Below are 57671 nucleotides of genomic sequence, written 5' to 3' on the forward strand. Positions count from 1 at the left end.
CCTAAAAGTGTTTGGCTTCCAAGTTTTCACAACTGATAAAGAAATCCGACCCACATCTGCGGAATGTGGGATTTAATTGACGATCCTAACTATTCTTCGTGAGTGGGGGCTGGTTTTTGAGATGATTGTTTTTAGACGGAACTTCCCCCGCACGCGGGGGAAGTTCCGCTTAAATATTCAGTCCTGGACGCATCAAAATCAAAGAAATCGGTTTTTTTGGGGTGTTTGGGTCGGTAATGAGGATGGTCGGAAAAACCCCGGTTTCTGGCTCGCAGAAAATCTAATAAACCGGGTTTTTTTTGGTATTTGGGTCGGTAATGAGTATGGTCGGAAAAACCAGGTTTCTGGCTCGCCAAATTACTTTTTAGTTACCAAAACCCAATCGTCTGCTGTTTTCACAATCTCAGCATTCTGCAAACCTAAATGTTTGAGAACTGGTTTTTCTAACAGAAAATAAGGTTGAGGAAGAGTTTGCCATTTCTGTTTGAGTGTCGGCGCGTCGGCGACAATAACTTGGCGGTTGCTGTAGAAATTCAGCGAGGGGCGCGGTAAACGGTGAGAGGTAAAAACCTCTTGACCGACCGGAGTTCCTGTGCGGACAATTTCGGCGATCGGCTTAACTGGATAATCCTCTGCCAGTTCCCAAACCCAGTTATCCGAAGCGACCAATACCAACAGCGTCAGGTAAGTTCCCCAAATTAAAACTAATATAAACTGCCGGTCTTTGCGGTGCAGCAAGACGGCAGCCATTGTCATTGTCAAAGCTACAAACATCAGCATTAACTGCAAATCTCGCTCGGGGGACCAATTGCGCCCCCCCAGTGGAAATCCTGACCCGAAATACAGGAAACCGGCGACAGCAACTACAGCCAGTATTGCCAAAATCGCGGGATGAGGCAAAAAAGAAATAGCATCAAAATGTTCTTCGACTTCATCTTTGACCGGCTCAGGTGGCACCGACAGTTGCTCCCAAACTTCAGCGAGATAACTGCCAACGGCTAGAGCAAAAGCTGGATAAACTGGCAAAACATACCAAGGCAATTTAGTATTCATCACAGAAATAGCCAGCAGATATACTCCAGTCCAAACCAACACTAATTTTGGCCCGGGAAAATTGCGATTTTCCCAACTAAAATACAGCCCTTGCAGATAAAATAACTGCCACGGCCAAGCTGATTCTAAAATTTCTAAAAGATAATACCAGGGCGGGCCTTTGTGATTGCCCACAGGTTCCCAAATGCGACGGAAAGATTGGCTAACTAAATTAGCGTTGATAAAATCTTGGCCGTAATGCAGCCACTGGGCAAAATACCAAGCAGCTACGGGGAAAGTTCCGATCGCCAATCCGCCCCAAAGATACCCAGAAGTGAGGAGTCGCGGTGTATCCCAAACCAGGAACAAAAAGCCGATCGCCCCCAGCAGCAGCCCCAACATGACGCCTTTCGTCAGGCAAATGAGTCCGAACCCAATCCCCGCCCCCAAAGCGTAGCGCAAGTCGCGGCGCGATCGTAGCAAACACCACACTGCTGCGAGCAAAAAAAACAAAACTACCCCGTCCAACATCGCCAAACGTCCGTGTCGCACTATCGGTAGCAGCGTCAGATAGACCAGGGCCGAAAAAATGGAGCTCGAACGCTGCGGAAACAACTCCCTCCCAATCGCGTAAAGCAGGGGCACTGAAGCGGCTGTCAGCATCGCCGGTACCAACCTCGCGGTCAATTCGCTGACACCACCGGCGGCAAAACACAGCCCCATCAGCCAGTGTACCAGCGGTGGCTTGTTCAAATAAGGCATTGAGCCGATCGTCGGATACAGCCAATTTAAGTTGCCGCGCCAAATTTCGCGGCTGACCTGCGCTGCAATGCCTTCATCCCAATCCCGCAAAGCCACGCCACCCAGATTCAGCCCGAAAATCAGCACTGCAGCCAACAAAAAAGCCAGCATCCACAGTCTGTCTGTAAAGCTGTCATTCCAGCGATTTTTCGGTTTGCTGCCCAGGGATGGAAAGATTTCTGACATAAGTTAAGAGAGTTTTGAGCGTCCCAAACTGAAGGTAAACTTAGATAGCAGTTATTTGCGACTAGGAAAATACCATGAACTTGCCTGTAATTATAGATATTATCATTGGTTTAGTATTTATCTACCTGACTTTAAGCTTGCTAGCTTCGGAAATTCAGGAACTGATTGCTACTGTTTTGCAGTGGCGGGCGGAACATTTAAAGAAGTCGATCGAAGTCCTGATTTCTGGCGGCAGCGAAGGCGTGAAAGATCCGGTACAATTTCAGCGAGTCGGACAGTTGGCTAATTCGATTTACATCAATCCGATTATCAAGGATTTAAATCAGGGAGCCAAAGGGATTCTAGCAGAGGGCGTCCGCTCTGTTACGCACCGCATGGGGGATTTTTACCGCCTAGTTACTGGCACTAAAAATGTTTTCGGCAATAAATCAAGTGGGCCTTCGTATATTCCAGCAGAGTGTTTTTCTGCTAGCCTTTTGGATACTTTAAAGATTTATAGTCTGATGGGTTCGATCTCTAAAATCAGATTGGAAAGATTTAAAAACTTACAGTTGGCACAAATTAAAGTGATTGTAGAGGGTCTGAATCTGCCGGAGTCTACTCAACCGATTATCGAGCAAGAATTAGGCTGGCTGACTGCGGAGTTTAATCGAGTGGTTGAAGATTATAAAAACGATGTGGTAAGTTTGAACAACAGCTTGGATCGGATGTCGGAAAAGTTAGGATTTTATATTAAGGATTCTCAGGTTTACCTGCCGGAAACAGAGCTAGGAGGTAGAGAATTTCAGAGGCAGATGGCATTTGTCAAGGCTACTTTTGATAGCAAAGTTGAACGCGAGGCGCTGCGCTCGCAACTGCAACCGAGTTTGAGCAATCTGTTAAATACTGTTAGGAAAGTTAGGACAAGTCAGGATACGAGAGCACAAATTAGGGAGGAGCAAGAGGACAGTCCGATTTACCAACAAATTCAAGAAACCTTAGACAATATGCCAGAATCTTTGAAACGCAGCCTTTATATTTTAGCGCAGCGCGCTGAAAAACGCGGCGGAGATACTCAAGAGCAGTTGCAGCGGTTTCAGCAAGAAATTGAAATTTGGTTTGACCAATCGATGCAGCGTGCTTCTGGCGTTTACAAGCGGAATTCCCGAGGGGTAGCGATTTTGCTCGGAACTGCGATCGCCGTCGCTGCTAATGCTGATAGCATTAATATTATTAATCGGTTGTCTAAGGATTCGATGCTGCGATCGAATGTTAATTTGTACGCTCAGCAGTTGTTGGAAAAAAATGCTAAGGCTAAATTAGATAATTTAACAAGTCTGAGAAAAGTTCAAAATGATGTAGATATAGCTTTGGATAATGTAGCTTTGCCTGTTGGATGGAGCGAACCGAACAGGTTAAAAATAGATGCGCGGGGCAATTTATTGTTGCCGGCTTTGATGGCAAAATTGTTTGGTTGGATATTGAGCGGCGTAGCTATTTCTATGGGGTCTGGTTTTTGGTTCGATGCGCTCAACAAAGTTATTAATATTCGCAATGCAGGGAAGAAACCGCCATCTTCCACAGAATCTTGATCTGTGCTGTTTCCCCGCCAATCAACTAACTGTCATACCATTTTAGATTTTATATTTTAGATTAAAGAATTGGCAGTGACTGATAAATATCTAGGTTTGAAGCACTCGCCTAAAGTTGGATGCTTTTTTTAAAGTGGTGTCACGGATAGGATATAGGATGGCTCGGTAATTGCGGGTGTGTCGGTAGTAGGGGAAAACACGCAGAATATAAATTCCGTGCGATCGCGGATGGCAGTGCAGCCAAAATAGGCCAAACTGATAGGTAGGTTAAATAAGAATTAGCGAAATAAACAAGGTCAACGGCAGTTTCTGAGGATCTGACTCCAGGGGTATATCTACCGCTAAACACCTTTTTGGAGGACAGAATATGTTCACTTCTATGACGCTAACCAATTCCGCCTCGGAATACCGCAATCCCCCATCCAAAAACTTTGTATTCAATGACCAAGAATTTCTTGATGGTACCCGCCACGTGATTTATCCGTGGAATCAATCCAAAATCTCAAATCTAAAATCCTCAAGCCCCCGAATTTGTCTCGCGCAAGTCAATCCAAAATCCAAAATCTCAAATCTAAAATCGAATGACTCCAGTCTCCATGAGAGTGGATATTTTGTCTCGGAGATTTTGGCTGGTGAAGAAGTAATTTTACTCCACTCCAATTCTCAAGGCATCCAGCAAATTACCTCGGCACTTCAAACATATGCCTCTATCCTGAGAGAGATTGACAAAGTTCGCACAATTTCTAACAGTAGCTCGGGCAAACGGCAATTAGGCTCTGTTATCCTCAGTTCAGATTATCTCGAACCATACAAAAGTCAATTGCCACAATGGCACAGTTCCCTAAGTAAAAAAAGCGGACTTGGTTCGTGTTATGCCGATCGAAATAGTGACACACTCGGCCACGGCGGCAGGCGCGATCGACTGTTTGCTAATTAAGGAGACCGATCCAATTGAGAGTGTATAGCGTGCTGAGGGAGACTGGTCTGAATCCAATTGTAATGAGGGGACGCAGGCGCGATCCAAATCAACGATTTGATTTGACTCAATCTGCAATCAGATCGACTACCGCTGAAGAATTCTAATCACGTTTGTAGTGACGGTAGCCGCCCTCAAAGTGCCTGCGCCAGCCCACAAAAAACGCGATCGCCAGCGATTAATCCCCTGTTAATATCAGACAGTTTTGAGTCTTAGTAAATGCAACCAAACCCACTGGGTATCAGTATTTTTGTATGTGAAAAATCTAGGATTTTCCAGCATATATAATTATTCTAAATGTACATAATTCTGTTTTCTATTGGAGGAAAGATAGGTATGGATACCGCAGTAAAGTGTGTATATACGTAAAATATCACATTCAAATGAAAACGACTAAATATAATTTAAAATCGTTACTCATGGGGGGAATTACCTCCTGGATATCCTAATTTAAAATTAGGGCTGCATTTAGCCAAATAAAACTGAAAAACTGCGGACTTTAAAAGCAGGATTTATGAGAATATTTCCGGTAATTTTTGTGCTTTATTCCCCAGCGGTAGCCATCAAAAAAATCCGTATCTACCAGGGACAACAGGTAAATCAGGATAAAAATAACATTAAAAAAATATTTTTTTAATGTTGCAATTTTTGCAAATAGGGTGGTAAGATATAATCAAATAAGCCTGATGAGATTACTCCGGGGTGTATCTACCAATCATGCCCTTAATGGAGTATCCAATATGACTTCTACGTTCGCTCAAGTTAACTCACAATCTTCTTTTGAAAAATTGCCACTGCGCTCCTTAGTCTTCATTGACTCCGGCGTGGAAGATTACGAGTCAATTGCAGCGGGAGTGCTGCCGGGACAGCAGGTAGTAATACTCGATAGCGCCAAAAACGGCATCGAACAAATCACCTCTGAAATTGAAAAATACGCTTCTACTAACGGGGCGATAGACTCGGTTCACATTATTTCTCACGGCAATTCTGGCAGCCTACAACTCGGCAATACTGCTCTGGGTTCAGATAACATAGAGCAATACAAAAGCCAGTTAGAAAAGTGGCAAACTTCACTAGCCCCACAAGCAGATATCATGCTGTACGGCTGCGATGTAGCCTCCGGTACAGGTGTTAATTTCGTCGATCGCTTCAGTCAATTAACCGGGGCTGACGTTGCCGCCTCCACCAACATAACCGGCAGCGACGGCGACTGGAATTTAGAATTTGCCTCTGGCCAAATTGAATCTCCCTTAGCCTTGCAAGCCGAGGCTATGGCAAGTTACCAAGGTAATTTAGCTACTATCGTAGTAGCCAACAATAGCGATAGCGGCCCCGGTTCATTAAGGGCTGCGATCGCCAGCGCTGTTGCCGGCGATACAATTACCTTCGCTCCCGGTTTAGCCAGCCAAACTATTACCCTCACCAGCGGCCAACTCGATATTCCCGCTGGCAAAAATATCACCATTGACGGTGCGGCCGCACCCGGTTTAACCATCAGTGGCAACAACGCATCCCGCGCCTTTTTTGTCAATGCCAACGTTGATATCGCCACCAGCTTTGCCGTCAAAAACCTCATTATTATCAACGGCAAAACGGCTGATAACGGGGGTGCGATCGGTACAACTGACGAAGTAGCGATGACCGTAGAAAACGTTCAGTTTACCAACAACGTTGCTGATAAAGGTGGCGGTGCAATCTTCAGCGGCTGGAACAACACCCTGACCGTTACCAACAGTAAATTCACCGGAAATAAAGCCACCGCAACCAACGATGAACGCGGCGCTGGCGGTATTGCTTTTGCAAGTAATAAAAACCTCACCGTTGTTAACAGCGATTTTACCAACAACTTAGGAATTAACGGCGGCGCCATTAATAGCCTCAACGGCAAGTTAAAAGTTGAAAACTCGCGATTTATCGGCAACGACACCACCGCAGCCGTTTTCGCTCCAGACGATCCCAACGGCAATTCTTTTTTAAGGGGTTTCGGCGGCGCAATTTACACAGACAGAGCTAGTTCTACTGACGAGCCTTCCGGCACAATTAGCATTACCAAAAGCGTATTTCAAGACAACAAAGGCCGGGGCGAAGGCGGAGCAGCTTACCTGTTCACCGGCGCTCAAGACAGCGTAACTATTGCAGATAGCACTTTCCAAAACAACGAAATTCTGGCGCTACCCAACGGTGGAAATGCTGGAAACGGTGGTGGGGTAACGATTTTGAGCGACAGCACCAACCAGGGATTGACCCTTACCAACACCACCTTTGCGGGCAACAAAGCCGGCAATCAAGGTGGCGGCCTGTGGATGCGAAATGCCCCTACTACGATTACTAACAGTACGTTTTCTGGCAACTCAGTTCCTACTACTGTGCCTGATGGCTACGACAAACTCGGCGGTGCAATGACTCTTGGTGCACCCACAACTATTGTTAACACGACGATCGCCGATAATTACGCCGGCTGGGTTGGTGGAGGTATCTTCGCCGATGCCAATAATGTCACCCTCAAAAACACGATTTTTTCCAACAATACAGCGGGCAACGGAGGAAACCCTTGGGGAATTAACCAACACACCACGGACCAATACACCGATCGAGGAGGGAATTTTCAGTGGCCGGTGATTAACACCGATACCAAGGTGACGGCAAGTGTGACGATCGCAGACCCCTTACTCGGCCCTTTGCAAAACATCAACGGCGCTTTAGTCAGGCCCCTGCTGACAGGAAGTCCGGCAATTGATGCAGGGATTGACACCGGTGCACCCGCTACGGATCAGCGCGGCGGGACTCGCCCTCAAGATGGCGACAGCATTCCAGGTGCGATCGCCGACAGCGGATCTTTTGAATTGGGAGGTACTGTCGTCCCGACGCCGACTCCGACGCCCGCGCCGACACCAACTCCGACACCCGCGCCGACACCAACTCCAACTCCGACGGAGACTCCGACTCCGACGCCTGCGCCGACACCAACACCCGCGCCAACTCCGACTGAGACTCCGACTCCGACTCCGGCGCCGACTCCGACTCCGGCGCCGACTCCGACTCCAACGCCCGCGCCGACACCGACTCCAACTCCGGCGCCGACACCGACTCCGACGCCCGCGCCAACTCCGACTCCAACGCCTGCGCCGACACCAACTCCAACACCTGCGCCGACTCCGACTCCAACGCCCGCGCCGACACCAACTCCGACGCCCGCGCCAACTCCGACTCCGACGCCCGCGCCGACACCAACTCCAACGCCTGCGCCGACACCAACTCCAACTCCGGCCTCGGATGCTGGCCTGCTGGATGACATCAACGCCCCGCAACTCGACCCTGCTGCCATCACGCCCAACCCCGTCCAACAAACTCTCAACGGCGGTGAAGGTCCCGATTTCATCATGGGCGGCGGCATCAACGAGTCAATTAACGGACTTGCCGGTAACGACACTCTTTACGGCATGGGCGACAATGACAACATTGACGGCGGTGACGATAACGATTCACTCTTCGGCAATGAAGGCAGCGATTTCATCTCTGGTGGCGCTGGCAACGATACCATCTACGGCGGCAAAGATCATGACACTGTGGTTGGCGCTGATGGCAGCGATTTGGTCAGGGGAGATCTCGGCAATGATACAGTGGCCGGCGGCCTTGGCAGCGACACCATTTTTGGCGGCAAAGATGACGATATCTTGTTGGGCGAAGATGGGGACGACTACATTTTAGGCAACTTAGGAAATGACACAATTAATGCTGGAAATGGCAACGATACAGTGTTTGGCAATGAAGGTGCAGACCTAATTTTCGGCTTATTGGGAAATGACACGCTTTACGGTGGCAAAGAAAACGACAGTCTCGATGGCGGTGAGGGCAACGACTTGCTGTTGGGCGGCAATGAAAACGACGTGCTCTGCGGCGACATCGGCAACGATACCATGTACGGTGGCAAAGGCAACGATATTTTCAGCGGTGGCAGCGGTGCTGATTTCCTCAGTGGCGATGTTGGGGACGATACTTTGACTGGAGGTTCGGGAAATGATGTGTTTTTCCTCAATCAAAGTTTGGGTAGCGACATCATTACTGATTTCCGTAAGGGAGAGGATTTAATTGGGTTGAATCCTGATTTGAGTTTCAATCAACTCAGTATTACTTCCAGCAACAATCAGACTTTGATTAGCGTGACTGGCACCAATCAATTGTTAGCGAAGCTTAACGGTGCGCCCGGTACTCTCACCGCTAGCGATTTCACTCAGGTAACAATTTAATTGCTGTTTGTGCTGCATTTTTAATTGCAATAAGTTGTGCGCGGGCAGGCTTGCATCCTGCCCCGCCCGATCGAAGCAAAGCATGATTGATAGCAATTTTGGTTAATTTTTAGCAGTCAAAAGTGTTTGTAGTAAGAACTAAAATTCTTAGTGAATATCAGCTTAGACCGAGGACGGAAGTTTTTACGACAAACTTAATTAGGGCCCGCTCGATGATTTTATATAAATAGCGATCGCACTTAATTCGATTGCTGCTGAGGTGTATCTGCCACTAAACAGCAAACATTCTCATAGGGTATGCAAAATGAACTCAACTTTTGCCAGTATTGATTCACAATCTGTTCTCCGCAATTCTCGTCCTAAATCTATTGTTTTCATTGATTCTGATTTAGATGACTATCAAACTATTGCTGACGGCGTGCTTCCCGGTACTGAGACGATCGTTTTAGATAAAAATGGCAACGGAGTAGAGCAAATTACTGCCGAACTGCAAAAAATCGCTGCGGCTGGGGAAAGTGTAGATCAAGTTCACATTTTTTCTCACGGCAATTCTGGCAGCTTGCAGCTAGGTTCTGCGACGTTAAATTCGGATAATTTGCCGCAATATGAAAGCCAGTTGCAAGGGTGGCGAAATGCGCTGAGCGACCAAGCTGATATCGTGCTTTACGGCTGCGATGTGGCTGCGGGTTCTGGGAGCGATTTTGTCGATCGCCTGGGCGAGTTAACCGGGGCTGATATTGCGGCATCTAGCGATCGCACTGGTCGCGGCGGTAACTGGAATTTGGAGTTTGCCAAGGGTGATATTGAAGCACCGCTAGCCTTGACTCCAGAGGCAATGGCGGATTACCCAGGGACTTTAGCGACTGTTACCGTTACTAACAATAATGATAGCGGGCCCGGTTCATTGAGAGATGCGATCGCCTCCGCAGCCGCCGGCGATACTATTCAATTTGCCTCCACTCTTGCCAGTCAAACAATTACTCTCACTTCCGGTCAACTGGTCATCAACAAAAACTTGACAATTGATGCAGTTGGTGCAGCCAATTTAACTCTCAGCGGCAACAATGCTTCGCGGGTTATCCTCACCGAAGGTTCAACCAATGTTACTCTAAAAAACCTGATTGTTGCCAACGGCAAAGTTTCTGGAACCGACCCGGATAATGATGAAACTAGCGCCGGTGGTGGCATTCAAACGGGAGGTAACAGCACTTTAACTTTAGAAAATTGCCAAGTCAATAATAATGCTGCAGGTTTTGGTGGCGGCATTTATACAGGTTTCCGCAGCACTACTACTGTAATTAACAGCAAGTTTAGCGGCAATGACGGTTCGCTAGCGGATGATACCGAACGCGGCGGCGGCGCGATCGCTACGAAAAGCGGGGGTTCTCTGACGATCCGAGATAGCGAATTTACCAACAACAAAGGCAGCTACGGCGGAGCTGTTAATAACCTGTTGGGCAGCATGACGATCGAAAACTCTAAATTCACCGGCAACCGCACAGAAAAAGGCGTTGGTGGGGCAGTTTACGTCGATGGAGCGAGCGAATTAACTAACGATGCGATCGGTGGCAACATCATTATTCGCGGGAGCAGTTTTGACGGGAATATTGGTGCTGGAGAAGCAGGGGGAGCATTTCTGTTTGGCTATTCTCAAGACAAAGTGGTTTTGGAAAATAGCACTTTTATTAACAACAAAGCTGTCAAAAATGCCGATGGTTCAGCAGGATCCGGCGGCGGAGTACGTCACGGCAATGCCGATTTGACAATGACAAACTGCACCTTTGCCAACAACACAGCCGATGATAACGGCGGCGGTATGTGGATTGGAGAAAAGAGCAACGTTAGCATTGTTAACAGTACATTTTCCGGCAACACCGCTGCTAAGCAGGGTGGTGCAATACTTGTCGCCAACAGCGATTCTTTTTCAACTAACATCGTCAACTCGACTTTTGCTAAAAATACCGCTGAATATTCGGGAGGTATTGCTACTTTTAACGATCCTGTGGCATCTCCAATTACTGTCAAGAATTCGATTTTTGATAGCAATACGGCAAGTAATCCTTTTAAAACTAGGCAGCACACAGGACGGGAGCTCATCGATGGGGGAAACAATCTTCAATTTCCCGCTAAACTCACGACGGGCGATCCTAATGATAGTAATGTTACGGCAAATGTGACGATCGCAGACCCCTTACTCGGCCCTTTACAAAATATTAACAGCGCTTTCGTGCTGCCGCTGCTAGCAGGAAGTCCTGCCATTGATACCGGTACTGGTGCGGGCGCGCCGGCTGCCGATCAGCGCGGTGTGACTCGCCCTCAAGATGGTGATAGCAACGGAAGTGCGATCGTTGATATCGGCGCTTTTGAATTCACTACAATCACGCCGACTCCGACTCCCACACCGACTCCCACACCGACTCCCACACCGACTCCCACACCGACTCCCACACCGACTCCCACACCGACTCCCACACCGACTCCAACTCCAACGCCTGCGCCGACTCCAACTCCAACTCCAACACCGATTGCAGATGATTGCTTATTCGATGCAGTCAGCGCCCCGGAATTAAACTCTGCCACCATCACCCCCAACCCCGTCCAACAAACCCTCAACGGCGGTGAAGATACCGATTTCATCATGGGCGGCGGCATCAACGAATCGATTAACGGACTTGCCGGTAACGACATTCTTTACGGCATGGGCGGCAATGACAACATTGACGGCGGTGCCGATAACGACTCGCTTTTCGGCAATGAAGGCAGCGATTTCATCTCTGGTGGCGCTGGCAACGATACCATCTACGGCGGCAAAGATAATGACACTGTTGTGGGCGCTGATGGCAGCGATTTTGTCAGGGGAGATCTCGGCAATGATACAGTTGCCGGCGGCCTTGGCAGCGACACGATTTTTGGCGGCAAAGATGACGATATCTTGTTAGGTGAAGATGGCGACGACTACATTTTAGGCAACTTAGGAAATGACACAATTAATGCTGGAAACGGCAACGATACAGTGTTTGGCAATGAAGGTGCAGACCTAATTTTCGGCTTGTTGGGAAATGACACGCTTTACGGGGGCAAAGAAAACGACAGTCTCGATGGCGGTGAGGGCAACGACTTGCTCTTCGGCGGCAATGAAAACGATGTGCTCTGCGGCGACATCGGTAACGATACCATGTACGGCGGAAAAGGCAACGATATTTTCAGCGGCGGTAGCGGTGCTGATTTCCTCAGTGGCGATGTTGGGGACGATACTTTGACAGGCGGTTCAGGAAATGATGTATTTTTCCTAAATCAAAGTTTGGGTAGCGACATCATTACTGATTTCCGTAAGGGAGAGGATTTAATTGGGTTGAATCCTGATTTGAGTTTCAATCAACTCAGTATTACTTCTAGCAACAATCAAACTTTGATTAGCGTGACGGCTAGCAATCAAGTGCTGGCGAAGCTTAACAATATTACACCCGGTATTCTGACTGCTAGCGATTTTATCACTCAGTAGTTATTATACTAAATCCGGTTTGTCTATACCCTCGATCGTTCTGCGTATCATTCGGCGGTTGAAACCACTACTAAACAAACGAATTCCGCCTCCGCAGACTGAGAGATAAAGGAAGTAGTTAAGCCGGATTTAGTATTATAGCATATTTCAACAAAAAGTAGCCAAGTATGATAAATATCATCTAATCTTCTGATGCTCTAGCCACACATATTAATCTATAATTCCTAATAAAGCGGACTTGATATTATTCCATTTTAATACGATCGCACAGATGTCTGTCCTCCTCTTTAACATCGGCATTTGTTTGCAGATAATCCCGGACGCGATCGCAACCATAACCCAACAAATTGAGATTCAACACTCGCTCCACATTCCACAGAATCAGCGTGTTATCCTCACTGACGGAAGCCACAAACTTTCCGTCAGAACTGTAAGCCAATCCCCTAATCGCCGCCGTGTGACCTCTAAGCGTTGTTAGTTGCGTACCGTCCAGTTTCCACAACTTCACCGTGTTGTCTACACTGCCAGAAGCAATAATTTGACCGTCAGGACTAAACGCCACTCCCCACACCGCTGCTGCGTGACCTACAAGCGTTCTCAATAACTTACCGTCAACAGTCCAAAGCTTAACGGTATTGTCTCCACTGCCAGAAGCAATGATATTACCTTGACGGTTAAAACCAACTCTCCAAACTGCCGCAGCGTGACCTCGAAAGGTTCTCACTAACTTACCGTCAAGCTGCCATAACTTCACAGTCCCGTCTCCTGCTGCGGAGGCAACTAACTGCCCGTCTGGGCTAAATGCTAAGTGCCAAACAGGAGTATTATGTCCTGTCAGGGTATGCAGTAACGTTCCATTGCGCCGCCAAAGCTTGACCGTGTTATCTTGACTTGAAGAAGCCAGGATTTGACCGTCAGGACTAAACGCTACTGCAACAACCACAGCTTTATGACCTGTTAAAGTTGCACTCGAATTGCCGTTTCGCTGCCACACATTCACCTTATGGTCGTCTCTGCCAGCAGCAATTAACTGGCGGTCGCGATTTATAGCAACCCCATAAATTGCTGCATTCTCTCCGGTGAAAGTCGCCAGCAATTTGCCTTGGCGACTCCAAAGTTTAGTTGTGCCGTCCTCGCTGCCTGTAGCAATTGTAGAGCTATCAGCACTGAGAGCGATCGCCCAAATTCCGGCTTTATGTGCAGTAATAGTTGTCTGCAATGGATTTTGACTTTCCCACAGTCTGACGGTGTTTTCTCCGCCTGCCGACGCAATAAAGCTGCCGTCAGGACTCCAATTAACCCCCCAAATTGCAGCGCTGTGACCTCTGAAGGTCGTCAATTCTGTTCCGTCAACGTTCCAAAGTTTTACGGTTTTATCCCGACTGGCAGAGGCGATGGTTTGACCGTCCGGGCTGAAAGCAAGGGCCGATACCACAGCCGTATGACCTTCGAGCGTTCTCAGCAAAGTGCCGTCACGCTTCCAAAGTTTTACCGTTTTATCTCCACTTGCCGACGCAATTATCTTACTGTCGGGACTAAACGCCACTGAACACAAGACAGAAATATGACCTTCGAGAGTTCTCAGAAAAGTGCCGTCACGCTTCCAGAGTTTTACCGTTTTGTCTCCACTTGCCGACGCAATTGTTTCACCGTCGGGACTAAAAACTACTGACCCTACCCCAGCAGTATGACCCTGAAGCGTTTTCAACAAAGTGCCGTCTTGGTTCCAGAGTTTTACGGTGTTGTCACCGCTGGCAGAGGCAATTGTTTCACCGTCGGGACTAAAAGCCACTCCCCACACGCTAGCACTGTGACCCTGAAAAGTTTTCAACAAAGTGCCGTCCAACCTCCAAACTTTCACGGTGTTATCGTCACTTCCAGAAGCAATGAGTTGACCGTTCGGGCTAAATTTGACTGTTTTGATGCTCGCCTGATGACCTTTGAGCGTTGCGATTTCCCTTCCGTCCCGCCGCCAAAGTTTAACAGTTTTATCTACACTTGCGGAGGCAATCAGCTTACTGTCAGGACTGATATCGACTGCCATAACAGCCGCTTTATGCCCAGAAAAACGGTTGGATTCATCTGCTTGATAAACGGCTTGTCGCAGTACATTTTCAACTTCGCGATCGATACTGGCATCTGCCGATTTTAATCTTTGTAATTTTCGTTTAGCTTTGATAGCTTCTATCAGTGCGTCTAATCTCCGGTTTGAGGCAAACAATCCCTCAGAAGAAGATGCCAGCGCTCTAATTTCACTAATCCTTGCTTGACGTTCGTTTTCTGCTGCTCGGCGATACTCAAAATAAGTTGTCACTCCTAAAATGCAGGCAAACAGCAATGCACCACTCACAGCAAATAGCAAAATTCGTTGTCGTTTGGCAGCTTTTTTTTCTTGTGCGAGCCGTATTTGTTCTTGTCTAAGTCGCACTTCTACCTCTTTTGTCCGTTCTGCTTCTAAAACGAGTTGGATTTCTTGGCGATCGAGGTCTTGGCTGGCAGCGATAAATTGATAATCCAAGTCGCTCAAACTTTTTCCTTGGGCCCAAAATTGAGCGTCTTTCAGCGCTTGACCGCGCAACAGCCGCGATTCATCCTGTTGTTTAGAAGCAATCCAAGCATCGAAGGCTTGGGAGTAAGGGCGCAGTTTCCCTAATTGTTTCTCTACCCATTCGAGGTTAAATACTTCTCGATAAATTCGGTTTTTTACCTGCAAATAACCCGGCTGTTTGACGACTAATCCCGATAGCAAGAGCTCGATTTGTTCTCGGCTGTCATCTGTTGCCACTTTTACGCCTTGTAAGATTTGCTGATAAATGCCTAGCAATCTAGCTGCGCGTTGTTCGTTGCGAAGAAGGCGATCGCGTATCGTTTTCAAATGCTCTGGTTCGTCTTGCGATTCCCAGTTCTCGATAAGTTGCGCTCTGACCACATATTCGACAAAAAATCCTTCAGTTATCGGTGGTATTGTTAAATCAACGCCGTGGGATTCTTTAGCAGTTCTTACCACCAATTCACATATTTTTTGGATCATAAATGGCTGTCCTCCAGTCCAAGCTAATATTTCTTTTATAACTGCTGGTGGATGGGGTATTATATTTTCTAATCCTAAAGCTAATGGTTGTGCTTCCTCAAAAGAAAAACCCTGCAAATCGATTGCTCGTCCGATATTAAAAGGAGTCCGATTTTTATCTACTATTAAATCGCTGGGCGTCGCTACTCCGAAAATGGCGAAGGTAATTCGATTGTATTCTGGATTGATGGCTCTTTGGTTGTAACAATACCGAATCAAGGCAAAAAAATCATCTACTGGAAAATCTAAACTTAAAATGCTATCAATTTCATCAACAAATATAATAATTCTGTATTCTGGAAATTGGGCTAACAAGATGTCTTCGATGAAATGGCTCAATCTTTGGAGGAGAGAAACTTCTTCTTCTTCTTTCCACCAACTTTTAAAATTAACTTGTCCTAAAAGATTGAAGCCGCGCCACAGTTCCCCAATCATGCCTTTATACCATTGTAGGGGAGTGATATTTTCGCTGCCGATGCGGGTCATGTCGATCGTACTGCATTGAAATCCTTCAGCTTGCAATTGGTGCAAGGTGCGGACTAATAGAGAAGATTTGCCCATTTGCCGCGAGTTGAGGACGTAACAAAATTCGCCTGCTTTTAAGGATTTATAGAGTTCGGAATCGGCTTCTCTTACTAAATAGGTAGGCGCATTATTGGCGAGACTGCCGCCGATTTGATATTGGTAATTGTTCATGGTTTTGAGTTCATGGTTTTTGAGACTTTAACGATCGCCCACTCGATCGCACAAATGTCTATCCTCCTCCTTCACATCGGCATTAGTTCGCAAATAATCCCGCACGCGATCGCAAGCATAAGCGAGTTCATCTAGTTTGAGAAGGCGCTCCAAATCCCATAAAATCACAGTACGATCGTCCCCAACAGAAGCAATTTGTTTGCCATCGGGGCTAAACGCCACCGCCCAAACATTTCCCTCATGTCCGGTGAGCGTCGTTATTTCTGTCCCGTCAATTTTCCAGAGTTTGACTGCGCCAGATGCGCCTCCCACCACCAGCATTTGACCGTCAGGACTGAAATCAACCGCCATCATGCCTCTAGTATTTCCCTTAAGGGTTTTGAGCAACGCGCCATCGATCGTCCAGAGTTTAATCGTGTCATCCATGCTCGCACTTGCCAAAGTCCGACCGTCTGGACTGACAGCCACTTCCCAAATTCCACTGCGATGACCTTTCAAAGTCTTGTTCAAGCGACCGTCAAGGCTCCACAACCGAACTGTGCCATCTCCACTGACGGAAACGAGCTTCTTTCCGTCGGGGGTAAAGTCCACATCGTAAACCCTAGCCTCATGACCTTTGAAAGTTCGTAGGGGCGGTGCCCCCGTGTCCGCCCTGCCGTCCTTGTTCCACAGTTTCACAGTTTTGTCGTCACTTGCAGAAGCCAGTAGCCGACCATCTGGACTGGCGGAGACATCCCAAACGTTCGCCCCATGTCCTGTTATAGTTTTCAGCAGTGTCCCGTCGAACTGCCAGAGTTTAATCGTTTTATCTGTACCTGCGGAAGCGAGTACAGGCGAGATATCATCTTTGGCAAAGTTCGCAGGAGAGACGAAAGCAACGGAGTAAACGGGAGCCTTGTATCCCGCAAAAGACTTCAGCAACGTGCCATCTCGCGCCCACAGTTTGAAGCTGCCATCCGAACTGGCTGAAGCGAGCATCTGACCGTCCCGGCTGAAGTCCACATCCCAAATGACACCGCTGTGTCCGTGCAGGACTTTCGAGAAAGGGTTTGTCGGGTTCCAGAGTCGAACGGTATTGTCGTCGCTGACGGAGACAGCGATTTGAGTGTTGGGAATAAAGATAACGCCGCGAATTCCAGATTGATGCCCTTTGAGGACTTTCAAAAGCGTCCCGTCCGGCTTCCAGAGGTTGATGGTTCCGTCTGCGCTGGCGGAAGCAATGACATCGCCTGTATCGCTGACGGCAATTTCCAACACTTCCGAACTGTGACCCCTGAGAGTAAGTAGGGGCAGTGCCCCCGTGCCTGCCCCTCCGTCGAGTTGCCAGATTTTAACCGTGTTGTCAGCGCTGGCAGAGAGAATAGCGAGACGTTTTGTGCCGTCAGTGTCTGCGAGGAAGGCGAACTTAACGTCCCAAACGGCAGCCGCGTGCCCTTCCAGAGTTCTCACTCCTTTGCCGTCCTTGGTCCAGACCTTGACCGTACCGTCGGTGCTGCTAGAGGCGAGCAGGTTTCCATCCGAACTGAAGGCAAGACCCCAAACCCCACCTTGATGTCCGCTTAGGGTCTCCAGCAGTTTGCCCTTAAAGTCCCACAGGCGAATCGTGCTGTCTTCGCTGGCAGTGGCAATGCGATCGCCGCCCGGACTGACGGCAATGTCCCATATCGCAGCGCTGTGTCCCTGAAAGGTTTTGAGGAGCTTGCCGTCTCGATCCCACAGATAAATGCTGCCGCTGAGACTGGATGTGACCAGGCGCTGGCTGTCGGGACTGAATTTGAGCCCGAAGACAGCAGCCGGGTGTTGCAGGTTGTGCAGCAGCGCACCGTCCCGCTGCCACAGCTTGACTGTTCGGTCGCCGCCGCCGGTGGCGATGAGTTGGGCGTCTGGGCTGACATCAAGGCCCAGAACCACGCTGGAATGCCCCGTCAGGCGATTGAATTCTGCCGTTCCGTAGATGGCCTGTTGCAGCACTTGTCGAACTTGCGATCGCAACTGGGGGTCCGAATTAGGGAGGCCCTCAAGCCTGCGTCTGGCTTTGATGGCAGTGAGGAGGGCGTCTAATCGCTGTTGGGAGGCGAATTGCCCTGTGGAGGAGATGCTGAGGGCTTGAACTTCGCTGGTGGCGGCGCGGTAATATTGCCAGAGGGCAAAAATGGCGGATGCGATCGCAGCTATCAGCAACCCGCTCAACGCTGCAATAAACTTGCGCTGTCGCTGTGCTGTCTTTCTTTCATAAGCTACGCGCTTGCGTTCTTCTACCAGTCGTGCTTCGACTTCTTTTACTCGTTCTGCTTCCAGTGCTTGCTGCATTTCCAACTTGTCTAATTCACCAGAAGCGGCTAAAAACTGATAGTCCAAATCGCTCAAACTTTTACCTTGCGCCCAGGATTGAGCGTCTTTCAGCGCTTGTCCGCGCAACAGTCGCGATTCGTCTTGTTGTTTGGAAGCGATCCAAGCATCAAATAGTTGGGAGTAAGGGCGCAGTTGCCCTAAGTGTTTTTCTACCCATTCGAGATTAAATACTTCTTGATAAATTCTGTTTTTTACCTGCAAATACCCATGTTTTTTTACCACTAAACCCGATAGCAATAGTTCGATTTGATCTCGGCTGTCATCGGTTGGGACGGGCGGGCACGGGGGCATCGCCCCTACGCTTTGTAAAATTTGCTGATAAATACCTAGCAATCTGCCGGCACGTTGTTCGTTGCGAAGGATGCGATCGCGGATTGTCTTTAAATGCTCAGGCTCATCTTGCGATTCCCATTGATTGATGATGTTTTCTCTCACCACCGATTCCACAAAAAATTCCTCGGTTCCCGGTGGTATTTTTAAATCACCCCTGTGGGCTGACCCCGCCATTTTTACTACTAATTCACATAGTTTTTGCGTTAAAAAGGGCTGTCCTCCCGTCCAATCTAAGATTTCTTTGAGAACGGCCTGCGGATTGGCTATGACATTTTCTAACCCTTTCGCTAATGGTGGCGCTTCTTCTAAGCTAAATCCTGACAAATCGATCGCTTGTCCGATATTAAAAGGTGTCCGATTTTTATCGGCGATTAAATCGCTGGGTGTAGCTACTCCGAAAATTGCGAAAGTAATGCGGGTATATTCGGGATTGATAGCTCGTTGATTGTAGCAGAAACGAATCAAGGCGAAAAAATCATCTACCGGAAAATCTAAACTTAAAATACTATCAATCTCATCGACAAATATAAAAATTCGATTTTCCGCAAATCCGGTCAATAAAATATCTTCAATAAATTGACTCAATCTTTGCAGGAGAGAAACTTCTTCTTGTTCTTGCCACCAAGTTTTTAAATTAACTTGTCCTAATAAATTAAAGCTGCGCCACAAATCGCCAACGATTCCTTTGTACCATTGTAAAGGAGTAATGTTTTCGCTGCCGATGCGGGTCATGTCGATCGTGCTGCACTGAAACCCTTCGGCTTGCAGTCGGTGCAGGGTGCGAACGAGAAGGGAAGATTTGCCCATTTGCCGGGAATTGAGAACGTAGCAAAACTCGCCTCGTTTTAAGGCATCATAAAGTTCGATATCTGCTTGTCGTTGGACATAGGTAGGCGCATCAGTTGTGAGACTGCCACCAATTTGGTAAGAGTAATCTTTCATAATTGATATTTAATTGTTTGGGATAATTTAACGATCGCCCACTCGATCGCACAAATGTCTATCTTCCTCCTTCACATCGGCACTTGTTCGCAGATAATCCCGCACGCGATCGCAAGCATAAGCCAGTTCATCTAGTTTGAGAATGCGCTCCACATCCCATAAAATCACAGTACGATCGTCCCCAACAGAAGCAATTTGTTTGCCATCGGGACTAAACGCCACCCCCCAAACGTTCCCTTCATGTCCGGTTAGCGTCGTTATTTCTGTACCGTCAGTTTTCCAAAGTTTGAGTGCGCCAGTTGAGCCTCCCCCCACCAGCATTTGACCGTCAGGACTGAAATCAACTGCCATCATGCCTCTAGTATTTCCCTTGAGGGTTTTGAGCAACGTGCCATCGATCGTCCAGAGTTTAATCGTGTCATCCCTGCTGGCAGTTGCCAAAGTGCGATCGTCGGGACTGATGGCAACTTCCCAAATCGGGCTGCGATGACCCTCTAGAGTCTTGGAAAACCTACCGTCAAGACTCCACAACCGAGCAGTGCTGTCGCTACTAGCTGAAAGCAGCCTCTGTCCGTCAGGGGTAAAGTCCACATCGTAAACCCTAGCCCGATGCCCTGTGAAAGTTCGTAGGGGCGGTGCCCCCGTACCCGCCCTGCCGTCCAGCTTCCACAGTTTCACGGTTTTATCGTTGCTAGCAGAAGCCAGCAGCCGACCGTCTGGACTGACGGAGACATCCCACACTCCCGCCCCATGTCCTGTAATGGTTTTCAGCAGCGTCCCGTCGAACTGCCAGAATTGAATCGTTTTATCTTCACTGGCGGTAGCAAGGATGGGTGTATTAGCAGGATTGGCAAAGCTGGCACCAGAGAGGAAAGCAACGGAGCGAACGGCAGTCTTATTTCCGGCAAAAGACTTCAGCAACGTGCCGTCTCGCGCCCACAGTTTGAAACTGCCATCCGTACTGGCTGAAGCTAGCATCTGACCGTCCGGACTGAAATCCACATCCCAAATCGTGCCGCCATGTCCGTAAAGGACTTTCGAGAAGGGGTTGGTCGGATTCCAAAGTCGGGCGGTATTGTCGTCGCTAGCGGAGACAACCATTTGACTGTTGGGAATAAAGGTAACGCCTCGAATTCCAGATTGATGACCTTTGAGGACTTTTAACAGCGTCCCGTCCGGTTTCCAGAGGTTGATGGTTCCGTCTGCGCTGGCGGAAGCAATGACATCGCCTGCTGTGCTGACGGCGACTTCAAACACTTCCGCACTTTTACCGCTAAGAGTTCGCAGCAGGGTTCCGTCGGGTTGCCAGAGTTTGACATTGTTGTCAGCGCTGGCAGAGATGATGGCGGGACGCTTGGTGCCGCTATTGTCTGCAAGTAAAGCGAACTCAACGTCCCAAACGGTCGCGCTGTGACCTTCCAGGGTTCTCACCAGTTTGCCGTCTAGAGTCCAGACCTTGACCGTATTGTCTGTGCTGCTAGAGGCGAGCAAGTTTCCATCCGGGCTAAAGGCAACACCCCAAACAGCACCTTGATGTCCGCTGAGGGTTTTGAGCAGTTTGCCATCGACACTCCACAGCCGAATGGTGCTGTCTTCGCTGGCAGAGGCGATGCGTTGACCGTCTGGACTCACGGCGATCGCCCAGATCGCAGCGCTGTGTCCCTGAAAGGTTTTGAGCAGCTTGCCTTCCCGACTCCACAGATAAATGTTGCCGTCTACGCTGGATGTTACCAGGCGCTGACTGTCGGGAGTAAAACGGAGGGCGTAGACGCTGCTGATCGTGTGCTCGAGAGTGTGCAGCAAGGTGCCATCCCGTTGCCAAAGCTTGGCTGTTTGGTCGCCGCCTCCAGTGGCGATGAGTTGACTGTCTGGGCTGACATCAACTGCCAGAACCGGGCTGGAATGCCCCAGCAGGCGATTGAATTCTGCCGTCCCGTAGATGGCCTGTTGCAGCACTTGTCCAACTTGCGATCGCAACTGGGGGCCCGAATTCGCGAGAGTGTCGAGCCTGCGTCTGGCTTTGATGGCGCTCGCGAGGGCGTCCAATCGCTGTTGGGAGGCGAATTGTCCGGAGGATGAGGAGGTAAGGGCTTGAATTTCGCTGGTGACGGCGTGATGGTACTGCCAGAGGGCGAGAATGCTGGAGGCGATCGCAACTATCAGCGCTGCACTCAACGCCCCAATAAACCTCCTCTGTCGCTTCGCTGTCTGTCCCTGTAAATCTAACCGCTTGCGTTCCTCTGCCAGTCGCGCTTCGACTTCTTTAACTCGTTCTGCTTCCAGCGCTTGCTGTACTTCCAGCCTGTCTAATTCTTGAGAAGTCGCTAAAAATTGATAATCCAAATCGCTCAAACTTTTTCCCTGAGCCCAGTAGGAAGCGTCTTTGAGGGATTGTCCCCGCAACAGTCGCGATTCATCCTGTTGTTGAGAAGCGATCCAAGCGTTGAAAGCTTGGGAGTAAGGACGCAGTTGCTCTAACTGTTTTTCTACCCATTGTAGGTTAAACACTGCTTGATAAATCGGGTTTCTGACCTTCAACAAACCTTGTTGTTTCACTACCAAACCTGATAGCAGCAGTTCGATCTGCTCTCGACTATCATCCGCTTCAATTTCACCCCCCTGCAACAGTTGTTGATAGATGCCTAAGCTACGTGCAGTGCGTTGTTCGTTCCAAAGCAGGCGATCGCGGATTGTCTTTAAATGCTCTGGCTCGTCTTGCGATTCCCATTTATTGATGATGTTTTCTATCACCACCGATTCTACAAAAAATCCCTCTGTTCCCGGTGGAATTTTTAAACTTTTGCTGCGTGAATTTCCTGCAATTTTTACCACTAATTCACATATTTTTTGAGTTAATAATGGCTGCCCTTCCGTCCAAACTAAGATTTCTTTGAGAACTGCTTGCGGATTAGTTACTACATTTTCTAATCCTGTCGCTAGAGGCTGTGCTTCCGCTAAGTTAAATCCTGGCAAATCGATCGCTCGTCCGAGATTAAAAGGAGTTCTTGTTTTATCGGCAATTAAATCGCTGGGTGTCGCTACTCCGAAAAGTGCAAAGGTAATCCGGTTATATTCGGGATTGATGGCTCTTTGGTTGTAACAATACCGAACCAAAGCGAAAAAGTCATCGACGGGGAAATTTAAACTTAAAATGCTGTCAATTTCATCAACAAATATAAAGATTCGCTGTGTCGAAAATTTAACTAATAAGATATCTTCGATAAATTGACTCAATCTTTGCAGGAGAGAAATTTCTTCTTGTTCTTGCCACCAAGTTTTTAAATTAACTTTTCCTAATAAATTGAAGCTGCGCCATAAATCCGCAACAATTCCTTTGTACCATTGTAAAGGAGTAATGTTTTCGCTGCCGATGCGGGTCATGTCGATCGTGCTGCATTGAAAACCTTCTGCTTGCAGTCGGTGCAGGGTGCGGACTAAGAGAGAAGACTTGCCCATTTGCCGCGAATTTAGGACGTAACAAAATTCGCCAGCTTTTAAGGCTTCATAAAGTTCGGAATCGGCTTGTCGCACTACGTATGTAGGCGCATCACTGGCGAGACTGCCACCAATTTGGTATGTTACCTGGGTCATGCAGTTTATGGGTGGGTTTAAAGGGGAAAGTTTATAAAAAGAGGCAGTCTGAGCGTTAATTTTTGTCACCATTCCTGCTTAATTATCATCCATCCTTAAAATTTACGTTTTCCGAAGAGTTTGTTTAAAAATAATATTATTGACAAAGTAACGACTGGAAGTTATTTTACAATATAGATAGCCTAATGTTGTAAATTTATATTAACATTGAAATTAACAGCAAACAAGGAGAATCAATATGCTCGTTCAAGAACAACCTGCCCAGTCTAAACAAATGACCCTAGACGAGTTTCTGGACTGGTATCCAGAGGGTCAAGGTCGCTTTGAACTACATGATGGAGCAGTTATCGAAATGCAAGCAACAGGAACTCACGAACAAGTAGGGGGCTTTCTCGCCCTCAAAGTAGGCGTTCAGATTGAACGTTTTGCTTTGCCATATTTCATTCCCCGCCAAGGAATTATTAAGGCTATTGATTCTGATAAGTCTGGCTACAGCCCAGATGTGATGGTGTTAGATTGGCAGGGAATTGAAACGGAACCGATGTGGAAAAAGCGCTCGACTATTACCCGAGGTGAAACTATCCGTTTAGTCATCGAAATCGCGAGTACGAATTGGCAAGATGACTACTTAATAAAGTTAGCAGAATATGAAAAATTGGCAATTCCTGAATACTGGATTGTCGATTATTTGGGGTTGGGGGGCAGAAGATATATTGGCAACCCCAAACAACCAACTATTTCCGTTTATCAGTTAGTTGATGGTGAGTATGTACTTAATCAGTTTAGAGGTGATGATGTGGTGCGATCGCTTGCTTTCCCAGATTTAAACTTAACGGCAGAACAGATTTTTCAGGTGGGGCAATAACTAAATAAAGTTTTGCGAACCAAAATACAGGCGGTACAACTCACAGCTTAGCGTACAGCGGTTGTTATCGAGATGAATCAGCCCTATACTAACTAATTTAGAAGCTACTACCGGATCTAATTCCACACCACACTCCGATTTTACCACTTGTTGAAGTGCAACCGCAAGTTCTGGATACTCTTGCAATGTTGCCCAAAAACTCCGCAAGTAATCTTTATAAATTCCTCCTATTGTAGGAGCTTCTTGTAGTAGCAGATCTAGCGTTACAGTGTGTTGACAGAGGTGGTAAAGAGCTAGCCGCACCAGATAAGGATGTCCCCCCACCATTGCCATCAGTCGCTGGGCATTGGGGCTATCTGTCCAATCCAGTCCGTGACGCTGCGCTAAAGTAAGTATCTGCTCTTCTGTAAAATAGGGCAATTGCAGCGGCAAACCGACATTAAAAGGCGATTCAGTGAGCTTTAAAGGAATATAAATTTCTGTGGAGTGAAGAACTATTAACCGCAGTTTTCCGAAAGTTTCAATCCGCTTTGCTTCTTCATGCCAGCTTCGCAGCAGCGGCAAAAATTCTCGGGCAATTTTTGGATACTCGAAAAGCCTATTGACTTCATTTAAAGCTAAGACAAGGGGGCTACTTATTTCTCTTAATACATATTGTTGCAAATAGATGATGCAGCTTACTTTGCTACCCATATCTTCATCCCAATAATCATCTAGTAGAGGTGGCAATTCTAGGTGACGGCTGATGTTGGCACAGAACCACCGTAAAAATTTATCCAGGTCGTATAAAACAGCTTCTTCGGCTTGCTGAAAATCCAAACTTACAGTGCGATAGCCAAGAGAATTAGCGCGCTCTAAAATCCTTAGCAGAAGGGAACTTTTTCCCATCTTCCTGGGAGCTTTAATCCGCAGAACACTTCCAGGTTTGGCAATCTCTCGATACGCGAGTTCTTCAATTAGTGGGTGATGGATATAAAATGGCGAACCGAGGGGCACGGGAGAGCCGGGAAATTCTAAAGGTGTTGCTAGGCATTGCCTGCGGGTGAATTCTTGAATTAATTCTTGTTCCTCAGCAGTCAGGGAACGCGATTCTAGAGAGGATCTAAAATTTGATTTATTAATAGATGTCTGCAAGATTTCAGAGAGACTTTGCCACAAGCACGAGGCGATGTTTCTCAGGTAATGCTCTCCGTAATGAGAGGTAGATGCGATACTTGTATAAGTTTTTCCTTCCCAAACTTGGCGGAGTATAATTTCTTGTACTGGATATAAATCTTTTTGTAATCGGGCACGAGTTAGCTGTAGTATCTCATCTATCGTCATAACTTGCAATTACCTTATAAGTGTATCGTTGATATTATCACTTTTGATCCTGTAAAGCTGAGTTTGTGTCAACTTAGAGTTAAACTTCCCATCGGGAGTATCTCAATGAAAGCAGTTAAGCTAGAAATTGGAGTTTTAAGGCCCGAGGCCCGAGGCTGCGGGGAAAGAGGAAGAAGGAAGGAGCCAGAAGAAGTGTTTTTACAAATATGAGATGCTCCCCTTCCCATCAGGCAGGAATTGAACCCCTTCCTCACAGCTTTAGTCCTCTGAATAAAACTATAAATTAGGACTTTTAAACTCATTAGTCCTCTTCGCTGCGGACTTTAGCTGTTAGCAAGAGACTTAAGTCTCTGGCAGCTTTTGGCTTAAGTTTAGATGTATGAAGAGTGAAGCCAGCTCTACAGGTTTTTGAGAAGGGTTCTCTTGGTTAAGTGAAATCCGTGATATCCCTTAAATCTTTTGCTTGCCGCGTTGCCTCAAGGGTAACTGAGTGCTCTAACCGAATTTCAAGAGCCGCTGGCGCCCCTAGCTGAAAGGTAGCCCCGCTCAGTTATTCTCGCTCGTTAGTCAAAATGTCATGTAGGTGTCACAGTTGCTCGTGAAGCCACCATGAAAAATGTGACAGTTGACATTGCTAAAGCTTAGTCAATGGGTGCTAATCTTATTAAAAGTATTTTTACATCCTTGCATCTGTTCATCACAAGTGTTAATTCCAACAGCCTTATTCTTTTTTTGTGGTATAACAATTTTTAAGCCTGCTATAATAGCAGGCTTAAAAATTATAGCACATAATAGTGTTGATTAGATGCAAATGGTTTCTAAAATGTTTTCAAATTATTTTATTCCTCACGGTCATTGCTATTTGTGGAAGCCGGGATTAGTGGGGCTGCACATTGTGTCGGACGCTGCGATCGCCGTCGCTTATTTTTTGATACCCCTGACGCTGATTTATATTGTCCAGAAGCGGAAAGACGTGCCTTTTGACTGGGTTTTCATGTTGTTTGGCTCTTTTATTATCTGCTGCGGGATTACTCATATTATGGAAATATGGACGCTGTGGCATCCTAATTATTGGTTTTCGGGTTTTCTTAAAGGGATTACAGCGCTGATTTCGCTATGTACAGCAGCAGTGCTGGTGGAACTAATTCCAAAAATCTTGGCGATCCCCAGTCCCGATCAATTGGCGGTGGCAAATTTGGCTTTACAAAATGAGATTGGCGATCGCAAGCAAGCTCAGGAAGCACTCTCGCAATTAATGCTAGAATTGGAAAAACGGGTGATGGAGAGAACGGTGGCTTTAGAATTAACCAATGAACTTTTGCAACAAGAAAATCGCGATCGCTCTTTGGCTGAAAATTCATTGCGGCACTCTGAATCTCAACTGCTTGAACGAACTGAGCAGCTAGAGAACACTCTGCAACAACTCAAAGACGCCCAAACTCAACTCGTGCAAACTGAAAAAATGTCTTCTTTGGGGCAAATGGTAGCTGGGGTTGCTCACGAAATCAATAACCCTGTTAACTTCATTTATGGCAATCTGATTCCGGCTGAGGAATATATTAAAGATATTTTGGGATTGATTAAGGCTTATCAAGTTTATTACCCCACTCCGGCGCCGGAAATTGCAGACAAGATTCACACTATAGAACTCGATTTTATTTTAGAAGACTTGCAAAAACTTTTTGGTTCGATGAAAATAGGAGCAGAGCGGATTAGGGAGATTGTTAAATCTTTACGCACATTCTCCCGTTTAGACGAAGCCGATATGAAAAATATAAATATCCATGAAGGTATCGACAGCACTTTAATGATTTTGCAGCATCGCTTGAAAGAACAAACAAACCGTCCGCCGATCCAAGTGATTAAAGATTATGGAGAGTTGCCACTATTGGAATGCTATGCTGGACAGCTTAACCAAGTATTTATGAACATTTTTTCTAATGCTATTGATGCTTTAGAACAGATGGCGGCGCAGGGGCGTTACACCAAAGGCTATTGGGAAAATAATTTGCCCGATCGCTTACAAAACACCCATTGCCAACTGCTAAAAATTCGCATCCGCACGCTTTTAGTTGATGGCAAGTGGGTGCAGATTCGCATTGCTGATAATGGCACTGGCATAGATGCTGAGACGATCGCTAAAATTTACGATCCGTTTTATACGACGAAACCCACCGGTTACGGTACCGGGCTGGGTTTGGCGATTTCTTATCAAATTATTCAAACCCATGAAGGTTATTTGCGCTGCACTTCCGAGGTTGGGAGAGGTACTGAGTTTATTATTGAAATTCCTTTGCGATCGCAACTTTGCAATCGCAAGTTGTTGGCCGAGAAGCAAGCTGTGATGAAGAAGTTTGGTTGAGGCGGCAATAACTCATTCCGAATTAGGCTACAAATTTCGATACCTTTCACTTTTTTGCCTAACTTAGGCAGGATCGAATATATATTATTTACCCAAAGGAATATTATGTGGGAATTCCTCAAAAATATCTTTTCCCCAACTCAGTATATGCCTCACGGTCATTGCTATCTCTGGCAAACGCCTTTAGTGTGGCTGCACGTAACGGGCGACTTTTTAATTGCGATCGCCTACTATTCAATTCCGGCGACGCTAATTTATTTTATCTTCAAACGGCGCGATATCCCTTTTTTAGGAATATTTGCTTTATTTAGTGCATTTATTATTCTCTGCGGCACGGGTCACTTGCTAGAAATTTGGACTTTGTGGCATTCCGCTTATTGGCTGTCGGGGATTGAGAAAGCACTTACTGCACTGGTTTCCTGCTTCACGGCGGGACAGATGGTAACATTATTACCGCAGTTTTTAGGTTTAAAAACCCCGCAACAATTAGAGGCTATAAATCGCAAGTTGCAGATTGAAATTGCTGTGCGTCAAGATGCAGAATTAGCGTTGCGCCACGCTTATGATGACTTAGAAAATAAAGTCCAAGAGCGCACCGTACAGTTGACAGAAATTAACGCTTATTTAGAAGCAGAAATTCGAGTAAGAATAGCCGCTGAATCCGCTTTGCGCGAACGAGAAAATCGGTTAACAGAACAACAAAATGGTTTGCTAGAATTAGCAAAAAACTCTAGTATCTATGAGGGAAATATCAGCGAGGCGTTGAGAGAGATTACGCAAATGGCAACCCGTACTTTGAATGTTGAGCGGGGAAGTATTTGGTTTTATCAAGAAGATAAATCCGCAATCTGCTGTGCCGACCTCTACGAACTGACCCCCAATCAACACAGTGAGGGTGCAGAACTGAAAGTTGCTGACTATCCTAGCTATTTCCAAGCTTTGAATACAGAACAGGTACTCGCAGCGGTTGATGCCAAAACCGATCCGCGCACCCGAGAATTTAGAGAATCTTATTTCACGCCTTTAAACATCTCGTCGATGCTAGATGTTCCTATTACCCATCAAGGACAAATTGCTGGTGTAATTTGTTTAGAACATCAGGGAACGAGGAGGAATTGGACGCTCGACGAACAAAGCTTCGCTAGCTATTTGGCACAGCTCGCAGCTTTAGTAATGGAAGCTCGCGATCGCAAGCAAGCCGAGTTAACATTGCGATCTGTTACCGAACGCTTGCAATATTTGCTGGCGACTACCCCGGCGGTGATTTTTAGCTGCCAATTAGGAGGAAATTATGACGTAACATTTGTCAGCGAGAATATTTTTTCAATGATGGGTTACGAAGCGAGAGAATTTGTTGATGGTTCCCTTGATTGGCATAGCCTCGTTCACCCCCAAGATCGAGAGCTTGTTGATACTTCATTCGCTCAGATATTGGAAAAAGAATTTATTTCCTACGAATACCGAGAACGGCACAAAGACGGTAGTTATCGCTGGATATACGATGAGGTTAAGTTGGTCAAAGATGCTGCTGGCATACCTGTGGAGTGCGTTGGTTATGGAGTGGATATTACTGCTCGCAAACAGGCGGAACTAGCCTTGCAGCAGCAACTAAAAAGGGAGCGGCTAGTTAATTCCATCCAAGAGCGGATTCGTTCTTCTCTTAACCTAGAAGAAGTGATGACAATGGCTGTGGAAGAAATTCGCCAGTTTTTGTCAACTGACAGGACAGTTATTTACCGCTTTAATCCTGATTGGAGTGGATTTATCGCTGTTGAGTCAGTAGCAGCCGATACGATGCCAATTTTGGGAATTGATATTAGCGATCCTTGTTTTCAGGAACACTACGTCTCTGTTTACAAGAAGGGACACCTTAGCGCGATCGACGATATTTATACGGCAGGTATTTCAGAGTGCCATGTGAATTTACTGAGCCAGTTTGAAATTAAAGCTAACCTCGTGGTTCCGATTTTGCAAGGTAAAAATTTATGGGGCCTACTCATTGCTCATCACTGCCGCAGTCCAAGGCATTGGAACTCTTCTGAGATAGAATCTCTCAAGCAAATTTCCGTGCAGCTAGGAATTGCCATCCAGCAATCCACCCTTTTTGAACAAGCCAAAACAGAAATTGCGGAACGTAAATTAGCAGAAATAGCATTACAAAAAGCTGTCGTAGCTGCTGATACAGCTAACCGCGCAAAGAGCGAATTTCTTTCTTCTATGAGCCACGAACTGCGGACTCCCCTGAATGCCATTCTGGGATTTAGTCAGGTGATGGTGCGCGATTCATCTCTTAACAATCAACACCAGCAGCACCTCGAAATAATTAATCGCGCCGGCGAACACTTGCTTTCGCTAATTAATGACATTTTGGAAATGTGCAAAATTGAAGCGGGCAGAAGTCAGCTTAATGAAAGCAGTTTTAATTTAATGCACCTGCTAGAAACCTTAAGAGAAATGTTTCGATTAAAAGCTAAATCTAAGAAATTGCAGCTAAATTTTGAAGTGGTTGACGGCGTACCACACTTTGTTAATGGAGATGAAGGTAAATTGCGCCAAATTTTGATTAATCTTGTCGGAAATGCAATCAAGTTTACAGAGACGGGTAGCGTTACGTTGCAAGTGAAAAAGAAGGTAGAAGAAAGTTTGGCAGTTGAAACTGGAACTACACAAACAAAACCCGCCTGCGCAGATTCTGAACAGTCGGAAAGCTGGGCGATGGAAAGCGCAGCTATACAAACAAAACTCGCCCGCGCTGGTTCTAATCAGTCCTCGCAGGCGGACTTTGATTGTGTAGACGCAAATGACATTCACCCGGTATTTGTACGCCTTCAATTTCAAATTGAAGATACCGGCCCGGGCATTGACGCAGAAGAGATAAATAAGTTATTTGAACCATTCGAGCAAACACAAACAGGTCGTAAATCTCAACAGGGGACTGGGTTAGGTTTACCAATTAGTCGCAAGTTTGTACAAATGATGGGAGGAGATATTACTGTCAGCAGTACACCTGATGTGGGAAGTAAGTTTGCATTTGATATTGAAATGAGGCTGCCCGAACCCACCGAGATTAAAATGCTTAAACCGCAGAAAAAAGTAATTGGTTTAGCACCTAATCAACCAGAATACCGGATTTTGGTGGTTGACGATCGGGCGGATAACTGTCTAGTCATAGAGAGATTATTATCACCACTAGGCATCCTCGTCAGAGAAGCTAAAAATGGTCAAGAAGCTATTGCTGTATGGGAGGAGTGGAAACCGCACCTGATCTGGATGGATATGCAGATGCCTGTCATGAATGGCTATGAAGCTACCAGAAAAATTAAAGCTCATCCTCTCGGAAAAAAAACTGTAATAGTTGCTCTTACTGCTAGCGCTTTTGAAGAGGAGCGAAAAACTATTTTAGCAGCAGGCTGTGATGATTTCATGCGTAAACCCTTCGATGCAAATATATTATTTGCGAAATTGGAAGAACTTTTAGGAGTGCGCTACATTTACGAGGAATCTGTTGAAGCAGAACTCGAAAATAAAAATGAAATTAGCCGACTGACCAGCAATCAATCGGTAGAATCACAACTCGGTAAAATGCCTCTTGAGTGGGTGGAGAAGATATCTCATGCTGCTCATGAATGTTGCGACGATAAAATTATTACTTTAATTGAGGAAATGCCTAAAGAATTTGCTTTGTCCGCACAAGTTTTAGCTAATTTAGTCCATGATTTCCTATTTGACGATATTATAGAGCTAGCGAAATTGGCAGTTACTGGCAGGTGAACATACCAGTTTCAAGCTAATTACAATTTAGGAAGATTTCATATTTCAAACAAACCTAAAATTAACCCCCTAATACCTCTAGCAGCCCTCTATTTTGAGGAAAAAAAAGCGGAGTTTATACAGTTTAATTTTGACAGTAATTATTAAGCGTCAATATTTTTGATTGAATAATAAAACCGTGAGCGATCGCATGGACAGCAATTTATTTCCTATAATTCAAGCCAACATTTTAGTAGTTGATGATAAGCCAGATAATGTACGGCTTTTATCTAAAATCTTGACCGAACAAGGGTATCAGGTTCGTAAAGCGCTGAACGGGCAAAGGGCCCTCGCTACAGTGCTGGAGTTTCCCCCCACTCTAATTCTGCTGGACGTGATGATGCCTGAGATGAATGGATATGAGGTGTGTGCACAGTTGAAAGCTTCACCAAAAACCAGTTCAATTCCAGTGATTTTCTTAAGCGCCTTAGATGATGTTGTAGATAAGGTAAAAGCCTTTGATATGGGAGCAGTTGACTATATTACGAAACCTTTTCAAGATAAAGAAGTATTGGCACGAGTGGCAAATCAGTTAACAATTCAAAGTCAACAAAAGCTACTTCAAGAGCAAACCAAGCAATTAGAAGAAGTTGTCGGACGTTTGCAAAACGAAATTAAAGAGCGGCAGGGGGTGGAGTTAGCTTTACGCCTTGCTCAAAAAAAGTCGGATCATTTATTGCTAAATATTTTACCAGAAGCGATTGTTGAAAAATTGAAAAAAGGCGAGGGTGCTGCTGCCGAGAGGTTTGAGTCAGCAACAGTTTTATTTGCCGATATTGTTGGTTTTACGTCTCTTTCTACCAGAAATTCACCTCTAGAATTGGTGAATTTTCTCAACCAGATTTTTTCAAAGTTTGACCAACTAACTGAAAAACACGGTTTGGAGAAAATTAAAACGAGTGGGGATGCTTACATGGTAGCAGGGGGGTTGCCAGTGTCGAGGGCAGATCATGCAGAAGCGATCGCGGATATGGCGTTGGATATGCAGGAAGCGATCGCTTATTTTCTAACTGACACGGGCGAACCCTTCCAAATTAGGATTGGCATTAATACAGGACCAGTAGTTGCTGGCGTAATTGGCACTAAAAAATTCATCTATGATTTGTGGGGAGATACTGTTAATGTTGCTTCCCGGATGGAATCTCAAGGATTACCGGGGTATATTCAAGTTACTACTGCTATTTACGAGCAGTTAAAAGATCGTTATTTATTTGAGGAAAGAGGCCCGATCGCGGTTAAAGGTAAAGGAGAAATGACGGTCTATTGGCTGAAGGCTAAAAATGTTAGGTCAAGCTAAGTAGAACGGCGTAAATATTTGTAGTTGGAATGAGGCAGGAGGCAGCTATGCTGAAGGCAGGAGGGAAGAGGGTTTCAGCCTCATTTATTTTTCTTAACACAGTTGTGTTTTTTCCCACAGACTTACTTAATTGGTAAGCGATCGATCGCTCTCCTTAAAAAATGAAAATTATTTGCACTTTTACTGTTAAATTATCGCGTAGAATCTCTATTTGGCTGATGAATTCTCGAAAGTAAAACCTGCGTTCCGATTCTGACAAATCGAGCCAAAATTGGGGAAGCGAAACTGTTTGAACCGTTTCTCGCAAATTCACTGGGGGCAGTTGTGCGAGTTTGGTTTGCATTTCGGCAATTTCGGTGCGGATTTTGTAGGCTCTCAATTCAGCAGTTTCTGTGTCTAAAATGCCGCTTTCAATCATGGCTGGCAGTTGCTCTAGGATTTCTTGTTTGGAGCCGATCGCCCTGCCAATTCCTGCTTTAATTCCATTCATGTCAGGCATTTGCAGCCCAGCGACAGCCTGCGGTAAATCCTCGCAGATTCTTTTGATAGTTAATTGCAATATTTCTTCGTAAGAAAGACCGCTGCATTTAGGCTGTTTTGGACAGTTAATCGGTCGCAAATAAAGGTATTCTTTGTCTTTGCGGTAGGAGGTAACTTTTGCTACTGTCATGGGCGATCGGCATTCGGAACAAATTGCTAAACCTGCAAGGGAACGGGGGGCGCTGGCGGCGCGGGGAGAAAGTTGGCGGTTGCGGCGCAGCAATCGGTCTACTTGGGCGGCTTCTTCTCTGGAAATAATCGGGACGTGGGTGTTAGAAATTACTTGACCGTTTTGATATTCCAAATCGCCTCGGTAGGCGGGATTTGTCAGCCAGCGGCGACCTGTGCTGACGGAGATTTTTTTGCTGTATTTCTTTGCTAAATAGCGCACGGAACCGCGCAAAGAACCGTAGATGAGAAAGTGTTCAAAAAAGTCTTTGACGGCGGGGGCGGCCACACGATCGATCGTGTAGCGCTCTTTGCCGCGCCGATAGCCGTACGGAGCTTTGCCCGGTGGAATCCGCGATTTGATGCGGTTGCGGGCGTGTCCTTTGCGGATGCTGCGGCTGTGTTGGCTGCGCTGGAGTTCTGCGAGGATTTGCAGCAAGTTTTTGCGGTTTCGCGGTTCTGTTTCTGCTTGGACGATGATTTCGACGCCGAGGGTTTCGAGTTGGGCCAGGTGCAGACACACTTGCTGCAATGTGTCGCCGAGTTCTTCAAAGCGCTGAATTAATAAGTATTTGACTGGTTCTGTTTGGCAGTCTTTGAGGAGTTGCTGGAGTTGTTGTCGCCCTCCTAAGTCTTGATATATTCGATCGACCTCTTGGCCCCAAATTTCCGGTGCGGGTGCTGCTTCGAGTAGCGGTTCGGTGTAAGAATAGGCGATGACTTTCATCTGTTACTCGCTGAGTTCGATGATGTTGCCGTCGGGATCTTGGGTAAATAATGCCGATCGACCTGACGCGCTCATTTGGAACGGGCAATTGTGGGCAATTAATTGTTGTTTGGCTGCCTCTAAGTTGGCCACAGAAAACGCTAGATGTCGGTTGCGTCCCCATTTGTCATTGTTTACGGCATCTGGTATAATTGTCGCAGCTAAAATTAGGTGGAGCTGGCAGTTGCCGATTTGATACCAGATTCCGGGAAATTTTAAGACTCGATCGATTTTTTGCAGTCCTAGTACGCTGCTGTAAAAGTGTTCGGATTTTTCCAGGTTGGAGATGAGTAGGGCGCTGTGTAGGGCTTGAGTAATTTGCATTTTTGTCGGGTATTTATTTTTTTATTTTAACCGCTGATGCAGGCAGATGAACGCCGAGTGGTTGATGTTTGTTCAGTTTTTGATATGATAACATTGTCAGTCGCTCTTAACCTATCTACTTTTATTAGCTAATTTAGCTGATGGGACATCAACTAAAAATCCGCTCGATAATATCTCTGATGTGACTTGAAAAGGACATCGCTCCGGCGAAGCAAGCGCTTCAAAAGTTTTTGATAAATATGATTTAGTAGCCGCAGAAATAGCACGAGTATGGGGAGACAGGCTCGAAGCTATCGATTTGTACGATCGCGCCATTGCTACTGCCCAAGAAAACCAATACCTTCAAGAATAAGCGCTCTTGTGCGAACTTACAGCTAAATTTTATCTGGAAGCAGGTAAAGATAAAATTACCCGCGTCTATCTAACTGACGCATACTACGCTTATACTAGCTGGGGAACTCAGGTAAAAATTCAGGATTTAGAACAAAAATATCCCCAGTTACTCGCCCCCATTACCGAACAAAAAACAACTTTTTATGCGGGATATACAATCAATATATACAATCGATAAAACTCTCGTCACAACCATCATTTCTACTGGCAATAATATTTCCTATATGCTGGGTTATGCAACAGTTATTAAAGCTTATAAAAAAGCCTTATTTCAATAAATCAACGTCGAAAAATTGCTATCAAGTTTGCTCTAAAATTTAATCAGAAATGCTGAAATGCACAATGCTATATCATTTTTAAAAAAGTGTAACTTATTGATTTTTGCTAATATTTAGAGGAGAGATGCTATTTGCCAAATATTCCACTTTTTCAAAGCCAAAGTCTTTCAATAACTGCCATCAAATACGTCTGGCGTACCAGGGAAAAACCTTGGTAAATAAACATATTGCTACTGACAATATCTTTGCTGCCGACTCCTACATTATTCAGAATCAACCTAAATTTGTATTGTCTACTCCTATTGTTAATCAACGTAAAGCCTTCGGTATTTTGTACTTAGAAAACAGTCTCGCCCCAGGTGCATTTACTGCTGAAAAATTGGAAATCTTAAAAAGACTATCTTCCCAAGCAGCTATTGCCCTCGAAAATGCTCTGCTTTATCAAACTCTAGAAGATAAAGTTGAAGAACGCACAGCCCAACTATCCCAAGCTAATCAGGCAATTTATCCCATCAACTAGCGCCTCAAAACAGAAATTTTTCGCATGATATCCGAACTCGATATCCTCAAAGAAATGCAGCAGTTAATTCTGCCGAAACCTGCGAAATTAGCAGCAATTACAGAGTTAGATAGGGAGCATCTCAATGAAAGCAGTTAAGCTAGAAATTGGAGTTTTAAGGCAGGAGGCAGTAGGCCCGAGGCTGCGGGGAAAGAGGAAGAAGGAAAGAGGAAGAAGGAAGGAGCCAGAAGAAGTGTTTTTACAAATATGAGATGCTCCCGTTAGATATTGCTATATTTATGGAACCAGCAGATGAAGTTGGTGGCGATTATTACGACGTATTTTGTACTGACGGAGTAGTTACACTCTGCATTGGTGATGTCACTGAACACGGAGTCAAGTGGCATTTTGATGGTGATGACTCAAGCGGCAGTTCGGACTTTTCAGGAAGTTAAATAACTATATCCAGTGCGCTTTGTAGATGCCATAAGCCGTACTCTTTATAAAATTATTCGGCGGATAAAATCGGACAAAAACCCGATCCTACCTCTCCTCACTTACCGAGACTCTAAAGTTAGTATTAGCGGTCAAAACGAGGAAACTCTCGCAGTCAGAAAATCCGGTCAAATTGAACGCATTGATATGATGAATTTAGAATTTATAATCGGCTTAGATGAGAATATTTCCGATTTGGTATGCCATGTTTTAGTAGACTTAGAGCCGGGGGACGGGGTGGTGCTGTACACCGATGGCATGGGAGCATCTCAGTTTTGCAGCCAAGCTAGAAATTGGAGTTTTGAGGCCCGAGGCTGCGGGGCAGGAGGCCCGAGGCTGCGAGGAAAGAGGCAGAAGGAAACAGGAAGAAGGAAGGAGCCAAAAGAAGTATTTTTACAAATATGAGATGCTCCCGATGGCATCCCCGAAGCTAGAAATATGCACAAAAAATTCTACGGTATCGAAAGACTATGTGAAGTGGTTTCTCAAAACTGGCATTTGAGCGCCGAACAAATCAAGCAAGCCGCCATCGATGATTTGCGATTTTTTTTTTGAGAACAAAAGGTATTTGATGACATTACTTTGCTAGTATTGAAGCAACAGGGACATATTGTGCATAATTTATGATTGACGGTCGTCAACCCGGTTTTTACGATCGAGCTTGGATTTAGTCGCCAAGCATTGAAGCAGCCACCGGATTTCTCGCTTCGCCCGTGTAAGTTGTAATAATTTACAGCGAGCGAGTAAAACAATTTTGCGATCCCGGATTCAGGAGTATACATTATGAAACCAAAACTAAATTTACCACATTCTAAATATCCAGAAGAACTCAAGACCCAGCTACAGGATTTGATGAAAAAACTTGAGGAAGTCGAAGATGAAAAAAATAGCTATGAAACTCTAGTAGAAATTATCACGCAACACTCCACGGATCTGGAAAACCAGATCCATCATAAAAATCGAGAGATGCAGACTTATATCGAGCAGGTTAAAAAGGTGATAGATGCAGCTATTGCTGTGAAAAACAACAAATTTGAACCCCAGATATTGTCAGAGGTAGCAGCGCGGAGTGATGCACTGGGAGAACTGGCACAGGTATTTTCGCATATGGTGCAAACGGTGAAAGCGCGGGAACAAGAATTAGAGAAACTTTTGCAGGCTTACGGACGTTTTGTTCCCGATGAATATCTCCAATTTCTCGGCAAGCAGAGTATGGTTGATTTCCAGCTTGGAGATCACGTCAGCAAAGAGATGGCAATTATGTTTTCCGATATGCGTTCGTTCACCACGATGGCGGAGCAAATGACTCCTCAAGAAAACTTTGACTTCATCAATAACTATTTACAGCAAATTAGTCCCGAAATTCGCAAGCACAACGGTTTTATTGTCAAGTATATAGGAGATGGAGTCATGGCAGTTTTTCCCGATGGAGTTGATGATGCTATTCAGGCAGGAATTGTGAAGTTGGAGCAGTTGCAAAAATACAATGAAAGCCGTAAAATAAATGGGGATATACCGCTGAAGATTGGCATTGGTATCCATGTGGGTGATACGATGGTTGGGATTATTGGAGACGCGAATCGGATGCAAGCAGATGCGCTCTCAGATCATGTCAATCTCACCGCTCGTCTGGAAGGTTTGACTAAGTATTATGGCGTATCTTTATTAATTTCTGGAGATGTGGTACAACGTTTGAGTCAACCCGAAAAGTATCATATCCGTTTTTTGGATCGGGCTATTGTCAAAGGAAGACAAGAAGCCATTACAGTTTGTGAGGTGGTAGATGTTGAAGTAGAACCAGTGCGATCGCTCAAAATTCAAACTTTGCCTATATTTGAGGAGGGACTCCAAGAATATTGTCAGGGAAATTTTGTTAAGGCTATAGTTTGTTTTGAACAGATAGTAGCCCTAAATCCAGATGACAAGCCCAGTCAACTTTATCTAAAACGCATCCAATCCCTGTTAGAAAATAGTATTCCTGCTAACTGGAACGGCGTGTGGAAATTCACCCAGAAGTGACATAAATACATCAATTGGAGGGATAAAAATCATGACATCTGGAAGCTTAAAAACTATGACACAAATCTTGGGAGACTTCATAGAAGAATTTCCTCCTGAACACGACTCCCTAGAACTTACATTTACCCCCAGTTCTCGTCCCATCAAGCAGCGCTGGCGCAATAACAGGCTTTCGGCTCATTTTGTAGCCGATTATTTGTCTAGTTTTCTACCGCTGGATGAAGAGGATGCTAACAGCGAACAACGGATTAAACAAAGCAAGGGAGCCGTGAGTTACGTCGCTAACGAACTGTTAGAAAATGCTATCAAATTCACCGATGATAATGATATTTATAAGGTGAAGTTTGGTATACACTTTATTGAAGATGTGGAGGTGATAGCAGTGATTTTTGCTACCAACTGTGCCAATTCAGAATCTGTCAATAAATTGCAGGCATTCATTAAAGAACTACTATCTTCCGACGACCCGAATGAACTATATTTACAGCAGCTTGAAAAAAATGCTGAAACAGAAAGTGAAACGTCGGGATTGGGATTACTAACGATGGTTAATGACTATTCAGCCAAGATAGGTTGGAGATTTGAGACAATACCAGACAGTCTTGATATCATGCTGGTGACGACGGTGGCTCAAATTATTGTCTAGTTTCTAGCATTTCCATGTTTACTCTTTTTGTGCAATCGCAATATTTTAGTCAGGAAACCAAAAAATAATGGGTATTCAAGAAATTAAAGGTGAAGATTACAGCATTAAGTACGATCGAGAATCGGTAACAGTGATTTTCCAAGGCGAACTCAGCCTGAGCGGACCAGCAGAGTATGCACCAATAGTCCAATTGTTAGATGAGGTCGCCAATCCCGAACCGCCTACTATTACTTTGAACCTAAAGAACTTGGAATTTGTTAATAGTTCTGGTATCAGTATGCTGTCTAAATTTGTCATAACCGTGCGGAAAAAGAAAATGATTCAACTTTTGGTGTTGGGTTCAAAGGATGTTCCCTGGCAACAAAAATCTCTCAAAAATTTAGAAAAGCTGTTGCCAACTTTAAAGCTAGAATTGGAGTAGGATATGTGTAAATTTTAACTGCGGTTAACACAGGCGGGACGCCCGTGCCACACACGGTTAACACAGGCGGGACGCCCGTGCCACACACGTAAATTGCTTAAGTTTGCTGGATCGGCAGTTCAATGATAAACTCGGTTCCCTTGGACGGTTCAGACTCGCACCTGAGCGTTCCTCCGTGATTTTCTACTAAGATTTTGTAGACAATAGACAATCCTAAACCAGTACCTTTACCGATTTCCTTGGTGGTGAAAAACTGCTCGAACATTCGTTCTTTGATCTGTGCTGTCATTCCCGACCCCGTGTCTGCAATCCGCACTCTCACGCGATCTGAACCCGCTAATTCTGTGCTGATATAAATTTTTAGCGCTGCATTGGGCTGATTTGCTGCTGCCTCGTCCAAAGCATCGATCGCGTTGCTAATTATATTCATAAATACTTGATTTAGCTGTCCGGCATAACACTCGACAGCGGGCAATTTTCCATAATTTTTAACTACTTGAATTTCGCGACGGTCTATTTGAGAATTGAGACGGTTTCGCAAAATTAACACGGTGCTGTCAATGCTGTCTTCCAAATCGCACAGCGTCATGTTACTGTTATCCGTTCGCGAAAAGTTGCCCATAGATTTTACAATTTCGCGAATGCGATCGGAACCAATTTGCATGGAAGACATAACTTTAGGCAAGTCTTCAACTAGAAAATCAAGATCCATCTCTTTGATTTGAGCTTGAATTTCTGGACAGGGATTGGGATAGTATTCTCGATAGAGATGCAGCAGGTGTAGTAAATCTTGAGTATAAATTTCGGCATGGCTCAAGTTGCCGTAAATAAAACTAACTGGATTATTAATTTCGTGGACGATACTAGCCATTAGCGCCCCCAGCGAAGACATTTTTTCGCTGTGGAGGAGTTGAGCTTGAGTTTGTTTGAGTTCGCAAAGTGCACGATCGAGCTGGGCGGCTTGAGCTTCCGCTTTCGCGGTAGCAGCACAACTTTCTTGATAAAGTTCAACCTGTTTGAGGTCGATTTCAAATTGTTCGATTTCGCTTTCTTGCTGGTATTGACTCACCACGGCATCGAAAGCTTCTAGCAAGTCGCCGCCCGCTGCTTCGACAATGTACAGCAGGTGGGGATTTTCCAGCCCGAGTTCGGAATCGGGAACTTGCACCAGTGCTTTAATTCGATCGATATATTCGCGGATTTGTTTGTCTAGATACAGCGGTGCCTCAAAATACATTGCCTTGAGGGTGGCTGAAGGGGGACTGCCTAAGTTGATGCTGCTGCCAATATTAATTAAGTCGCGGTGCGATTTTTCCATAAGCTCGATCGCCTCTAACAAATTTCCCCGCAGTTTGGCTTTTTCTACCCCATTCTGAGAACAAACTAACCTCATGCAAAAAAAAGCCGTGCGTTGGGAAAGCATTCGCTGACGGCCGCTGATATTAATTACCGCTGCACTAATTTTTCTGGCTGTCGTAATTTCTTCCAGATTAAAATAGTTCCTCATTGCCGCCATTGGTAATATCCCCGACTCAACTAAATGTCTGTAGCTCCTGCTGACACAAGATTTAAGAGCCATAATAAAAAATTGTACAAGACACTAAACAATATATTCTGTATTTCTTGCTAAATTAGTATACTAAAACACAATTATTTTCAAGTGGTAGCTTATCACAATTTTTATAATTCGGCTTGTTGCACAGTTTTTCTTAATTATTCAAAAATTTACAAATCAACTTCGCCATAAGTTCAGCTTGAGTTTGTGGAAATCCGTGAGCAGCATTGGGAATAATTGCTCACTCGGCTCCCGGTATCTCGTTAGCGTAGGTTTTACAGTGCGATAGAGGAATTGTTTCGTCACTATCTGCGGCGATGACTAAGGTAGGAATTTGCAATTTGTAAATTTCTTTTTCTACTGTATCAACTGCGTGTTCCTGCCGCATCGGGATCATTAAAAATGACCTTGCTACTGGTTGAGACATTAACTCCTTGCGCCACCCTGAAATTTGCTGCAATTTCTCACTTTTTCCCGCTAAACTAGCAAAAGGTTTTGCCAACTGCAAGACCCAATCCACGGCTGGGGTTTCCTACAACAGCGGCCCCAAAGCATCGTATTGACCGCAAAAACTATCGTCCCGAATTCCCGCTGGTGCTGCTAACACTAAACTGCTAACAGAATTAGGATATTTGAGGGAATATGCAGATGCTCAACCGCCAAAAGAATGTCCGATGATGCAGCATGGTTCGATATGTATTTGTTCTACAACTTGCCGGACAAAATCAACTTCTACAGCTACGTCATAGCCGATTTCTGGTTTGCTGGATTCTTCAAAACCTAACATATCTAAACTGATGCACCGAAACTGAGATTGCAATAACTCAATTAATGGCAGCCAGCAAGTCTTTTCTCCAAAGAAACCGTGCAGCATCAATAAGGGTCGGCCGCACCCGATGTCGAGGTAGGCTGCTGTTTGGGTGGTGCTATTGACAAATGTACTTAAATGTGGTTTTGTCTTAGAACTGCTTGAGACTGCATGGGGATCGACTCCTGAGATGTAAGAAATATTTGTAAACAATTGTAACAAAACAGCAGTCCAAAGGTTAAACTTCATTACGGAGTACACAATTAGAAATAGACCGTGATACTCTCTATGATTATTAGAAAATACTGCAAACTCAAAGCAGGAGAACACTTTGAACTCTACTTTAAAACAGTACCCGGCTTGCTCTCTTCGCGAAGATGTCAGTGAGTACGTAGCACACCTACAGCTTCACATGACGTTACAAGCTCGCAACTTGCTCCCTACCATTACCACCGCTAAGGACAGTCGCGAACAACTGTTGCAGCAGACTCAGGCTCATTTTGAGAAACGAGTTTCTCGACAAACTCTTTAAACAAATTTTACGATCGCCCGCGATCGAACTTTCCCACATTTCAGCATCCCAGAAACCCGGTAGCCTCAAAAATACCGGGTTTCTTTTCGGCTAATTATACAGGGGGTCCGGTTTTGGGTAATATGCGTTGGGTGTGCTTTAAATTTAATGTCTATGCGAATTCCGATTATTGCATTTTTGACTTTGGCGGCGCTGGCTGGCGGCGAATTGGCAGCGCGGGCGATCGATCCGAGTGCCGCATCGACTCAGGCGGAGTTTAGAGAGGGAACCGCAGAGGCGCAGAGGGCGCAGAGAGAGGAGGATGAGGTCATTGGTGACAACTTAACGTCAAACCGACCGTCTCTGTTGTTTGTAGCGAAGTCTAGATCCCCCCTAACCAAGGGCGGGCACGGGGGCACCGCCCCTACTAAGGGGGGGACAAGAAATATGCTCAAAGTCCCCCTTATTAAGGGGGATTTAGGGGGATCCAGACTCGATGACAAGCGACATTTGTTATCGGTTCCAGTCTTAAATAGTCACCAATCGGATGAGGTGAGTCCAACTGTGCAGGATTTGCCGGCATCCGATGAGCTCGCAACTTCTCCAGAAGTACGCGCGACGCAGCTATCCCCTAGGGAATCGCCCTCTCTCAAGTCCAGCCACAATAAAGATTTTACATCTGTGTTAAAAACTCCGGCCCCGCTGGCGGCACAAGCCGAAATCCCCGAAGCAGTAAACAGCAACGCCCGACAGCTAGGCGGTACTCTACAAATCAGTCAAGCAGGCAATGCTGAGGGCGTTTACGTTGCCGAGGTGAAAATTCGCTTTGTCAATTCCCGAGGCGAAGCTGTCGATCAAAAAGGGAATCCGGTTGAGGGCAGAATTTCGGAAGATTTTATCAGAGGTGAGATCAAACTCAAGGCGGGGGATAACTACAGCCGGGAAGTTGTACGATCGGATTTGCAGCAGTTGCAGCAATTGGGATTGTTTGACAAAGTGACGGTTTCGATCGAAGAAGTTGGCACGGATGTTAATGTAATCTACAACGTTCAAGAGCGATCGGCTCGCTCTTTTAGCGTGAGTGCCAGTCTTAGTGATGATGTTGGCGTTGCTGTTCCTCTTTCATATACCGATCGAACTTTCGGCACCAACCCCCAGCGGCTAGCGGTGGAACTTGAACCCAGCCTCCGAGGTATCCAGTACGATGTCGAGTTTGTCAGCCCTTACGTTGCCGCCGAAGACCGTTTGGGATACAGTGTGAGAGCTTTTGGCGATCGCCGAATATCGGAAATTTTCAACAAAGATATTGATTTGCCCAACGGGAACCGAGTTCGGGAAATTCGGGTGGGGGGAAATCTCAGGTTTACCAGACCTTTGGGCGATTGGCAATCGACTTTGGGACTGAATTATACAAACATCAGCACGCGCGATCGCAACTTAAATATCGCCCGCCGCGACGAACTCGGCAATCCTCTGACAATCAGCGGCAGCGGCGTTGACGAGTTATACACTGTTTCTTTTGGCGCGATGCTCGATCGGCGGGACAATCCCTTCAACCCCACCAGCGGCTCGATTCTCAGCCTCAGCACCGAGCAGTCGATTCCTTTGGGGCGAGGTAACATTGTGAGCAACAGGCTGTTAGCGAATTATATACAGTATGTACCACTAACTTTGTTGGGCATCAGCGAGTCCGAAGCCTTGCCCGAAATGCTGGCTTTTAACTTGCAAGCGGGGACGGTAATCGGGGATTTGCCACCAACGGAAGCTTTTCGCCTCGGCGGCCGCAATTCCGTGCGGGGTTACGACGGCGGGGATATTGGCAGCGGCCGGAGTTATTTTTTGGCTTCGGGTGAATATCGGTTTCCTGTGGGTCAGGATGTCGGCGGCGTGATATTTGTTGATTTTGCATCGGATTTGGGAACGGGAGATAGCGTACTCGGAAAACCGGCGGTAGTCAGGGACAAACCGGGGACTGGGGCGGGTGTTGGGGTGGGTGTGAGGGTGCGATCGTCCTTTGGATTAATTCGCTTAGATGTGGGTGTTAGCGACTCCGGCGACATCAAATTTATACTCGGTACAAAGCAGCGATTTTGAATTAGTCATCAGTCACGAGTTAACTGTAGGGGCGGGTTTTACCAACAATATTTGATAACCGCAAACAATCTTGTAAACCCGCCCCCACACAACCGATAACCCAGATTAACCTGATATTGGAGCGAATCCAAAAAATGTAGATTCAGATTTGTCGTTGGGTGGGGGCGGGTTTATTATATTGTTGGTTTCTGGCATAGATGATTGGTAAAACCCGCCCCTACAGGATGCGTGAAGATACAAGAAGCGATTTCAATCGCCAGTTGCTAAAAAAGGTTTCAGCCTGCGGTTTTAAACAGCGGGGTATCTGCTATCTCTGCTAAGGATTGGGCGAGTTGTCGATCGAATAATTGAGTTGGATTTCTTTGCTCAACCCAACCTCCAAAGTGGTACTAATCGAAATTGAGTGAAATACAGCACCTCGGTAAGGACACAACAATGTTGTATCCCTACTGTGTGGTAGGCAATTGACAATTGCTATATTTATTTAGGCTCGTAAATGCTTAACGCTTTGGTTTCTTCACATCAACATTTTTCGGTTTAGCGGCCGGAGTGCGCGGATAAAACTTAAACTTATTGAGCGCAGCACTTGCCGATTTAGCCACACCGCTATCGGTATCTCGCAAAGCTTTTTGCAACAGCGGAATCACTTTTTCCGACTTAATCATTGCTAGTGCTTCCACTGCCGCTTCGCGCACCTCCGGGTGAACATCTTGAACTAATTTTCCCAAAGTTTCTATTACTCGCTGACCTTCGGCTCTCAAAGGATTAGTAGCAGCCATTTTACCTAAAGCAGATGCTGCAAACTTGCGGGTTTCTGTGTCCTGACTTTGAACGCATCCTATCAACTGCGCCACCGAATAGCTTGGTGATTGTCTGGCAATTGGAAGCTGCTGTCCGACTTGGGGTCGATCTAAATCAATTGATTGTGGTTCAGGAAAATTTGTGTAATTTAACTCTTCTTCAACTTCTGTTTGATTTAACTCACTAGACTGTTCCTGCCAAACTTCTTGTTGTGGTAAATCTGCTCCAAATTCTGTTGAATTTAACTGACTGAACTGCTGCTCCGGGACTTCTTGTTGTTGTACGTTACTCTCGTACTGCTCTTGCAAAGACCTGATAGTAGCTTGCATCTGAGCTTCGTGAGCTCTCAACTGCTCGTGAGCCGCTTGCAACTGACTCTCGTATTGCTCTTGCAAAGCCTCCATATTTAACTGCAGCTCAACCTCGCGGTTCTCATATTCCTCAGCAGTTTGCCTCAAGCGAATTTCGTGTTCATTTTGCAAGTTTTGCAAATGTTGCTCCATCTGAGCTTGATAATTATGATGCAATTCGTCAGCAACTCTAAGTAAATGATGTTCGTGTTCTGCTTGCAAAGATTGGATATTTTCCTGAAGCCTTGCATTGTTAGCGGCTTCTAACTCCTCGCTGATTTGTCGCCGCAGCTCATGCTCGTCTACGCTGGCAACTGGTTGGAGCTGACTGTCGCGTTCTGCCTGAAGTTGTTGGATCTGATTTTCGTATTGAGCCGCAACTTGTTTGAGCTGATTTTCGTATTGGTTAGTAACTTGTCTGAGTAAATTTTCGTGTTCGGCAGTAGCTTTTCTAAGCTGATTTTCCCGTTCTCCTTGCTGAGATTGGACAGCTTGTTGCACCCGAGACATCTGAGCTAATTCTATTTCCTCAGTAATTCTGCGAGTTTGCTGCAAGTATTCTTGTTTTTGCTTGTTTAAGCGCTTTTCCACTAACCAGTAAGCAACTGCTATCCCTGCCAAAAAACCTACGATCGCTCCTATGATACCCACGACTAATCTCCTCCTGACAAAATAGTGATGCTGGACTTTTTACATTTAACCATACAGCCTCCTGTAACCGCCCAACAACAGCAGCCAGGCTGTCACTGCGAGCCAGTGAACCGCCACCGCAGGCCAGATAGAACCGCTTTGTAGGTATGCGATAGAGCACGCAACTCCCAAAATTGCCGCCAGCAGCAAAAACACTGGATTCATAAAGGTCGATCGACCAACCGGGTAAAAAGTCAGCGCGTTCAGCGGGTGGTAAACTACAAAAACCGCCAAACTCGCACATCCCCAAAACCACAGCATTAACCCAGAAGCCTTCTCGAACGGGTGCGGCAGCATTAACACGCGGAAAAATACTTCCTCGGTGAGCCCCGGACTGAACAAACAGCCAACGAGCACTCCCACAATTGTACGCCGATCGGTTTGCACGTCTACCTTCAGAAATCCCGACCAAAAACCGACAGGAAAGGCTATCGAAGTGTAAACCAGCGCGATCGTAACTGCAACCAGCCAATCAGTGAAATCGGGAATAGTTGAAAACGCCAGGGTGACGCGGCCTACTAGCAATCCCAGCAGCGCGTGAAGCGGAGCTATCCCGAAGGGAATCGCACTAAAATTTAACATAATCAAACCGATCCTTAAAATTTTCAAACAGATGTTAGCCGTAAGTTGAACCGTTTATGCAAAACCAATCACCCCCGCCCGTCAGAGTCCGCGTTTTTGTTTCCGGATTAGTTCAAGGAGTAGGATACCGATATTCAACGAGGAATCAAGCAAAGTATTTCGGTCTCAGCGGCTGGGTAAGAAATCTCCCCGACGGCCGCGTCGAGGCTGTCTTTGAAGGATCCAAAAAAGCTGTTGAAGGAATGATTGGCTGGTGCCGCCGCGGCCCCACCGGTGCTAGGGTTAGTGAGTTGGTTTTGGAATACGAAGACCCGGAGGGCGATTCCCTACCCTACCCTACCGGAACCCCTACGGGGAACGGGAACCCCTCCGGGGAAAGGGATAGCTCCGCTTCACGCACTTTTGAGATCCGGCGGTAAAAGAATAAAGGGAATAAACTGGGGTTGCAAGCTACTATACAAACGAAGTCTGCCTACTCTACGGCAGGCTTCGCCCACGCAGACTAAAGAATGAATCCGATAAAAAGTGCGGATATTTGGTATTACCAATTAGCAACGACCGGCGACTTGAGTTAATTGAGCGAACAACTGAGCAACTTTGGTCAAATCTTTATCTCCCGGCGCTATTTCTACGCCGCTAGAAAGGTCAACACCGCTGAAGTTATAGCCGATCGCGCTATCAATTGCATTTAAAATATTATCCGCTGTTAAACCGCCCGCCAGCAGCCAAGGACACTGCGGTCTAAACTCTGCTAACATCATCCAGTCGATCGTTTTGCCAGTACCGCCGAGTTGATTGGGATGGTAAGCATCCAGCAGTAAAGTATCGACACGAACAGCGTAAACAGCCGCAGTCTCCAGAGTTTCAGGAGTCTTAACTCTCAAAGCTTTGATAATTTCAATTCCCGGCAAAAACTCGCGCAGCCGATCGCAATATTCCGCTGTTTCATCTCCGTGTAACTGCACCCCGCTTAAATTTGACTCTGCCGTTACTTGACAGATGTTTTCTATTGTGGTATTCGCAAAAACGCCGATGCGATCGACATTTTCCGGCAACTGCTCGACAATCAGGCGAATCGTTTCTGGGCTGACATAGCGGGGGGAAGCCGGCACGCAGATAAACCCCAAAGCCTGGGCTCCCAAACGGGCGATCGCAATTCCTTGGTCTAATTTAGTGATTCCGCAAATTTTAACCCGCACTCCCAGTCCTCCGTTCCGAATTTGTATCAAAATATCAACGAATTGTTAACTATTAAAACAAATCTTAGTTTAATGCAAACCGCTTTTTATAATCTTGGAAATCAATTGATCTGTGAAATCAGGAGATAAGAACGTGATCAACTCATCTTTGCTGTTAGCCGTACAATCTACCGCTCCCTCAACGCCAGAGTGGTCGCCAATGGTAGGACTGACAATGATTTTATGCAATTTGCTGGCGATCGCGATCGGCTACTACGGCATAAACAAGCAAAACCGAGGCAAGGGTCCAGCTTTACCCGTTGAAGTGCCTGGAATGTTCAAAGGCTTCGGCATACCAGAATTGCTGGCAACAACCAGCTTCGGCCACTTGCTCGGAGCTGGAGTAATCTTGGGCTTAGGAAACGCCGGAGTTCTTTAAAAATCTGGGGAAGGGGAAAGGCAAGAGGAAGAAAAGATATAATAGAAACTCTTTCTTCCTCTCATGCGGCAGGAAAATTTCATGCACACAGGTTGGCGAATCGGCTCTTTATTTGGCATCCCCCTACTTATAGATTACTCGTGGTTTATAATTTTAGCCCTAGCAACCCGCCAATACGCCAGCAGTTACCGCTTGTGGGGGCCTGGGCTCTCCTGGAGTGCCGGGTTAGCAATAGCTCTGCTACTGTTTGCTTCCGTGCTTTTGCACGAACTCGGACACAGCTTGGCGGCAATGTCGCAAGGCATTAAAGTTAATTCTATTACCCTATTCTTATTTGGTGGAATTGCATCGATCGACTCGGAATCAAAAACTCCCGGTCAAGCTTTTCAAGTAGCAATCGCCGGCCCTCTCGTCAGCTTTGCGCTGTTTTTAATACTCGGTTTAGGCTCTCAAGTTCTCCCTCAGACAAGTTTGATTGCAATTGTGACAGAAAGGGTAGCAGAAATTAATTTAGTTTTGGGATTATTTAACTTAATTCCCGGCTTGCCTTTGGACGGAGGACAAGTTTTAAAAGCAGCAATTTGGAAAATTACCGGCTCTCGATTTGCCGGCGTTCGCTGGGCGGCAAAAACAGGACAAATTTTAGGTTGGCTGGCAGTTGCTTTGGGTCTGAGTTTATGCTTTTTAGCGCGCGAGTACGGCGGATTGTGGATTGCGCTAATCGGCGGGTTTGGGATTCGCAATGCCGCTTCGTACAGCCGCTTAGCTTCCTTGCAAGAAGCCCTGCTCAAAATTAAAGCCAGCGATGCGATGAGCCGCGATTTTCGAGTGGTAGATGCAGATTTGACTCTGCGAGAATTTGCCGATCGATATTTGTTAGAAGTCAATCCGTTTCCATTTTACATTGCTGCGACCAACGGGCGGGATTTGGGCTTAGTGTCGATCGACGATATCCGCTTCACAGAACGCAGTCAGTGGCAAATTCAGACTTTGCACAAAATTTTAAAACCCCTGGGAAAAACCCCCACAGTCTCCGAAAAAGCATCCATAGCAGAAGTAATTAACAGCATGGAAGCCCGTCAACTCCCCCGAATCATCGTCCTGTCGCCGATTGGTTCAGTAGCGGGGACGATCGATCGGGGTGACGTGGTTAAAGTTTTGGCAAAATACCTCCAACCCCAGATTTCAATCGCCGACATCAAGCGCAGCAAAGAAGAAAACAGCTATCCCCAAGGATTGCAATTAAGTGCGATCGCCAAAACCGCACAAGAAAACTAAAAATTTGGCATTAGTCAAACAATTTGGGATTTGGGATTTGGGATTAAAAGAATAAGAACCCCCGGAGTCATCTGTACGGATCGTGTAAAATCCAATTCCACGACCTCAAATCAAAAATCCCAAATTATTTGATTTGATAACTTAAGAGGCGGTGCATTTTTTCAAGAAAATTTGAAAAAATAATTATCAATATGCCCAAATTTTTGCATCAATTTCATCATCAGTTGAAGGAGAGAGGCTGGAGTTGGAAAAACTTAACTTATTCCTTCCCCTTCCCTGACTTGCAACCTCTTGCTATTATCTGGATTGTCGTGACGGGAACTCTATTGGGAGTGCGGCATTTAGGCGGGTTGCAGCCACTAGAATTAAATGCTTTCGACCTGATGGTGCAGTTGCGGCCAGATCCGGGCCCTGACCCCAGGTTGCTGGTAGTGACCATCACCGAGGAGGATATTAATACTATTGAAAAATGGCCAATTTCCGATCGCACTTTAGCAAAAGCGATCTCCGAAATAGCGCGTCTTGAACCCACAGCTATTGGCATAGATATGATTCGCAATACTCCCTACGAACCGGGGAATGCAGAATTGACGGCTCAATGGCAAAACCCCAAAGTAATCCCCATTACCTTGATCGGTAACTCTAAACAAGACCCAGCCCCACCACCTCCCAATATACCAGAAGAGCGGGTAGGATTTAACGATTTAGTCGTCGATCCCGACGGTATACTGCGTCGCAATTTGATGTACGCCAATAATGGTAAAACGACACTAACTTCATTCTCTATGCGACTAGCTTTTGCCTATTTTAACAGCAAAAAAATTGAGTATACTTTGACAGAAAAAGAAGAAATTCAGGCTAATAAAATAGTGTTTTCCAAATTGCGATCTGACTCAGGAGGTTATCAAAACATTAATGCCGAAGGCTATCAAATCATGCTCAATTACCGCTCTGCTGAAAATATAGCAAAGAGCGTGACACTAACTGAAGTTTTGGCTCGAAAAGTTGATCCTAAATTGGTGAAAGGTAAAATAGTGCTAATAGGCGTTACAGCTCTAACTGCCAAAGATTTCTTTTTCACCCCTTACAGCGCTACTGCCAGCGGAAACCGGCCGATGTCTGGGGTATCCATTCACGCAACGGCTACTAGCCAAATTCTCAGCGCAGTTTTAGATGGAAAAGGGCTATTTTGGTATTGGGACGAATGGCAAGAAATTCTCTGGATCGCTGTTTGGAGTGCAGTCGGCGGCTGTTTAGCTTGGCGGCTAGAAAAATCGCTGAGTTTGATGGGAAGTGCGATCGCAGCTTGCGGTTCATTATTCGGATTCACATTTTTCCTCTTCATGCAACAGGGGTGGATACCTCTGATTTCCCCTGCTATGGCACTTTTAATCACCGCAGCAGTCGCAGTCACCTATAAGTACGAGCAGTCGAGGCAACAGCAAGGGATTGTGATGAAATTATTAGGACAACAAACTTCACCGGCGATCGCAAATGCCCTGTGGAAAGAGCGCGTCCACCTGCTCGAATCAGGGTTATTGCCGGGCCAAAAAGTTACTGCTACGATCGTCCTCACCGACTTGCAGGGTTTTAGTACAATCTCCGAAAAACTACCGCCAGAAGTAGTAATGAGTTGGTTAAATGAGTATTTATCAGCAATGGCCCAAGAAGTCCAAGCACATCAAGGCGTGATTAATAAATTTACCGGAGATGGAATGCTGGCAGTATTTGGCGTACCTATTCCCCGCACCACTCCAGAAGAAATTGCAGAAGATGCTCGCCTCGCCGTATCTTGCACTTTAGCCATCAGTTCCCGCTTGCCACAAATGAATCAAAATTGGCTCGATCGCGGTTTACCGGCGGCAAAAATGCGAGTAGGCATCTTTACAGGGCCTGTGATGGTCGGTAGTCTCGGAGGCTCAACCCGTTTAGAATATGGAGTGATCGGCGACAGCGTAAATATTGCCTCTCGGCTCGAAAGCTGTGAAAAGGATCGGCAAGAGGACACTTGCCGGATATTGATTGCAGAAGAAACCTTTCTGCATCTGGCCGACAAATTTGAGGTAGAATCTTGGGGAGCTTTGCATTTAAGAGGCAGGGAACAAAAAGTTAATGTCTACCGGATTTTGGGAAGCAAAAAGAAATAAAAAGAGAGAATCTCTCTCTAAAAATTCAGGGAGTTAATATGAAAACAATTACTAAGTTTTTCCTCAATCTGACATCAGTTGGCTCAATAGTATTGATAGCAACGCTTAATGCTTCCCAATTAGCAGTGGTGGGACAGCCGACTCCAAAAATAGATGGCAAGCCACCCACTCAATCGGGAGGGCCGCGCTTCATTCAGCCCCGCGAAGATATCGACGATCGCCCCCCCGCTCAACCGAGAGGGCCTCAGCGCGGTGGCTGCGGGAGCATTCGTCAGCTAGGTGTCACAGCTTTAGTGCCTAAAAATAAGATCGGACGGACTGTTTCCGAGTATCCAACATTCTTTTTCTACTTGCCTCCAACAAAGGCAGAATTAGCCGAATTTACCCTAGAAGATCCTAGCCGCAAGCAGATTTACAAACAGGAGCTCAAAATTAGCAATTTATCAGGAGTGATTGGCGTTAGTATCCCCGCTAACACAAATGTGCCGCCCTTGGAAGCAGGCAAAAGTTACCGTTGGAATTTTACAGTGATTTGCGACTCTCAAGACCGCTCTAGCGATGAGATCGAAAGCGGTGTTGTACGGCGAGTTGAACTCAGTGCAGATATCCGCAGTCAATTAGAGAAGGCAGATCCGCGCCAGAAAACGGTTATTTATGCTGAAAATGGGATTTGGCAAGATGCCCTCAGCAATCTAGCTGCCGCTCGCCGCGCTAATCCTAACGATGCAGAATTAGCTGCTGATTGGAAAACCTTGCTACATTCTGTGAAATTGGGCCAAATTGCCAAAGAGCCGATCGTTGAAACTCAGCCACAGCCATAGTTTATTACATAGTCTTAGGCGCATTGAGGCCGAGAAACCGGGTTTTTTTACGAAAATACTTCGTTCGAGCCCGCAGATTCGGCAAAAAACCCGGTTTCTTCGGTCAAAGTGCGTAATTCGTGTATGCCAAGCCATTCCTCTTCTGAAAGCGGCTGCACCTCCAAATCAATTTCAAAACAGCGACAAGCCACCGCACTCAAAACATCAATTACAGTTGAAATCAAATCATCTCCCCCTTCAGATAGAGGTAATTTCACAGGAATTAATTCCTCCCCAAACACTTGAGAAAACAATTTAACATCCGGCTGCAAACGCATCGAACCGTGCTGCAAAATAGCATCACCCCGTCGCAATTGCGCGCTACCAATTAACTTGCAGCCATCAAGTGTAACTAAATCCGCGCCCGTGGCAGTACCAAAACAATTGGGATTGTGAATGTAACCCCTTCCAGCTTCCCCGTAATGCAAATCCAAACCCATCGCCCTCCAACCCTCAATCAAAAACTCGCAAATAGTCTGATAAGCTTTCATACGGCTGCTTCCAAATCCCGACGCCACAACTGCATAAGTTAAATCCCCTTGGTGGAGCACGGCGCGCCCGCCGCTGGGCCTCCTCACCAACTCCACAGGCATTCCCTGCCAAGACAACTGCTGCCAAAACTCCGGCCACCTGCGCTGGTGGTAGCCCAAGGAAATCGCCGCAGGTTGCCAAGTGTAAAATCGCAGAGTTGGGGGATTTTTGCCCGCTAGATGCTGTTCCAGCAGCCATTGGTCGATCGCCATCTGCACGCTACCAGACGCCGACAATAGTGGTATTAAACGCCATACAGAATTATCCATCAGTTCCCAGTCCTGAGTTTGCACTCAATAATTCACAGAATGTTTTAAAATTAGTAACAGTTTTTTGGGCCTGTCTTCTAAGTTAGTGCAAGTTTCACGCCCGCCGGTGCTTTAGAAATAAATACAAAAAATAATCGCAGAACCATGAGCAACACTGTAATTGTCATTAACGACGAAAAATTTGAAACAGAAGTCCTGAAAGCTGAGCAACCAGTGCTTGCCTATTTTTGGGCTAGTTGGTGCGGGCCTTGCAAACTGATCGCGCCTTCGGTAGACTGGGTGGCTGCCAACTACAGCGATCGTCTGAAAGTGGTTAAAATGGAAATTGACCCCAATCCTAATACTGTCAAGCAGTATAAAGTAGAAGGAGTCCCAGCTCTCAGGCTGTTTAAAAATGCCGAAGTAGTGCTTTCTCGCGAAGGAGCTATTACTAAACAAACTTTGATCGGTTTGCTCGACGCTCACTTATAAAGTTTGGACATGATTCGGGAGTTTCCAACTCCCTATTCACAATTATATCAATCGCAAAGATTGTTTTAACATCTCTCTTTTCTCCTAGATGTTCATCTCTGACTCTGCGCCCTCTGCGCTCTCTGCGGTTATAAAAAAAACATTGAAAAAGCAAATAAGAATGCCATAGCAAAAAATTAAATAATATTTACTCAATATAAAAATATTCCTTAAAATCTCAAAAAGTCAAAAAAAATATGCAATTTGCCAAACGTTTAGAGCCACTGCAATTTAATGTATTTGCCGATATGGATCGGGCGAAAACTCAAGCTAGAGCAGCGGGGCAGAATGTGATTGACTTGTCTCTGGGTTCTTCGGATTTGCCGGCCGCTGCTCACATTACAGATGCGATCGCACATTCTTTGTCGGACTCCAGCACCCACGGCTATTTGCTCTTTAACGGCACAAGAGATTTTCGGGAAGCAGCAGCTATTTGGTACGAGAAAAAATTTGGGATTGCAGTAAATCCAGAAACCGAAGTGCTGCCGTTAATTGGTTCCCAAGAAGGCACGGCCCATCTGCCTTTAGCTGTACTCAACCCCGGAGATTTTGCTTTGCTGCTCGATCCGGGCTATCCTTCCCACGCGGGCGGTGTGCATTTGGCCGGCGGTCAAATTTATCCGATGCCGCTATTAGCAGAAAATGCGTTTTTGCCGATATTTGAAGATATTCCGACAGCAGTGTTGGCTGAGTCGAAGATGATGGTTTTGAGCTATCCTCACAATCCTACAACTGCGATCGCACCTGTTGCTTTTTTTGAGAAAGCCGTGGCTTTTTGTCGCGAACACCGGCTAGTTTTAGTTCACGATTTCCCTTATGTGGATTTGGTATTTGACGATTCTGTAGGGGCGGTGCCCCCGTGCCCGCCCTCTGGTAACGAGGAAGAATATCGCAAATTGATGGCGCCGTCAATTTTTCAGGCGGATCGAGATAAGAGTGTGGCGATCGAGTTTTTTACACTATCCAAATCCTACAGTATGGGAGGTTTTCGAGTCGGATACGCGATCGGCAATTCCGAACTAATTGCAGCCCTGCGACAGGTAAAAGCAGCAGTAGACTTCAACCAATACCGAGGGATTTTGAACGGAGCGATCTCCGCATTAACCGGCCCCCAAGATACCGTCAGAACCAGCGTAGAAACCTTCAGAAAACGGCGGGACGCCTTTGTAAACGCCCTGCAGGGCATCGGCTGGCAAGTGCCTGTACCCCCCGCCACCATGTACGTCTGGGCGAAACTGCCGGAACCTTGGACCCAAGATTCCGTGAAATTTTGCACTCAGCTAGTACAGAGTACAGGAGTCGCAGCTTCCCCCGGTGCCGGTTTCGGGAAATCAGGAGAAGGCTACGTGCGATTTGCCTTAGTCGAGTCGCCAGCAATTTTGGAAGCTGCAGTTAGAAAAATTGCTGAGTTTCTCAATTGAGCGATGTGATACAGCGTATCCCAGGTTTGTGAAGGACACCCGCCTATCGGTCTATCCCCGCCGTAGGGACAAAGGCTTTCGCCGCGTCCCTTTGAGGCAGGGGTTAAAACCCCTGCCGGACTGGGGTTGTGACGTTTTTACGGACAAAAATAAGGGTACGGTGCCTAAGTCCCTACCCGCCGATCGAGATTGGTACAATTGCTAAACTATTGTGATTTATACCTAAAGGAATAGATATTTGCACGGACTATCTGTCACAATTTATGTTGAGAAATGTTAACGCGAGGGATCTTGAGAATTGTCAGTTCCGCTGACCCACTCTAAAAATCCTTGAAATGAATGCTGTCGGGGCAGCGATTGTTCCGTAAGCGAGAGCGCACATCCCAAAAATACCACACTGCCCAAAATTGCAATCAGCGGAAAATGCTTGCCCAGCCCAAAGTCCCGCTGAAGTCGAGCTAACGGCCTGCTCTCGCGCCTGAGCATCTTTCCCACCGTCAGTTGTTTGAGACTAAAAGGATCGCGCACAAAATGACCGCTCCAGCTAATTACCAGATGAGAATGGCAGTGGGGACAAGTGAATAGTCCGCTGACCATTCCGACTGGGCCTACGACGCTGGAACGGTGGCAAATCGGGCAAGTGACAGAATGAGTGTTATAGGTGGGAGCGTTCATAACTGCTTTTCTCGAGTAAAAAACCAACAACCAATGGAGAGCCTGCGTTAACGCCTAGGGCATAGACCTGAAGAGGCACTTTTCCTTAATTCCTAGTTTACCGCTCGGATCGGGTCGATCGGAGCTCACTGCTTGGGAAAACCTTCAAATTGCCAATCCCGCAGCGAGTGCAAGTCGGGAGCACAGGTGAGATTGTATTGCAGGGGAGTTACCGTTATTCTGTTGTCGCGAATAGCTTGCACGTCTGTAGGAATATCATGCAGCACCGCCGGATCGGTGACTTCTTCTACATCTTCTAACAATTCGCCAGCCAGCCAATAATAAGTTTTGCCGCGCGGATCGGTGCGCTTTTGAAATATGTCGAAATAGCGGCGAATGCCTTGACGGGCGATCGCAACTCCGGTAATTTCTGCTTGTGTAACTGCTGGTATGTTGACATTCAACAGCACCGGTTTGGGCATTGGCTGTTTTTCCAACTGCGACAGCAAAGTGACAGCGAAATCCACTGCCGGCCCAAATTCCTGGGAAGTATAGCTCGCGAGGCTGAAAGCAATGCTGGGAATGCCTTCCATAATTCCTTCCATTGCGGCCGAAACCGTGCCCGAACAGATGATATCCGTGCCTAAATTCGGCCCGTGGTTGATGCCGGAAAGCACAAAATCCGGCGGTTTGTCCAGTAAAGCCCACAAAGCGAGTTTCACGCAGTCGGCGGGAGTACCCGAACAAGCCCAAGCTTGGACTGAGGGATCGAAAATGGATTCGACAATTTCGGCGCGGATTGGTTGGTGCAGGGTGAGGCCGTGGCCGGTAGCGGAGCGCTCTCTGTCTGGGCAAACTACGCTCACGTCGTGACCGGCGGTGGCGAGAGCGTTGGCGAGGCTGCGGATGCCTTGTGCAAAGATGCCATCGTCGTTGCTAATTAAAAGTTTCATTGAAATTTTTATAGGCCTGATAACAATCTTAAACTAGATTCAACTATGCCGATCGCTCTAACATCCAATTACCTATTACGAATTATCCGTAACTACCGAAAATCTAAAATCTAAAATCTAAAATCTAAAATCAACCAGACTGTCGAACCAAAATTGCGCTAAACTCAGCTTGGCTCAAAATTGCCCTCAATCTAAAATCTAAAATCTAAAATCTAAAATCAAAATGACTGTCCAGCTCAGCGACATTGAAACTCAACTAGAAACCCTCGGTCAAGAGTCCAAAAGTGCGATCGCCACTGCCAATACCCTCGAACAACTCGAACAGTTGCGCGTCGGCTACCTCGGCAAAAAAGGCCAACTCTCTCAAATTTTAGGCATGATGGGCAAACTGTCGCCAGACCAGCGTCCCAAAGTAGGCGCGATCGCCAATACAGTCAAAGAAGCCCTGCAAGCCGATTTAGAAGACAAGCGCGCCTCCCTCCAAACCGCCCAAATCCAAGCCAAATTAGCCTCAGAAACCATCGATGTCACCATG

At 46.1% G+C, this 57671-nt stretch carries 42 protein-coding genes and 1 pseudogene (1 of these 43 running past the window's edge); 27 read left to right on the forward strand and 16 right to left on the reverse strand.

Going from position 1 to position 57671, the window contains the following annotated elements; all coding sequences use genetic code 11:
• Positions 1 to 357 precede the first annotated feature (357 nt).
• On the reverse strand, positions 358 to 2019 hold the full coding sequence (locus tag QUA99_RS14620) for a glycosyltransferase family 39 protein (RefSeq protein WP_333237822.1): 1662 nt from the start codon (positions 2017 to 2019) through the stop codon (positions 358 to 360).
• Between the two features lie 74 nt (positions 2020 to 2093).
• Here QUA99_RS14620 and QUA99_RS14625 point away from each other — a divergent pair, with 74 nt between their 5' ends.
• From QUA99_RS14625 to QUA99_RS14640, 4 genes are all read left to right on the forward strand, one after another.
• Positions 2094 to 3590 carry a hypothetical protein gene (locus QUA99_RS14625; RefSeq protein ID WP_333237824.1) on the forward strand — a complete coding sequence of 499 codons (1497 nt, stop codon included), beginning with the start codon at positions 2094 to 2096 and terminating at the stop codon, positions 3588 to 3590.
• A gap of 367 nt (positions 3591 to 3957) precedes the next feature.
• Complete coding sequence (locus QUA99_RS14630; protein WP_333237826.1) at positions 3958 to 4527, forward strand: DUF4347 domain-containing protein; 570 nt, start codon at positions 3958 to 3960, stop codon at positions 4525 to 4527.
• Between the two features lie 779 nt (positions 4528 to 5306).
• Positions 5307 to 8813 carry a DUF4347 domain-containing protein gene (locus QUA99_RS14635; RefSeq protein ID WP_333237829.1) on the forward strand — a complete coding sequence of 1169 codons (3507 nt, stop codon included), beginning with the start codon at positions 5307 to 5309 and terminating at the stop codon, positions 8811 to 8813.
• Between the two features lie 304 nt (positions 8814 to 9117).
• Positions 9118 to 12315: a DUF4347 domain-containing protein gene (locus QUA99_RS14640; RefSeq protein ID WP_333343354.1), complete on the forward strand. Its 3198-nt coding sequence runs from the start codon at positions 9118 to 9120 to the stop codon at positions 12313 to 12315.
• A gap of 244 nt (positions 12316 to 12559) precedes the next feature.
• Here QUA99_RS14640 and QUA99_RS14645 read toward each other — a convergent pair whose 3' ends face one another.
• Genes QUA99_RS14645 through QUA99_RS14655 form a run of 3 tightly spaced genes read right to left on the reverse strand, consistent with a single transcriptional unit; the run spans position 12560 to position 23299 of the window.
• Positions 12560 to 16081, reverse strand: a complete 3522-nt coding sequence (locus tag QUA99_RS14645) for a WD40 domain-containing protein (RefSeq protein WP_333237833.1) — start codon at positions 16079 to 16081, stop codon at positions 12560 to 12562.
• Positions 16082 to 16108: 27 nt separating this feature from the next.
• Positions 16109 to 19708, reverse strand: a complete 3600-nt coding sequence (locus QUA99_RS14650) for an AAA-like domain-containing protein (protein ID WP_333237835.1) — start codon at positions 19706 to 19708, stop codon at positions 16109 to 16111.
• Positions 19709 to 19735: 27 nt separating this feature from the next.
• Entirely contained in the window at positions 19736 to 23299 is a 3564-nt protein-coding gene (locus QUA99_RS14655; protein WP_333237837.1) for an AAA-like domain-containing protein, read from the reverse strand.
• A 238-nt stretch (positions 23300 to 23537) separates the two neighbouring features.
• Between QUA99_RS14655 and QUA99_RS14660 the strand changes: the two genes are divergently transcribed.
• The gene (locus QUA99_RS14660) at positions 23538 to 24164 is read left to right on the forward strand and encodes a Uma2 family endonuclease (RefSeq protein ID WP_333237839.1); all 627 of its coding nucleotides are present in this window, start codon (positions 23538 to 23540) and stop codon (positions 24162 to 24164) included.
• Here the strand turns inward: QUA99_RS14660 and QUA99_RS14665 are convergent, their stop codons facing one another.
• The gene (locus QUA99_RS14665) at positions 24165 to 25487 is read right to left on the reverse strand and encodes an AAA-like domain-containing protein (protein ID WP_333237841.1); all 1323 of its coding nucleotides are present in this window, start codon (positions 25485 to 25487) and stop codon (positions 24165 to 24167) included.
• An 805-nt stretch (positions 25488 to 26292) separates the two neighbouring features.
• On the opposite strand from QUA99_RS14665, the gene QUA99_RS14670 reads away from it, so the two are divergent.
• The 3 genes from QUA99_RS14670 to QUA99_RS14680 all read left to right on the forward strand — a co-directional run bounded on the left by QUA99_RS14670 (position 26293) and on the right by QUA99_RS14680 (position 32956).
• On the forward strand, positions 26293 to 27849 hold the full coding sequence (locus tag QUA99_RS14670; RefSeq protein WP_333237843.1) for an ATP-binding protein: 1557 nt from the start codon (positions 26293 to 26295) through the stop codon (positions 27847 to 27849).
• A 105-nt stretch (positions 27850 to 27954) separates the two neighbouring features.
• The gene (locus QUA99_RS14675) at positions 27955 to 31620 is read left to right on the forward strand and encodes a GAF domain-containing protein (RefSeq protein ID WP_333237845.1); all 3666 of its coding nucleotides are present in this window, start codon (positions 27955 to 27957) and stop codon (positions 31618 to 31620) included.
• 190 nt (positions 31621 to 31810) lie between these two features.
• Entirely contained in the window at positions 31811 to 32956 is a 1146-nt protein-coding gene (locus QUA99_RS14680) for an adenylate/guanylate cyclase domain-containing protein (protein ID WP_333237957.1), read from the forward strand.
• A gap of 154 nt (positions 32957 to 33110) precedes the next feature.
• Here the strand turns inward: QUA99_RS14680 and QUA99_RS14685 are convergent, their stop codons facing one another.
• Together QUA99_RS14685 and QUA99_RS14690 are read right to left on the reverse strand one after the other, a co-directional pair.
• Positions 33111 to 34391 (reverse strand): recombinase family protein, encoded by a 1281-nt coding sequence (locus QUA99_RS14685; RefSeq protein WP_333237848.1) that lies wholly within the window; start codon positions 34389 to 34391, stop codon positions 33111 to 33113.
• 3 nt (positions 34392 to 34394) lie between these two features.
• A complete protein-coding gene (locus QUA99_RS14690) occupies positions 34395 to 34754 on the reverse strand; it encodes a VOC family protein (RefSeq protein ID WP_333237850.1) in 360 nt (119 codons plus the stop codon).
• A gap of 358 nt (positions 34755 to 35112) precedes the next feature.
• On the opposite strand from QUA99_RS14690, the gene QUA99_RS14695 reads away from it, so the two are divergent.
• From QUA99_RS14695 to QUA99_RS14730, 9 genes and pseudogenes are all read left to right on the forward strand, one after another.
• Positions 35113 to 35325 (forward strand): hypothetical protein, encoded by a 213-nt coding sequence (locus tag QUA99_RS14695; protein WP_333237852.1) that lies wholly within the window; start codon positions 35113 to 35115, stop codon positions 35323 to 35325.
• 311 nt (positions 35326 to 35636) lie between these two features.
• Positions 35637 to 35945, forward strand: a complete 309-nt coding sequence (locus QUA99_RS14700) for a GAF domain-containing protein (protein WP_333237855.1) — start codon at positions 35637 to 35639, stop codon at positions 35943 to 35945.
• 124 nt (positions 35946 to 36069) lie between these two features.
• Positions 36070 to 36195 (forward strand): hypothetical protein, encoded by a 126-nt coding sequence (locus QUA99_RS14705; protein WP_333237858.1) that lies wholly within the window; start codon positions 36070 to 36072, stop codon positions 36193 to 36195.
• A gap of 1 nt (position 36196) precedes the next feature.
• Positions 36197 to 36379, forward strand: a complete 183-nt coding sequence (locus QUA99_RS14710) for a hypothetical protein (protein WP_333237861.1) — start codon at positions 36197 to 36199, stop codon at positions 36377 to 36379.
• 187 nt (positions 36380 to 36566) lie between these two features.
• Positions 36567 to 36824, forward strand: a complete 258-nt coding sequence (locus tag QUA99_RS14715; RefSeq protein WP_333237863.1) for a hypothetical protein — start codon at positions 36567 to 36569, stop codon at positions 36822 to 36824.
• A 9-nt stretch (positions 36825 to 36833) separates the two neighbouring features.
• Positions 36834 to 37046, forward strand: a pseudogene (locus tag QUA99_RS33140) (SpoIIE family protein phosphatase); the annotation flags it as partial.
• A gap of 156 nt (positions 37047 to 37202) precedes the next feature.
• Positions 37203 to 38438, forward strand: a complete 1236-nt coding sequence (locus QUA99_RS14720) for an adenylate/guanylate cyclase domain-containing protein (RefSeq protein ID WP_333237866.1) — start codon at positions 37203 to 37205, stop codon at positions 38436 to 38438.
• Positions 38439 to 38469: 31 nt separating this feature from the next.
• Entirely contained in the window at positions 38470 to 39084 is a 615-nt protein-coding gene (locus tag QUA99_RS14725) for a DUF6272 family protein (protein ID WP_333237868.1), read from the forward strand.
• A gap of 67 nt (positions 39085 to 39151) precedes the next feature.
• The gene (locus tag QUA99_RS14730) at positions 39152 to 39505 is read left to right on the forward strand and encodes a slr1659 superfamily regulator (protein ID WP_333237870.1); all 354 of its coding nucleotides are present in this window, start codon (positions 39152 to 39154) and stop codon (positions 39503 to 39505) included.
• A gap of 97 nt (positions 39506 to 39602) precedes the next feature.
• Here the strand turns inward: QUA99_RS14730 and QUA99_RS14735 are convergent, their stop codons facing one another.
• The 3 genes from QUA99_RS14735 to QUA99_RS14745 all read right to left on the reverse strand — a co-directional run bounded on the left by QUA99_RS14735 (position 39603) and on the right by QUA99_RS14745 (position 42117).
• A complete protein-coding gene (locus QUA99_RS14735; RefSeq protein WP_445251013.1) occupies positions 39603 to 41084 on the reverse strand; it encodes an ATP-binding protein in 1482 nt (493 codons plus the stop codon).
• A gap of 217 nt (positions 41085 to 41301) precedes the next feature.
• Positions 41302 to 41580 (reverse strand): hypothetical protein, encoded by a 279-nt coding sequence (locus tag QUA99_RS14740; protein WP_333237873.1) that lies wholly within the window; start codon positions 41578 to 41580, stop codon positions 41302 to 41304.
• A 132-nt stretch (positions 41581 to 41712) separates the two neighbouring features.
• Positions 41713 to 42117 carry an alpha/beta fold hydrolase gene (locus tag QUA99_RS14745; protein WP_333237875.1) on the reverse strand — a complete coding sequence of 135 codons (405 nt, stop codon included), beginning with the start codon at positions 42115 to 42117 and terminating at the stop codon, positions 41713 to 41715.
• 82 nt (positions 42118 to 42199) lie between these two features.
• On the opposite strand from QUA99_RS14745, the gene QUA99_RS14750 reads away from it, so the two are divergent.
• Both QUA99_RS14750 and QUA99_RS14755 read left to right on the forward strand, forming a co-directional pair.
• The gene (locus QUA99_RS14750) at positions 42200 to 42400 is read left to right on the forward strand and encodes a hypothetical protein (RefSeq protein ID WP_242720238.1); all 201 of its coding nucleotides are present in this window, start codon (positions 42200 to 42202) and stop codon (positions 42398 to 42400) included.
• A 153-nt stretch (positions 42401 to 42553) separates the two neighbouring features.
• On the forward strand, positions 42554 to 44473 hold the full coding sequence (locus QUA99_RS14755) for a BamA/TamA family outer membrane protein (protein WP_333460366.1): 1920 nt from the start codon (positions 42554 to 42556) through the stop codon (positions 44471 to 44473).
• 500 nt (positions 44474 to 44973) lie between these two features.
• On the opposite strand, the gene QUA99_RS14760 is transcribed toward QUA99_RS14755, so the two are convergent.
• Together QUA99_RS14760 and QUA99_RS14765 are read right to left on the reverse strand one after the other, a co-directional pair.
• Positions 44974 to 46275: a HEAT repeat domain-containing protein gene (locus QUA99_RS14760; protein ID WP_333237879.1), complete on the reverse strand. Its 1302-nt coding sequence runs from the start codon at positions 46273 to 46275 to the stop codon at positions 44974 to 44976.
• A 45-nt stretch (positions 46276 to 46320) separates the two neighbouring features.
• Positions 46321 to 46896: a CPBP family glutamic-type intramembrane protease gene (locus tag QUA99_RS14765; RefSeq protein ID WP_333237881.1), complete on the reverse strand. Its 576-nt coding sequence runs from the start codon at positions 46894 to 46896 to the stop codon at positions 46321 to 46323.
• A gap of 56 nt (positions 46897 to 46952) precedes the next feature.
• Here QUA99_RS14765 and QUA99_RS14770 point away from each other — a divergent pair, with 56 nt between their 5' ends.
• Positions 46953 to 47315, forward strand: a complete 363-nt coding sequence (locus QUA99_RS14770) for an acylphosphatase (protein ID WP_333237884.1) — start codon at positions 46953 to 46955, stop codon at positions 47313 to 47315.
• Positions 47316 to 47444: 129 nt separating this feature from the next.
• Here QUA99_RS14770 and QUA99_RS14775 read toward each other — a convergent pair whose 3' ends face one another.
• A complete protein-coding gene (locus QUA99_RS14775; protein ID WP_333237887.1) occupies positions 47445 to 48095 on the reverse strand; it encodes a phosphoribosylanthranilate isomerase in 651 nt (216 codons plus the stop codon).
• Positions 48096 to 48228: 133 nt separating this feature from the next.
• Here QUA99_RS14775 and psaK point away from each other — a divergent pair, with 133 nt between their 5' ends.
• From psaK to QUA99_RS14795, 4 genes are all read left to right on the forward strand, one after another.
• Positions 48229 to 48513 (forward strand): photosystem I reaction center subunit PsaK, encoded by a 285-nt coding sequence (gene psaK / locus QUA99_RS14780; protein ID WP_333237889.1) that lies wholly within the window; start codon positions 48229 to 48231, stop codon positions 48511 to 48513.
• An 81-nt stretch (positions 48514 to 48594) separates the two neighbouring features.
• On the forward strand, positions 48595 to 49791 hold the full coding sequence (locus QUA99_RS14785) for a site-2 protease family protein (RefSeq protein ID WP_333237892.1): 1197 nt from the start codon (positions 48595 to 48597) through the stop codon (positions 49789 to 49791).
• A 191-nt stretch (positions 49792 to 49982) separates the two neighbouring features.
• Entirely contained in the window at positions 49983 to 51938 is a 1956-nt protein-coding gene (locus QUA99_RS14790) for an adenylate/guanylate cyclase domain-containing protein (RefSeq protein WP_333237895.1), read from the forward strand.
• Between the two features lie 38 nt (positions 51939 to 51976).
• The gene (locus QUA99_RS14795) at positions 51977 to 52759 is read left to right on the forward strand and encodes a DUF928 domain-containing protein (RefSeq protein WP_333237897.1); all 783 of its coding nucleotides are present in this window, start codon (positions 51977 to 51979) and stop codon (positions 52757 to 52759) included.
• Between the two features lie 47 nt (positions 52760 to 52806).
• Here QUA99_RS14795 and QUA99_RS14800 read toward each other — a convergent pair whose 3' ends face one another.
• The gene (locus QUA99_RS14800) at positions 52807 to 53598 is read right to left on the reverse strand and encodes a biotin/lipoate A/B protein ligase family protein (RefSeq protein WP_333237960.1); all 792 of its coding nucleotides are present in this window, start codon (positions 53596 to 53598) and stop codon (positions 52807 to 52809) included.
• 144 nt (positions 53599 to 53742) lie between these two features.
• On the opposite strand from QUA99_RS14800, the gene QUA99_RS14805 reads away from it, so the two are divergent.
• Together QUA99_RS14805 and QUA99_RS14810 are read left to right on the forward strand one after the other, a co-directional pair.
• Complete coding sequence (locus tag QUA99_RS14805) at positions 53743 to 54069, forward strand: thioredoxin domain-containing protein (RefSeq protein ID WP_333237899.1); 327 nt, start codon at positions 53743 to 53745, stop codon at positions 54067 to 54069.
• Between the two features lie 236 nt (positions 54070 to 54305).
• Positions 54306 to 55529, forward strand: a complete 1224-nt coding sequence (locus QUA99_RS14810; protein WP_333237901.1) for an LL-diaminopimelate aminotransferase — start codon at positions 54306 to 54308, stop codon at positions 55527 to 55529.
• Between the two features lie 276 nt (positions 55530 to 55805).
• Here QUA99_RS14810 and QUA99_RS14815 read toward each other — a convergent pair whose 3' ends face one another.
• Together QUA99_RS14815 and surE are read right to left on the reverse strand one after the other, a co-directional pair.
• Complete coding sequence (locus QUA99_RS14815) at positions 55806 to 56204, reverse strand: hypothetical protein (RefSeq protein ID WP_333237903.1); 399 nt, start codon at positions 56202 to 56204, stop codon at positions 55806 to 55808.
• A 125-nt stretch (positions 56205 to 56329) separates the two neighbouring features.
• The gene (gene surE, locus QUA99_RS14820) at positions 56330 to 57136 is read right to left on the reverse strand and encodes a 5'/3'-nucleotidase SurE (RefSeq protein ID WP_333237905.1); all 807 of its coding nucleotides are present in this window, start codon (positions 57134 to 57136) and stop codon (positions 56330 to 56332) included.
• 223 nt (positions 57137 to 57359) lie between these two features.
• Between surE and pheS the strand changes: the two genes are divergently transcribed.
• Positions 57360 to 57671 carry the 5' end (the start) of a phenylalanine--tRNA ligase subunit alpha gene (pheS, locus tag QUA99_RS14825; protein ID WP_333237908.1) on the forward strand. 693 nt of this gene lie beyond the right edge of the window, so 312 of the gene's 1005 nt are visible here — the first part of the coding sequence; the start codon lies at positions 57360 to 57362; the stop codon falls past the right edge of the window.

The organism is Microcoleus sp. F10-B2 (assembly GCF_036704965.1).
Taxonomy (GTDB): Bacteria; Cyanobacteriota; Cyanobacteriia; order Cyanobacteriales; family Microcoleaceae; genus Microcoleus.

Coding starts and splice junctions, on each gene's coding strand:
- QUA99_RS14620 (WP_333237822.1), bottom strand. CDS start 2,019: ATGTCAGAAATCTTTCCATCCCTGGGCAGCAAACCGAAAAATCGCTGG.
- QUA99_RS14625 (WP_333237824.1), top strand. CDS start 2,094: ATGAACTTGCCTGTAATTATAGATATTATCATTGGTTTAGTATTTATC.
- QUA99_RS14630 (WP_333237826.1), top strand. CDS start 3,958: ATGTTCACTTCTATGACGCTAACCAATTCCGCCTCGGAATACCGCAAT.
- QUA99_RS14635 (WP_333237829.1), top strand. CDS start 5,307: ATGACTTCTACGTTCGCTCAAGTTAACTCACAATCTTCTTTTGAAAAA.
- QUA99_RS14640 (WP_333343354.1), top strand. CDS start 9,118: ATGAACTCAACTTTTGCCAGTATTGATTCACAATCTGTTCTCCGCAAT.
- QUA99_RS14645 (WP_333237833.1), bottom strand. CDS start 16,081: ATGAACAATTACCAATATCAAATCGGCGGCAGTCTCGCCAATAATGCG.
- QUA99_RS14650 (WP_333237835.1), bottom strand. CDS start 19,708: ATGAAAGATTACTCTTACCAAATTGGTGGCAGTCTCACAACTGATGCG.
- QUA99_RS14655 (WP_333237837.1), bottom strand. CDS start 23,299: ATGACCCAGGTAACATACCAAATTGGTGGCAGTCTCGCCAGTGATGCG.
- QUA99_RS14660 (WP_333237839.1), top strand. CDS start 23,538: ATGCTCGTTCAAGAACAACCTGCCCAGTCTAAACAAATGACCCTAGAC.
- QUA99_RS14665 (WP_333237841.1), bottom strand. CDS start 25,487: ATGACGATAGATGAGATACTACAGCTAACTCGTGCCCGATTACAAAAA.
- QUA99_RS14670 (WP_333237843.1), top strand. CDS start 26,293: ATGCAAATGGTTTCTAAAATGTTTTCAAATTATTTTATTCCTCACGGT.
- QUA99_RS14675 (WP_333237845.1), top strand. CDS start 27,955: ATGTGGGAATTCCTCAAAAATATCTTTTCCCCAACTCAGTATATGCCT.
- QUA99_RS14680 (WP_333237957.1), top strand. CDS start 31,811: ATGGACAGCAATTTATTTCCTATAATTCAAGCCAACATTTTAGTAGTT.
- QUA99_RS14685 (WP_333237848.1), bottom strand. CDS start 34,391: ATGAAAGTCATCGCCTATTCTTACACCGAACCGCTACTCGAAGCAGCA.
- QUA99_RS14690 (WP_333237850.1), bottom strand. CDS start 34,754: ATGCAAATTACTCAAGCCCTACACAGCGCCCTACTCATCTCCAACCTG.
- QUA99_RS14705 (WP_333237858.1), top strand. CDS start 36,070: ATGAAAGCAGTTAAGCTAGAAATTGGAGTTTTAAGGCAGGAGGCAGTA.
- QUA99_RS14710 (WP_333237861.1), top strand. CDS start 36,197: ATGCTCCCGTTAGATATTGCTATATTTATGGAACCAGCAGATGAAGTT.
- QUA99_RS14715 (WP_333237863.1), top strand. CDS start 36,567: ATGATGAATTTAGAATTTATAATCGGCTTAGATGAGAATATTTCCGAT.
- QUA99_RS14720 (WP_333237866.1), top strand. CDS start 37,203: ATGAAACCAAAACTAAATTTACCACATTCTAAATATCCAGAAGAACTC.
- QUA99_RS14725 (WP_333237868.1), top strand. CDS start 38,470: ATGACATCTGGAAGCTTAAAAACTATGACACAAATCTTGGGAGACTTC.
- QUA99_RS14730 (WP_333237870.1), top strand. CDS start 39,152: ATGGGTATTCAAGAAATTAAAGGTGAAGATTACAGCATTAAGTACGAT.
- QUA99_RS14735 (WP_445251013.1), bottom strand. CDS start 41,084: ATGGCTCTTAAATCTTGTGTCAGCAGGAGCTACAGACATTTAGTTGAG.
- QUA99_RS14745 (WP_333237875.1), bottom strand. CDS start 42,117: ATGAAGTTTAACCTTTGGACTGCTGTTTTGTTACAATTGTTTACAAAT.
- QUA99_RS14755 (WP_333460366.1), top strand. CDS start 42,554: ATGCGAATTCCGATTATTGCATTTTTGACTTTGGCGGCGCTGGCTGGC.
- QUA99_RS14765 (WP_333237881.1), bottom strand. CDS start 46,896: ATGTTAAATTTTAGTGCGATTCCCTTCGGGATAGCTCCGCTTCACGCG.
- QUA99_RS14770 (WP_333237884.1), top strand. CDS start 46,953: ATGCAAAACCAATCACCCCCGCCCGTCAGAGTCCGCGTTTTTGTTTCC.
- QUA99_RS14785 (WP_333237892.1), top strand. CDS start 48,595: ATGCACACAGGTTGGCGAATCGGCTCTTTATTTGGCATCCCCCTACTT.
- QUA99_RS14790 (WP_333237895.1), top strand. CDS start 49,983: ATGCCCAAATTTTTGCATCAATTTCATCATCAGTTGAAGGAGAGAGGC.
- QUA99_RS14795 (WP_333237897.1), top strand. CDS start 51,977: ATGAAAACAATTACTAAGTTTTTCCTCAATCTGACATCAGTTGGCTCA.
- QUA99_RS14800 (WP_333237960.1), bottom strand. CDS start 53,598: ATGGATAATTCTGTATGGCGTTTAATACCACTATTGTCGGCGTCTGGT.
- QUA99_RS14805 (WP_333237899.1), top strand. CDS start 53,743: ATGAGCAACACTGTAATTGTCATTAACGACGAAAAATTTGAAACAGAA.
- QUA99_RS14810 (WP_333237901.1), top strand. CDS start 54,306: ATGCAATTTGCCAAACGTTTAGAGCCACTGCAATTTAATGTATTTGCC.
- QUA99_RS14815 (WP_333237903.1), bottom strand. CDS start 56,204: ATGAACGCTCCCACCTATAACACTCATTCTGTCACTTGCCCGATTTGC.
- surE (WP_333237905.1), bottom strand. CDS start 57,136: ATGAAACTTTTAATTAGCAACGACGATGGCATCTTTGCACAAGGCATC.